Annotated in this window: 60 protein-coding genes and 1 tRNA gene (1 of these 61 running past the window's edge); 49 read left to right on the forward strand and 12 right to left on the reverse strand. The window is 40.5% G+C overall.

Annotated features, from left to right (window positions below; all coding sequences use genetic code 11):
- The 8 genes from yqeH to H7T98_RS00890 all read left to right on the forward strand — a co-directional run.
- Positions 1-434: the 3' portion of a ribosome biogenesis GTPase YqeH gene (gene yqeH, locus H7T98_RS00855; RefSeq protein WP_175057754.1), read on the forward strand. 685 nt of this gene lie to the left of the window's left edge; 434 of the gene's 1,119 nt are visible here — the last part of the coding sequence; its start codon lies off the left edge, out of view; the stop codon is at positions 432-434.
- A 29-nt stretch (positions 435-463) separates the two neighbouring features.
- Positions 464-781, forward strand: a complete 318-nt coding sequence (gene yhbY, locus H7T98_RS00860; protein WP_002884193.1) for a ribosome assembly RNA-binding protein YhbY — start codon at positions 464-466, stop codon at positions 779-781.
- Positions 782-886: 105 nt separating this feature from the next.
- Positions 887-1,519, forward strand: coding sequence for a nicotinate-nucleotide adenylyltransferase (locus tag H7T98_RS00865; protein ID WP_073689585.1), 633 nt, complete (start codon positions 887-889; stop codon positions 1,517-1,519).
- On the forward strand, positions 1,516-2,109 hold the full coding sequence (gene yqeK / locus H7T98_RS00870) for a bis(5'-nucleosyl)-tetraphosphatase (symmetrical) YqeK (protein WP_073689584.1): 594 nt from the start codon (positions 1,516-1,518) through the stop codon (positions 2,107-2,109). The genes H7T98_RS00865 and yqeK overlap by 4 nt, the downstream gene beginning before the upstream one ends.
- A 3-nt stretch (positions 2,110-2,112) precedes the next feature.
- On the forward strand, positions 2,113-2,613 hold the full coding sequence (locus H7T98_RS00875) for a cysteine hydrolase family protein (protein WP_004183286.1): 501 nt from the start codon (positions 2,113-2,115) through the stop codon (positions 2,611-2,613).
- Positions 2,614-2,627: 14 nt separating this feature from the next.
- Positions 2,628-2,978, forward strand: a complete 351-nt coding sequence (gene rsfS, locus H7T98_RS00880) for a ribosome silencing factor (protein ID WP_002891669.1) — start codon at positions 2,628-2,630, stop codon at positions 2,976-2,978.
- Between the two features lie 439 nt (positions 2,979-3,417).
- Positions 3,418-4,158: a class I SAM-dependent DNA methyltransferase gene (locus H7T98_RS00885; protein ID WP_004183284.1), complete on the forward strand. Its 741-nt coding sequence runs from the start codon at positions 3,418-3,420 to the stop codon at positions 4,156-4,158.
- Positions 4,159-4,164: 6 nt separating this feature from the next.
- Complete coding sequence (locus H7T98_RS00890; RefSeq protein ID WP_037602447.1) at positions 4,165-5,256, forward strand: nucleotidyltransferase; 1,092 nt, start codon at positions 4,165-4,167, stop codon at positions 5,254-5,256.
- A gap of 75 nt (positions 5,257-5,331) precedes the next feature.
- On the opposite strand, the gene H7T98_RS00895 is transcribed toward H7T98_RS00890, so the two are convergent.
- The gene (locus tag H7T98_RS00895) at positions 5,332-6,267 is read right to left on the reverse strand and encodes an IS30 family transposase (RefSeq protein WP_201061033.1); all 936 of its coding nucleotides are present in this window, start codon (positions 6,265-6,267) and stop codon (positions 5,332-5,334) included.
- A gap of 190 nt (positions 6,268-6,457) precedes the next feature.
- On the opposite strand from H7T98_RS00895, the gene H7T98_RS00900 reads away from it, so the two are divergent.
- From H7T98_RS00900 to H7T98_RS00920, 5 genes are all read left to right on the forward strand, one after another.
- Positions 6,458-6,712, forward strand: a complete 255-nt coding sequence (locus H7T98_RS00900) for a type II toxin-antitoxin system Phd/YefM family antitoxin (RefSeq protein WP_129852038.1) — start codon at positions 6,458-6,460, stop codon at positions 6,710-6,712.
- 3 nt (positions 6,713-6,715) lie between these two features.
- Positions 6,716-6,970: a Txe/YoeB family addiction module toxin gene (locus tag H7T98_RS00905; protein WP_021143706.1), complete on the forward strand. Its 255-nt coding sequence runs from the start codon at positions 6,716-6,718 to the stop codon at positions 6,968-6,970.
- A gap of 709 nt (positions 6,971-7,679) precedes the next feature.
- The gene (locus H7T98_RS00910) at positions 7,680-9,785 is read left to right on the forward strand and encodes an AAA family ATPase (RefSeq protein WP_004183275.1); all 2,106 of its coding nucleotides are present in this window, start codon (positions 7,680-7,682) and stop codon (positions 9,783-9,785) included.
- A gap of 135 nt (positions 9,786-9,920) precedes the next feature.
- Complete coding sequence (locus H7T98_RS00915; protein ID WP_037602686.1) at positions 9,921-10,319, forward strand: hypothetical protein; 399 nt, start codon at positions 9,921-9,923, stop codon at positions 10,317-10,319.
- A 17-nt stretch (positions 10,320-10,336) separates the two neighbouring features.
- Positions 10,337-10,504, forward strand: coding sequence for a hypothetical protein (locus H7T98_RS00920; protein ID WP_162837453.1), 168 nt, complete (start codon positions 10,337-10,339; stop codon positions 10,502-10,504).
- Positions 10,505-10,684: 180 nt separating this feature from the next.
- Here the strand turns inward: H7T98_RS00920 and H7T98_RS00925 are convergent, their stop codons facing one another.
- Together H7T98_RS00925 and H7T98_RS00930 are read right to left on the reverse strand one after the other, a co-directional pair.
- The gene (locus H7T98_RS00925) at positions 10,685-10,984 is read right to left on the reverse strand and encodes a hypothetical protein (RefSeq protein WP_037602683.1); all 300 of its coding nucleotides are present in this window, start codon (positions 10,982-10,984) and stop codon (positions 10,685-10,687) included.
- Entirely contained in the window at positions 10,981-11,400 is a 420-nt protein-coding gene (locus H7T98_RS00930) for an HIT family protein (protein WP_002891660.1), read from the reverse strand. Before H7T98_RS00930 ends, H7T98_RS00925 begins: the two co-directional genes overlap by 4 nt.
- Positions 11,401-11,464: 64 nt before the next feature.
- Here H7T98_RS00930 and H7T98_RS00935 point away from each other — a divergent pair, with 64 nt between their 5' ends.
- From H7T98_RS00935 to H7T98_RS00955, 5 genes are all read left to right on the forward strand, one after another.
- Complete coding sequence (locus tag H7T98_RS00935) at positions 11,465-12,196, forward strand: ABC transporter ATP-binding protein (protein ID WP_037602681.1); 732 nt, start codon at positions 11,465-11,467, stop codon at positions 12,194-12,196.
- The gene (locus H7T98_RS00940) at positions 12,193-13,230 is read left to right on the forward strand and encodes an ABC transporter permease (protein ID WP_037602678.1); all 1,038 of its coding nucleotides are present in this window, start codon (positions 12,193-12,195) and stop codon (positions 13,228-13,230) included. The genes H7T98_RS00935 and H7T98_RS00940 overlap by 4 nt, the downstream gene beginning before the upstream one ends.
- Before the next feature lie 57 nt (positions 13,231-13,287).
- Positions 13,288-14,079, forward strand: coding sequence for a cell cycle regulator CcrZ (ccrZ, locus tag H7T98_RS00945; RefSeq protein ID WP_002884270.1), 792 nt, complete (start codon positions 13,288-13,290; stop codon positions 14,077-14,079).
- Between the two features lie 9 nt (positions 14,080-14,088).
- A complete protein-coding gene (gene trmB / locus H7T98_RS00950) occupies positions 14,089-14,730 on the forward strand; it encodes a tRNA (guanosine(46)-N7)-methyltransferase TrmB (RefSeq protein WP_195519951.1) in 642 nt (213 codons plus the stop codon).
- Positions 14,731-14,788: 58 nt separating this feature from the next.
- A tRNA-Ser gene (locus tag H7T98_RS00955) sits at positions 14,789-14,875 on the forward strand.
- A 109-nt stretch (positions 14,876-14,984) separates the two neighbouring features.
- On the opposite strand, the gene H7T98_RS00960 is transcribed toward H7T98_RS00955, so the two are convergent.
- A complete protein-coding gene (locus tag H7T98_RS00960) occupies positions 14,985-16,166 on the reverse strand; it encodes an NAD(P)/FAD-dependent oxidoreductase (protein ID WP_110981265.1) in 1,182 nt (393 codons plus the stop codon).
- 112 nt (positions 16,167-16,278) lie between these two features.
- Between H7T98_RS00960 and ilvD the strand changes: the two genes are divergently transcribed.
- The gene (gene ilvD, locus H7T98_RS00965) at positions 16,279-17,997 is read left to right on the forward strand and encodes a dihydroxy-acid dehydratase (protein WP_142236628.1); all 1,719 of its coding nucleotides are present in this window, start codon (positions 16,279-16,281) and stop codon (positions 17,995-17,997) included.
- A gap of 157 nt (positions 17,998-18,154) precedes the next feature.
- Here the strand turns inward: ilvD and H7T98_RS00970 are convergent, their stop codons facing one another.
- A complete protein-coding gene (locus tag H7T98_RS00970) occupies positions 18,155-18,514 on the reverse strand; it encodes a metal-sulfur cluster assembly factor (RefSeq protein WP_037598415.1) in 360 nt (119 codons plus the stop codon).
- A gap of 503 nt (positions 18,515-19,017) precedes the next feature.
- Here H7T98_RS00970 and H7T98_RS00975 point away from each other — a divergent pair.
- The 3 genes from H7T98_RS00975 to H7T98_RS00985 all read left to right on the forward strand — a co-directional run bounded on the left by H7T98_RS00975 (position 19,018) and on the right by H7T98_RS00985 (position 21,097).
- Positions 19,018-19,554 carry a DUF536 domain-containing protein gene (locus tag H7T98_RS00975; protein ID WP_002884601.1) on the forward strand — a complete coding sequence of 179 codons (537 nt, stop codon included), beginning with the start codon at positions 19,018-19,020 and terminating at the stop codon, positions 19,552-19,554.
- A gap of 49 nt (positions 19,555-19,603) precedes the next feature.
- Positions 19,604-20,194, forward strand: a complete 591-nt coding sequence (locus tag H7T98_RS00980) for a 3'-5' exonuclease (protein WP_049546042.1) — start codon at positions 19,604-19,606, stop codon at positions 20,192-20,194.
- Positions 20,195-20,368: 174 nt separating this feature from the next.
- Positions 20,369-21,097, forward strand: coding sequence for a MerR family transcriptional regulator (locus H7T98_RS00985; RefSeq protein ID WP_175057749.1), 729 nt, complete (start codon positions 20,369-20,371; stop codon positions 21,095-21,097).
- 52 nt (positions 21,098-21,149) lie between these two features.
- Here the strand turns inward: H7T98_RS00985 and H7T98_RS00990 are convergent, their stop codons facing one another.
- Together H7T98_RS00990 and H7T98_RS00995 are read right to left on the reverse strand one after the other, a co-directional pair.
- Positions 21,150-23,792 carry an FtsX-like permease family protein gene (locus tag H7T98_RS00990; RefSeq protein ID WP_195519950.1) on the reverse strand — a complete coding sequence of 881 codons (2,643 nt, stop codon included), beginning with the start codon at positions 23,790-23,792 and terminating at the stop codon, positions 21,150-21,152.
- 14 nt (positions 23,793-23,806) lie between these two features.
- A complete protein-coding gene (locus H7T98_RS00995) occupies positions 23,807-24,508 on the reverse strand; it encodes an ABC transporter ATP-binding protein (RefSeq protein WP_060972587.1) in 702 nt (233 codons plus the stop codon).
- Positions 24,509-25,612: 1,104 nt separating this feature from the next.
- Between H7T98_RS00995 and H7T98_RS01000 the strand changes: the two genes are divergently transcribed.
- Positions 25,613-26,230 (forward strand): hypothetical protein, encoded by a 618-nt coding sequence (locus H7T98_RS01000; RefSeq protein WP_201061035.1) that lies wholly within the window; start codon positions 25,613-25,615, stop codon positions 26,228-26,230.
- Positions 26,231-26,348: 118 nt separating this feature from the next.
- On the opposite strand, the gene H7T98_RS01005 is transcribed toward H7T98_RS01000, so the two are convergent.
- Positions 26,349-26,648 carry a YbaB/EbfC family nucleoid-associated protein gene (locus H7T98_RS01005; RefSeq protein ID WP_021143723.1) on the reverse strand — a complete coding sequence of 100 codons (300 nt, stop codon included), beginning with the start codon at positions 26,646-26,648 and terminating at the stop codon, positions 26,349-26,351.
- Between the two features lie 311 nt (positions 26,649-26,959).
- Here H7T98_RS01005 and H7T98_RS01010 point away from each other — a divergent pair, with 311 nt between their 5' ends.
- The 16 genes from H7T98_RS01010 (at position 26,960) to copZ (ending at position 42,457) form a co-directional block, all read left to right on the forward strand.
- A complete protein-coding gene (locus tag H7T98_RS01010) occupies positions 26,960-27,469 on the forward strand; it encodes a hypothetical protein (RefSeq protein ID WP_175057746.1) in 510 nt (169 codons plus the stop codon).
- A gap of 34 nt (positions 27,470-27,503) precedes the next feature.
- The gene (locus tag H7T98_RS01015) at positions 27,504-28,010 is read left to right on the forward strand and encodes a hypothetical protein (protein ID WP_081371112.1); all 507 of its coding nucleotides are present in this window, start codon (positions 27,504-27,506) and stop codon (positions 28,008-28,010) included.
- Positions 28,011-28,033: 23 nt separating this feature from the next.
- Entirely contained in the window at positions 28,034-28,543 is a 510-nt protein-coding gene (locus H7T98_RS01020) for a hypothetical protein (protein WP_175057745.1), read from the forward strand.
- Positions 28,544-28,707: 164 nt separating this feature from the next.
- Positions 28,708-31,056, forward strand: coding sequence for a cation-translocating P-type ATPase (locus H7T98_RS01025; RefSeq protein ID WP_175061463.1), 2,349 nt, complete (start codon positions 28,708-28,710; stop codon positions 31,054-31,056).
- Positions 31,057-31,149: 93 nt separating this feature from the next.
- A complete protein-coding gene (locus tag H7T98_RS01030) occupies positions 31,150-31,500 on the forward strand; it encodes a PBECR2 nuclease fold domain-containing protein (protein WP_175057744.1) in 351 nt (116 codons plus the stop codon).
- 592 nt (positions 31,501-32,092) lie between these two features.
- Entirely contained in the window at positions 32,093-32,374 is a 282-nt protein-coding gene (locus H7T98_RS01035; RefSeq protein WP_195519949.1) for a chorismate mutase, read from the forward strand.
- 76 nt (positions 32,375-32,450) lie between these two features.
- Entirely contained in the window at positions 32,451-33,806 is a 1,356-nt protein-coding gene (gene trpE, locus H7T98_RS01040) for an anthranilate synthase component I (RefSeq protein WP_195519948.1), read from the forward strand.
- Positions 33,803-34,369, forward strand: a complete 567-nt coding sequence (locus tag H7T98_RS01045) for an aminodeoxychorismate/anthranilate synthase component II (RefSeq protein ID WP_201059345.1) — start codon at positions 33,803-33,805, stop codon at positions 34,367-34,369. The genes trpE and H7T98_RS01045 overlap by 4 nt, the downstream gene beginning before the upstream one ends.
- Positions 34,370-34,459: 90 nt before the next feature.
- Positions 34,460-35,464, forward strand: a complete 1,005-nt coding sequence (gene trpD, locus H7T98_RS01050) for an anthranilate phosphoribosyltransferase (protein WP_201059343.1) — start codon at positions 34,460-34,462, stop codon at positions 35,462-35,464.
- On the forward strand, positions 35,461-36,228 hold the full coding sequence (trpC, locus tag H7T98_RS01055; protein ID WP_201059341.1) for an indole-3-glycerol phosphate synthase TrpC: 768 nt from the start codon (positions 35,461-35,463) through the stop codon (positions 36,226-36,228). The genes trpD and trpC overlap by 4 nt, the downstream gene beginning before the upstream one ends.
- Entirely contained in the window at positions 36,215-36,796 is a 582-nt protein-coding gene (locus H7T98_RS01060) for a phosphoribosylanthranilate isomerase (RefSeq protein WP_201059339.1), read from the forward strand. The genes trpC and H7T98_RS01060 overlap by 14 nt, the downstream gene beginning before the upstream one ends.
- On the forward strand, positions 36,793-38,001 hold the full coding sequence (gene trpB, locus H7T98_RS01065; protein ID WP_084915374.1) for a tryptophan synthase subunit beta: 1,209 nt from the start codon (positions 36,793-36,795) through the stop codon (positions 37,999-38,001). Before H7T98_RS01060 ends, trpB begins: the two co-directional genes overlap by 4 nt.
- Before the next feature lie 3 nt (positions 38,002-38,004).
- Complete coding sequence (gene trpA, locus H7T98_RS01070; protein WP_139723782.1) at positions 38,005-38,787, forward strand: tryptophan synthase subunit alpha; 783 nt, start codon at positions 38,005-38,007, stop codon at positions 38,785-38,787.
- Positions 38,788-39,515: 728 nt separating this feature from the next.
- Positions 39,516-39,947 carry a CopY/TcrY family copper transport repressor gene (locus tag H7T98_RS01075; protein ID WP_037599213.1) on the forward strand — a complete coding sequence of 144 codons (432 nt, stop codon included), beginning with the start codon at positions 39,516-39,518 and terminating at the stop codon, positions 39,945-39,947.
- Positions 39,948-39,950: 3 nt separating this feature from the next.
- A complete protein-coding gene (locus H7T98_RS01080) occupies positions 39,951-42,179 on the forward strand; it encodes a heavy metal translocating P-type ATPase (RefSeq protein ID WP_201059337.1) in 2,229 nt (742 codons plus the stop codon).
- 74 nt (positions 42,180-42,253) lie between these two features.
- Positions 42,254-42,457: a copper chaperone CopZ gene (gene copZ / locus H7T98_RS01085; protein ID WP_002891592.1), complete on the forward strand. Its 204-nt coding sequence runs from the start codon at positions 42,254-42,256 to the stop codon at positions 42,455-42,457.
- A 324-nt stretch (positions 42,458-42,781) separates the two neighbouring features.
- Here the strand turns inward: copZ and H7T98_RS01090 are convergent, their stop codons facing one another.
- Positions 42,782-43,351 carry a TetR/AcrR family transcriptional regulator gene (locus tag H7T98_RS01090; protein WP_045771965.1) on the reverse strand — a complete coding sequence of 190 codons (570 nt, stop codon included), beginning with the start codon at positions 43,349-43,351 and terminating at the stop codon, positions 42,782-42,784.
- 228 nt (positions 43,352-43,579) lie between these two features.
- On the opposite strand from H7T98_RS01090, the gene H7T98_RS01095 reads away from it, so the two are divergent.
- From H7T98_RS01095 to H7T98_RS01125, 7 genes are all read left to right on the forward strand, one after another.
- Entirely contained in the window at positions 43,580-44,314 is a 735-nt protein-coding gene (locus H7T98_RS01095) for an ABC transporter ATP-binding protein (protein WP_064524234.1), read from the forward strand.
- 6 nt (positions 44,315-44,320) lie between these two features.
- The gene (locus tag H7T98_RS01100; protein ID WP_064524232.1) at positions 44,321-45,664 is read left to right on the forward strand and encodes a hypothetical protein; all 1,344 of its coding nucleotides are present in this window, start codon (positions 44,321-44,323) and stop codon (positions 45,662-45,664) included.
- A gap of 204 nt (positions 45,665-45,868) precedes the next feature.
- Positions 45,869-46,915 (forward strand): D-alanine--D-alanine ligase, encoded by a 1,047-nt coding sequence (locus H7T98_RS01105; RefSeq protein ID WP_064524230.1) that lies wholly within the window; start codon positions 45,869-45,871, stop codon positions 46,913-46,915.
- 441 nt (positions 46,916-47,356) lie between these two features.
- On the forward strand, positions 47,357-48,037 hold the full coding sequence (locus H7T98_RS01110; RefSeq protein ID WP_002884251.1) for an amino acid ABC transporter permease: 681 nt from the start codon (positions 47,357-47,359) through the stop codon (positions 48,035-48,037).
- Entirely contained in the window at positions 47,997-48,674 is a 678-nt protein-coding gene (locus H7T98_RS01115; protein ID WP_002891585.1) for an amino acid ABC transporter permease, read from the forward strand. The genes H7T98_RS01110 and H7T98_RS01115 overlap by 41 nt, the downstream gene beginning before the upstream one ends.
- Position 48,675: 1 nt before the next feature.
- Entirely contained in the window at positions 48,676-49,434 is a 759-nt protein-coding gene (locus H7T98_RS01120) for an amino acid ABC transporter ATP-binding protein (protein ID WP_002884697.1), read from the forward strand.
- A gap of 42 nt (positions 49,435-49,476) precedes the next feature.
- Positions 49,477-50,331: a cysteine ABC transporter substrate-binding protein gene (locus tag H7T98_RS01125; RefSeq protein ID WP_002884332.1), complete on the forward strand. Its 855-nt coding sequence runs from the start codon at positions 49,477-49,479 to the stop codon at positions 50,329-50,331.
- A 117-nt stretch (positions 50,332-50,448) separates the two neighbouring features.
- Here the strand turns inward: H7T98_RS01125 and H7T98_RS01130 are convergent, their stop codons facing one another.
- The 3 genes from H7T98_RS01130 to H7T98_RS01140 form a co-directional block, all read right to left on the reverse strand.
- On the reverse strand, positions 50,449-50,964 hold the full coding sequence (locus H7T98_RS01130) for a hypothetical protein (protein WP_398578496.1): 516 nt from the start codon (positions 50,962-50,964) through the stop codon (positions 50,449-50,451).
- Positions 50,965-51,100: 136 nt separating this feature from the next.
- The gene (locus H7T98_RS01135) at positions 51,101-51,829 is read right to left on the reverse strand and encodes a hypothetical protein (RefSeq protein ID WP_201061039.1); all 729 of its coding nucleotides are present in this window, start codon (positions 51,827-51,829) and stop codon (positions 51,101-51,103) included.
- Positions 51,798-52,493 (reverse strand): hypothetical protein, encoded by a 696-nt coding sequence (locus H7T98_RS01140; protein ID WP_081259162.1) that lies wholly within the window; start codon positions 52,491-52,493, stop codon positions 51,798-51,800. Before H7T98_RS01140 ends, H7T98_RS01135 begins: the two co-directional genes overlap by 32 nt.
- Positions 52,494-52,635: 142 nt before the next feature.
- Between H7T98_RS01140 and H7T98_RS01145 the strand changes: the two genes are divergently transcribed.
- The 3 genes from H7T98_RS01145 (at position 52,636) to H7T98_RS01155 (ending at position 56,668) form a co-directional block, all read left to right on the forward strand.
- Positions 52,636-54,009 (forward strand): UDP-N-acetylmuramoyl-tripeptide--D-alanyl-D-alanine ligase, encoded by a 1,374-nt coding sequence (locus H7T98_RS01145; RefSeq protein WP_201061041.1) that lies wholly within the window; start codon positions 52,636-52,638, stop codon positions 54,007-54,009.
- An 88-nt stretch (positions 54,010-54,097) separates the two neighbouring features.
- Complete coding sequence (locus H7T98_RS01150) at positions 54,098-54,763, forward strand: TIGR02206 family membrane protein (RefSeq protein WP_201061043.1); 666 nt, start codon at positions 54,098-54,100, stop codon at positions 54,761-54,763.
- Between the two features lie 360 nt (positions 54,764-55,123).
- Positions 55,124-56,668, forward strand: coding sequence for a peptide chain release factor 3 (locus H7T98_RS01155; RefSeq protein ID WP_002884210.1), 1,545 nt, complete (start codon positions 55,124-55,126; stop codon positions 56,666-56,668).
- The last annotated feature ends 171 nt before the right edge of the window (positions 56,669-56,839 follow it).

Raw genomic sequence — 56,839 nt, forward strand, 5'->3', positions numbered from 1 at the left:
TGGCACACTATCTGTCAGCGAAGGATCTCAAGTACGTTAGTCCTAAGAAGGAAATTAAGCCAAAAACTTACCAGTTAAATGCAGGACAAAGCTTACTCCTAGGCGGTCTTGGACGTTTTGACTTTATTGATGGGAATAAGCAAGGTTTTACAGCCTTCTTTGATAATAACTTGAAGCTACATCGTACCAAACTTGAAGGCGCAGATGCCTTCTATGATAAGCATGTTGGAAGTCTTCTCATGCCTCCTGGACCAAAGGAATTGGCTGATTTTCCAAAACTTGTTCGTCATGAATTTACTGTTAAAGATAAGACAGACATTGTCTTCTCAGGATTAGGATGGATCCGTGTCCAAGGAAAAGCTGACCAACCAACCATCGTTGCTGCTTGGGCACCAGAAGGTGTTGGCGTTGCCGTACGAAAAGCGATTATTTAAACTTAATTAAGTAGTTAAAAGGAATAAACATGTCATTAACATCAAAACAACGTGCCTTCCTCAAATCGGAAGCACACACACTTAAACCTATTGTACAAATCGGGAAAAACGGTCTTAACGACCATATCAAAACTAGCGTTCGCAACGCCCTTGATGCCCGTGAATTGATCAAAGTAACCCTACTCCAAAACACTATGGAAGATATTCATGAGGTTGCTGAAATCTTGGAAGAAGAAATTGGCTGTGATACAGTTCTTAAGATTGGACGTATCTTGATTCTCTATAAAGAGTCAGCTAAAAAAGAAAATCGTAAGTTGTCACCAAAGGTCAAAGCTATCCAAAAATAGTTGCTGACTTTGCTTGGTGAAGGATAAACTAAGGTATAGGAACACTTTTGAAGCATCAGCTAGCCTTAAGTCAGTTGTATAATGCTTGAAAAAGAGGAGGCGTACATGGCACTGGATCTCGTAACCCCATTTACAAAGGTTCAACTAGAAGAAGAAATCAAAGATACTGGCCGTAAGCAGGTGGGAATTTTAGGTGGAAATTTCAACCCTGTTCACAATGCTCACTTGGTTGTTGCGGACCAGGTGCGTCAGCAGTTAGGTCTCGATGAAGTTCTTCTCATGCCTGAATATGAGCCACCTCATGTCGATAAAAAAGAGACTATTGATGAAAAACACCGCCTTAATATGCTTATGTTGGCTATTAACGGCATTGAAGGATTGGACATCGAAACCATCGAGTTGGAACGTAAGGGAATCAGCTATACTTATGACACCATGAAGCTTTTGACAGAGGCCAATCCTGATACGGATTATTACTTTATTATTGGAGCGGATATGGTCGAATACCTACCAAAATGGCATCGTATTGATGAACTAATTGAGATGGTCCAATTTGTTGGTGTTCAGCGTCCTAAGTATAAGGCTGGAACCTCATATCCCGTTATCTGGGTGGATGTGCCCCTTATGGATATTAGTTCGAGTATAGTCAGAGCCTACATTAAGAAGGATCGTACACCTAACTTTATGGTGCCCCAGTCTGTACTTGCCTACATCAAGAAAGCGGGGCTCTATAAATGACCTATGAAAAATATCTAGACTATTCTCGTGAAGAACTCCTTGAAAAAGTTCGAGCGGTCATGAGTCCTAAACGCTTCAATCATGTTTTGGGTGTTGAGCGAGCTGCTGTTGCTCTTGCTGAAAAGTATGGTTACGATACTGAAAAAGCTGGTTTGGCTGGCCTCCTTCATGATTATGCCAAGGAGCTTCCGGATCAGGAATTCTTAGAGCTAATCGATAAGTATGAGCTCGACCCTGAATTGAAAAAATGGGGAAATAATGTCTGGCATGGTATGGTCGGGATTTACAAAATTCAAGAAGATTTGGGTTTAACTGATTCTGAGATTCTACGCAGTATTGAAATCCATACCGTCGGAAGCCATGACATGTCGACCCTAGACAAGATTGTCTATGTGGCTGATTATATTGAGCATAACCGTAATTTCCCTTTGGTAGAGGAAGCTAGACAAGTAGCTGAGCAATCCTTGGATAAGGCAGTTGCTTTTGAAACCGTCCATACGGTAGAACACTTGGCCCACCAGGCCTTGCCGATTTTCCCACAAACCTTGGAAACCTATAATGCTTTTGTGCATTACTTAAAAGAGGATTAGTAAGTGAAAACAGCTTTTATTATTATTGATGTACAAAATATCTTAGTGGAAACAGGTTTTGAAACACAAAAGCTGTTAGAGAAAATCTCTTATTTACAAGATCAGGCTAGAAAACAGCAGATTGAAATTATCTATATTCAGCATATTGAAACGGAAGAGGCTCTAACCTCGGAAGATTGGAAATTATCGCCACTATTAAAGAGACAGTCTGATGAAAAGGTTTTTCAGAAGCGATACAATAGCATGTTTAAAGAGACTGGATTAAAGGAATACTTGGATCAACAAGGAATTGAGAAACTAGTCTTATGCGGTATGCAGACGGAGTATTGTGTTGATACATCCGTTAAAGTTGCTTTCGAACATGGCTACAAGTTAGTCGTTCCCGAAGGTACTGTTACAACCTTTGATGGAGACGACATTCCAGCAGAAACGATTAATGAATTTTACGAGAACATTTGGGATGAACGTTTTGCAGATGTCTTAGATTACAAAACGATTTTTTAATGAAAGAGGATTAAATGAAAGAAGAATTACTTGAATTGGTTGTCAAAGCTGCTGATGAAAAGCGAGCTGAAGACATTGTTGCCCTTGATTTGTACGGCCTTACAAGTCTAACAGATTACTTTGTTATTTTGAGTGCAATGAACAGCCGTCAGTTGGAAGCTATTGCCGACAACATCCGTGAGAAAGTGAAAGAAGCTGGCCTTGATGCTAGTCACATGGAAGGTGACAACAAGGGTGGTTGGATTCTTTTGGATCTTAACGATGTTGTTGTTCACATCTTTACAGAAGATGAACGTGCACACTATAACCTCGAAAAACTCTGGCATGAAGCACCAATGGTGGATGTGTCAGCTTATTTGGCATAAGAAATTGGACTCAGTTGGCGACAACTGGGTTTTGTTGCTTAAACTAAAGATTTAATAGGAAGGATAGAGTCTTGTGTTTGGTTGGTTTGTTAACTGAACACGAGCTAAAAGCTGTGAGAAAAAGAAAAACTTCCTTTGTATCTAGCGATATGACAGAATGTTTCCTATTTTTTTGCTTTTAACGCTCTTTGTATCTTAGAAAGGATTTGAACCCGTCCTGTAATCGTCGGAAAATAGATAGTTCTATGTCAAATAATCAATATTAAAATTTATTATTTGGCGCAGTAGCTGATTGGACTCTTCATTCGCTTTTTAAGCTCGGAAGAGTACCTAATCAGCCTTGCGGGGGTGAGACAACGAACGATTTTAAAAAAAAACTCGTTCTGTCTCACTCCCCCTAATTTTCATTCCGATTACGGACGGACTTGGTATCATCATTATGGCTACTTATGAAACTTTTGCGGCGGTCTACGACGCTGTTATGGATGATAGTCTTTACGATTTGTGGACGGATTTTTCGCTTCGTCATTTGCCAAAGACTAAGGATAAAAAGAAATTGCTTGAATTGGCTTGTGGAACTGGGATTCAATCTGTACGTTTTTCTCAAGCTGGTTTTGATGTAACTGGACTCGATTTGAGTGCTGATATGTTGAAGATTGCGGAGAAGCGTGCGGCTTCCGCCAAACAGAAAATTGACTTTATTGAAGGCAACATGTTGAATTTATCGCAAGCTGGTAAGTACGACTTTGTGACTTGTTACTCAGATTCTATCTGCTATATGCAGGACGAAGTAGAGGTTGGGGATGTCTTCAAAGAGGTTTATAATGCACTGAATGAAGATGGCGTCTTTATCTTTGATGTGCACTCAACCTATCAGACGGATGAGGTTTTCCCTGGCTATTCCTACCATGAAAATGCAGAAGACTTTGCTATGCTCTGGGATACCTATGAGGATGCGGCTCCGCATTCTATTGTCCATGAATTAACTTTCTTTGTCCAAGAGGAAGATGGAAGCTTTAGCCGTCATGATGAGGTGCATGAGGAACGCACCTATGAGGTCTTGACTTATGATATCTTGCTGGAGCAGGCTGGCTTCAAATCCTTCAAGCTTTACGCCGATTTTGAGGATAAGGAACCGACAGAAACTAGTGCACGTTGGTTCTTTGTGGCCCAAAAGTAAGAGCCTATGACAGTTACAGGTATTATTGCTGAGTTCAATCCTTTTCATAACGGCCACAAGTATCTCTTGGATCAGGCTGAAGGCGTAAAAATCGTTGCCATGTCCGGGAATTTTGTCCAGCGAGGTGAGCCAGCTATTGTGGATAAGTGGATTAGGACTCAGATGGCTTTGGAAAATGGGGCAGACCTCGTGGTTGAGTTGCCTTTCTTGACGTCAGTCCAGTCTGCCGATTATTTTGCTGCTGGGGCCGTTGATATCTTGTCCCGACTGGGAGTTGATAGCCTTACTTTTGGCACGGAAGAAGTCTTAGACTACCAGGCTATAGCAAATGTCTATACTGAAAAGTCTGAGGAAATGGAAGCTTTTGTGGAAAATTTACCGAGTGACCTATCATATCCACAGAAGACACAAAAAATGTGGGAAAAGTTTGCTGGTGTAGCCTTTACTGGCAATACACCCAATCATATCCTGGGCTTAGCCTATGCCAAAGCTTGTGCTGGTAAGGGCATTAAGTTGAATCCTATTCAGAGACAAGGGGCCGGCTATCATTCCTCAGACAAGGAAGTATCTTTCGCCTCAGCGACCAGCCTACGTCTCCACAAGCAAGATAGTGATTTTGTGGATAAGTTCATGCCCAATAGCAAGCTTTTTCAGACTTCTCCACAGGTCTCTTGGGATAATTATTTCCAATTGCTGGTTTATCAGATTCTTACACACCCTGATTTGACCAGTGTTTTTCAGGTGAATGAAGAGATTGCCAGTCGTTTAAAAGCTGCTATCCGTGAGGCCTCTTCTGTGGAGGAATTGGTGGATAAGGTAGCAACCAAACGCTATACAAAAGCACGGGTACGTCGTATTTTGACCTATATCCTAGTCGGAGCTGTGGATAATCCTTTACCCCAGGCTGTTCATGTCCTTGGATTTTCTCAAAAAGGGCAGTTTCATCTCAAATCTGTGAAAAAGTCTGTAGATATAGTGGCTCGGATTGGAAGGGAACCTTGGGATATGCTTACACAACAAGCGGATAATGTTTATCAATTAGGTAACCCCGAGCTTTGCGAACAAAACTTTGGACGTGTACCGATTAGAGTAAAATAGTTTTATAGAAGGTCTACCTCTGGTATGCTTTTTAAATCTTTTTCGAATGATAAATTGCAAGAATAAGTGCAACATTTACTCGAACTCATCCTCTAGAGCTTCACAAGCAGTTCTGTAAGCTAAACATTTTCGCGGTCTGTGATTGATATCATATAAGGCTTTGTTCAAAGCCTCCTCAGAGATAGCGGCTAAATCTGTTTTCTTTGGGAAATATTCTCTTAGTAAGCCATTTGCGTTTTCATTGCTTCCTCTCTGCCAGGATGAATAGGCGCCCGCAAAGAAAAAGGAAATTCCTAAGTTCTCTACCAGAGGATAGCAGGCAAACTCTTTTCCCCTGTCTGAAGTGAAGGTTTTAAGAGCCTCTTTTGGAAATAGCTTACAAAGTTGTTTGATGGCTAAAAACATGGATTTGGCTGTTCTGTCTGGTATCTTGAAAGCTAAGTAAAAGCGCGTTTTTCGCTCCAGAAAGGTCGCTAAACAGCCCTTGCTTTTGCCTCTGGAAGACACCACAGTATCAAGCTCCCAGTGGCCAAAAGTCTCACGATTCCTGACCTCTTTAGGACGTTTGGCAATTGATGTGCCAATCCTAAATGTCCCACGTGTTTCTTTGGGTTGTCGAGTCTTTCCTTTACGACGCAGGACGCTTAAATCCAGATCAATCAAACCGGCGTAGAGCCAGTTATAGATGGTTTTAAAAGCTACCATTGGCTTTTGTTCAAGCTGATAGCGGCCACAAATCTGTTCAGGCGACCAAGAGGATTTTAAACCGTCCTCAATTTCCTTTTTCAACTCTGGTGTCAAACAAGACTTCCGACCTTTTTGTTTAGCCCTGTGGTCGTACTGTTCCTGTGCTAAGGCTGCGGAATAGCCATTTTGGCATCGTCTTAACTCTCTTGAGATGGTGGCTCTATGTACGCCAAGTTTGTTGGCAATTTGGCAAGGTTTCAAACCTAATTCCAAATAGGCTTCTATCTTTATTCGCTCGGTTATGGTAAGATGGGAGTAGCTCATAGTGTTTCCTCGGGTTCTGTTTGTGTGGTTACTTACAGTTTACACCAATGAAAAGCTATGAGTTTTTTTGTTGCACTATATTTTACAATTTTTCGAATAAATGTTATAGAAAGTATAAACTTGTCAGGAACTTGTACAAGTTTATACTCTTGGTATATAATAAAAGAAAAGAGGAAAATGAGGTATGCTAATGGAAGCAGTCGTCTATTCAACGTTTCGAAATCATTTGAAGGATTATATGAAAAAGGTTAATGATGAATTTGAACCTCTAGCTGTAGTCAATAAAAATCCCGATGAAGATATTGTAGTGGTCTCAAAGAGTGAGTGGGATAGTATTCAAGAAACATTGCGTATTGTTCAAAATAAAGAACTTTCAGACAAGGTTTTAAGGGGAATGGCTCAGGTGCGTTCCGGAGAGACTCAAGAGCATGCACTAAAGGAGTAGAAAATGTTACTCACTTTCACTGAAGATGCATGGATGGATTATTGTTATTGGCAAAATCAGGATAGGAAGACACTTAAGCGAATCAATAAGCTGATTAAAGACATTCAACGGGATCCTTTTTCAGGTATTGGGAAACCAGAACCCTTGAAGTATGACTTTCAAGGAGCTTGGTCTCGGCGAATTGATGCTGAAAATCGTTTGATTTATATGATTGATGGTAAAAGTGTCGCCTTTCTCTCTTTCAAAGATCATTATTAGGTCTACCTTTGGTAGGCTTTTTTACTTTCCGTAAATTATTTTCAAAAAGGTCAAAAAAGATCAAACAAAGCCATTGACCTTTACTGACTAATGGTGTATGATAGTCGCATAAGGATTTAGCTTCCTTATAAATATAAATCTTGCAGTGCTTGCCTAAATACTTGTCATAAAGTTATTTTGGTTTGACTGCAAAAAAGTTTATGACAAAGGTCAAAAAAAGTCAAAAAAGATATTGACTAATACTGACCAATGTTGTACAATATAAACATAAGGAAATGAAATCCTTATGAAGGCTGTCAAAACAGTCCATATATCGATATGAAAAGATTGCAGCTTGTCTGCTTAAATTTTCATTAAAAAGGTCAGTAAAAGTCAAAACTAAATTCTTGACCCAAGCAGATGAAAGGTATATGATAAAGCTATAAGGAAAAAGGTTTCCTTAATCTACAAGTTTCTTTCTGAAAGAGGCTTGGAAGTTAGCTATATTGAGAGATTCACAGAAAGAAGGTGGCTCTTATGCTAAATGACAATTTATTTAAGACTGTGAAAGTTCTCAGTCTCCTACCAAGAGCAAAACCTGAAATTATTAGGAGAGTAGTTGAAGCTACTAAAAATTTTTAGGGTTTTGGTCAGTAAAAGTCAAAAAACACATTAACATAAAAATAACACTTAAAAAATTTCACAAGAAAACACAAAACGAGGTAATTATATGAACAACAACTTTAACAATATGGACGATCTTTTCAATCAATTGATGGGTAATATGGGTGGTTACCGTTCAGAAAACCGTCGCTACATGATTAACGGCCGTGAAGTGACACCTGAAGAATTTGCGATTTACCGTCAAACAGGTCAATTGCCTGGTAATGAAGGTGAAGCAGTGAACCCAACTCAACAACAAGGTAAAGGACCTAAACAAGATGGTATTCTTGCTAAACTTGGTCGTAACTTGACTGAAGAAGCTCGCGAAGGTAAATTGGATCCTGTTATCGGACGTAACAAAGAAATCCAAGAAGCTTGCGAAATCTTGGCTCGTCGTACAAAGAATAACCCAGTCCTTGTAGGGGATGCTGGGGTTGGTAAAACAGCCGTAGTTGAAGGTTTGGCTCAAGCCATCGTCAATGGTGATGTCCCAGCTGCTATCAAGAATAAAGAAATCATTTCAATTGATATTTCTGGACTTGAAGCTGGTACTCAATACCGTGGTAGCTTTGAAGAAAACATTCAAAACTTGGTAAACGAAGTCAAAGAAGCTGGAAACATTATCCTCTTCTTCGATGAAATCCACCAAATTCTTGGTGCCGGAAGCACTGGCGATGGTCAAGGGTCTAAAGGTCTTGCTGATATCTTGAAACCAGCTCTTTCACGTGGTGAATTGACAGTGATTGGTGCAACAACTCAAGATGAATACCGTAACACTATCTTGAAGAACGCTGCCCTAGCCCGTCGTTTCAACGAAGTTAAGGTCAATGCTCCTTCTGCTGAAGATACTTTCAAGATTCTCCAAGGTATCCGTGATCTTTATGAAAAACACCACAATGTTATCTTGCCAGATGATGTTTTGAAGGCAGCGGTAGATTTCTCTGTACAATACATTCCACAACGTAGCTTGCCAGATAAGGCTATCGACCTTGTCGATGTAACAGCTGCTCACTTGGCTGCTCAACACCCAGTGACTGATGTGAATGCTGTTGAACATGAAATTGAAGAAGAAAAAGCTAAACAAGAAGCTGCAGCTGCCAAAGAAGACTACGAAGCAGCTCTAAACGCTAAGGTTCGTATTGAAGAACTTGAAAAGAAAATTGCTAACCACACAGCAGACCTTAAAGTCACTGCAACTGTTAACGATGTGGCTGAATCTGTAGAACGTATGACTGGTATCCCAGTATCGCAAATGGGAGCAACTGATATCGAACGTTTGAAAGATATGGGCCACCGTTTGCAAACTAAAGTTATCGGTCAAGATAAGGCCGTTGAAGCAGTGGCACGTGCCATCCGTCGTAACCGTGCAGGATTTGACGAAGGTAACCGTCCAATCGGTAGCTTCCTCTTTGTAGGACCTACTGGTGTTGGTAAAACTGAGTTGGCTAAACAATTGGCTCTTGATATGTTCGGAACCAAAGATGCCATTATCCGTTTGGACATGTCAGAATACAGCGACCGCACAGCCGTTTCTAAATTGATTGGTACGACAGCTGGTTATGTTGGTTATGATGACAATAGCAATACTTTGACAGAACGTGTTCGCCGTAACCCATACTCAATCGTTCTTCTCGACGAAATTGAAAAGGCTGACCCTCAAGTCATCACCCTTCTCCTCCAAGTTTTGGACGATGGTCGTTTGACAGATGGTCAAGGTAACACTGTAAACTTCAAGAATACTGTGATTATCGCAACTTCAAACGCAGGCTTTGGTTACGAAGCTAACTTGACAGAAGATGCTGATAAACCAGAACTTATGGATCGTTTGAAACCTTATTTCCGTCCAGAATTCCTTAACCGTTTCAATGCTGTCATCGAATTCTCACACTTGAGCAAAGAAGATCTTTCTAAGATTGTAGACCTTATGTTGGTTGAAGTTAACAAGACGCTTTCTAAGAAAGACATTGACTTGGCAGTTAGCGAAGCTGCTAAAGAATACATGACTGAAGAAGGCTACGATGAAGTCATGGGTGTTCGTCCACTCCGCCGTGTGGTTGAACAACAAATCCGTGACAAAGTCACAGACTTCCACTTGGATAACCTTGATGCTAAACACCTAGAAGCTGATATGGAAGATGGTGTCTTGGTTATCAAAGAAAAAGATGCTAAATAAAAAGCATAAAACCTCCTAATCCTATTATGAAGCAGAGATGTTAGTAGACATCTCTGTTTTTTTCTTTTTTATTTAAGACTTTCCTTGGGTGCTACGGACGGAAGCGACTTCCTAACGGAATTCCATTCCTAAGATTTGAGCGTAGGTCTCAAATCTTCCGAAGCAAAAACGGAAGAACTATATAGTGATAAAAATATTAAAATAACAAGAACTGGTGGAAATATTATTATTGATAACTTAACGGATAAAGAAATTAATATAAAATCAACTTTTGTAATTAACAATAGTATTGAAGCAACACCATTTAGTTCGTCACAATCTAGTATCGATCCGAAAGGAGAGCAGTCAGTATCTATATCAGAATTTGTTGCAGTTAATCCAGGACAGAAAGTTGAGGAATCAGACGAAAAAGCAAAAAAAGCAAACTACTATAAGCATAAAATGAAGAGCGGTGAAAATATTGGGTGGACTGCTAATATACAGAATGGTAACTATGATACAATGAATTCATTTAGTATAAATTTTAATTACTAATTGTGAGGAGATGCAGAATGGATTTATTGGATAAACTGTTAAGTAATAAGATTGTTAATACAAATGGTTACACACGTTCAGATACTGGTACCAAAGTCCATTCCTATTTAAGGACACATCCTAAAAATCAAGGCTTAACGAAATCAGCAACACGTTCTATTATTAATGCTTTAAAAAAGAAATAGTAATTATATGAAAATAGGTTTAGTAGTGTTCTCTTTAATCTGATTAGTGGTGCCTTTTATTATTGAATGATACTTTCTGTTGTGAAAAAAAGGAACATTGAGTGACTATTACACTATCCATAAACTTTTTATAAGTTTTCATCATTGATAAAAAAGGTAAGTAGCCGATGCTACTTACCTTTATTCTTTATCATCACCTTGATACTTTTGCAAGCGTTCTTGGATGATGTTGAGTCGGGGTTCGAGGTCTTTTTTGAAGACGCGTGTTTTATAGTTGAGGTCTTGTTTGATGTCAGCAAGAACAAGGTTTTGTTCCTTGATGATGTCAAGGTTGCGTTTGATATTGTCCAGATCGTGAGAGATATTTTCTCGTGATTGGTTGAGGTCTAGGATTTCCTCTTTGATGTCTTCACGTCGTTTATAGGCGTAGTAGGCACCGTAGGCAAGAGCTCCAAGAGCTAGAAAGCGTCCGATTTTCATTCTGTTACCTCTTTAGCGATGCTGTCAGCAAGGTCGGCCAGGGCAGCGAAGTCTGGTTCGTGTTCGTCAAATCCCATGTGGATACCATCGTCTGCACCGTAACGAGGAACGAGATGAATATGAGCGTGGAAGACGGTTTGTCCAGCAACTTCTTCGTTGTTATTAAGGATATTCATGCCGATTGCTCCAGTTGCTTTTTGCACGGCACGAGCAATTTTTGGAACACGGCTAAAGACAGTCTCAGCGGTCTCAGCAGACATTTCTAAGATGTTACGAACGTGCTCTTTAGGAATAACCAAGGTATGTCCTTTTGTAGCTTGTGAAATATCGAGGAAGGCTAGAACCTTGTCGTCCTCGTAGACTTTTGATGAAGGGATTTCTCCAGATATAATTTTACAGAAAATACAATTATCCATAATAACGACCTTTCCATGAGTTTTTGTTATAATAGATTATATCATACCAAAGAGAGAAAAGATAATGCTTAAATTAGAAAAGGTGACGGGTGGTTACGCTAATATTCCCGTCCTAAAAGATGTGACTTTTGAGGTGGCTGATGGTGAATTGGTTGGTCTCATTGGTCTTAATGGTGCTGGAAAATCAACAACAATTAACGAGATTATTGGTCTCTTAACACCTTATGGGGGACAGATTGCCATTGATGGGTTAACTATTCAACAAGATCCAGCTAGCTATCGTCAGAAGATTGGCTATATTCCTGAAACGCCAAGTCTCTATGAAGAGTTGACGCTTCGTGAACATTTGGAAACGGTGTTGATGGCCTATGGTCTTGATGTGACTGAGGGGATGGCACGTGCGGACAAGTACCTCAAACTCTTTCGCTTAGATGAAAAGTTAGATTGGTTCCCGACTCAGTTTTCAAAGGGAATGAAGCAGAAGGTTATGATTATCTGTGCCTTTATTGTTGGTCCAAGTCTTCTCATTGTTGATGAGCCCTTCCTAGGTTTGGATCCCTTGGCGATTTCGGACTTGATTGAGCTTTTAGCTGAGGAAAAAGCTAAGGGCAAGGCGATTCTCATGTCTACCCACGTTTTGGATTCAGCCGAGAAGATGTGTGATCGCTTTGTGATTTTGCACCATGGACAGGTCTTAGCACAGGGGACTCTCGAGGAGCTCCGTCAGACTTTTGGCGACGATAGTGCCAGTCTTAACGATATTTACATGCAGTTAACTAAGGGAGAATTGTCATGATAGCTAAGCTATTTAAGGAGCGTAGCAAGCGATTCAATGCCCGCTGTGCTAAGTATAGTCGCTACGTGTTTAATGATCATTTTATCTTGGTTCTTCTCTTTCTGCTAGGTTTTGTCTTGGTTCAGTATAGCCAGTTGCTTCGACATTTTCCAAAGAATCCGTGGGCAATTATTCTTGGCTTGCTTATGCTTTGTCTGTTATTACCTTTCTGGGGGAATATTGCGACTTATCTAGAACCTGCGGACAAGCACTACCTTTTGGTTAAGGAAGAAGAGGTGCTAGACCATGTTAAGAAGGCAACAGGACGTGCTTTTAGATTTTGGGTAATAGTACAAACCCTGATTTTTATTTTGGTTATTCCTCTCTTTTTAGCCTTGAGACTTCCAGTTTGGGGAGTTATCCTTGTAGCTGTGGCTATGGCTATTCTTAAGTATGTTATTTTCCAGAAAAAGGCTCAACCTTTTTATAAGCAGTCTGGACTGAATTGGACTGAAGCTATTGCAGGAGAAAATAAGCGTCAACAATCGATCTTGAAGTTCTTTTCACTCTTTACCAATGTTAAAGGGATTACGTCGAGTGTTAAACGTCGTGCCTATTTGGATGGTGTTCTCAAACGTACAAAGAAAGACAAGGAAAATACCTGGTATAATCTTTACCTAAGAGCCTTCTTGCGTTCTGGAGATTACTTTGCCCTTAGCCTACGCCTTTTTGCCCTAACGCTTTTAGTTATCTTTTTGGTTCCTGAAAAATGGCTGGCTATGGTTCTTGTGGTTGTTTTTGACTACCTTTTGCTCTTCCAGCTCACGGCGCTTAAATCGCACTTTGCTTATCAGAGAATGGCTAACCTTATGCCAGTTGGAAAAGACATGCAGGTGAGCAATCTTAAGCGCTTGATTACTCAGATTGTACTTGTGCTGACTCTGGTCCAGGCTATTTGCCTCTTCGATCTTAAATTTAGCCTGATCTTGGTTGGAATTATGCTAGTTTTGAGCCTTGTTTACCTACCAGCCAAGCTTAAGAAGATGATTGACTAACACCTATTAAATAAGTTAAAATAGAAACGAATGACTAAAGAAAAAGGAGATGCCTAGGTGACATCAACAGATAAAGATTTGAGCCTGACTCCTCTCAAAGGAAATAGTGGTAAGGCCTATATGGGAACTTACCCAAACGGAGATCGCGTCTTTGTGAAGATGAATACAACACCAATCTTGGCAGCTCTTGCCAAGGAACAGATTGCACCACAGCTCTTGTGGGCTAAGCGTCTGGGAAATGGTGACATGATGAGTGCACAGGAGTGGCTTGATGGTCGTATTTTGACCAAACATGACATGAACAGTAAACAGATTATCCAAATTCTTGGTAATTTGCACCGCTCTAAACACTTGGTTAATCAACTTTTGCAGTTGGATTATCATATTGAAAATCCTTTTGATCTTCTACACGAGTGGGAAGAAAATGCCGCTTATCAATTGCGTGAAAATGGCTTCCTTCAAGACGTTGTTAGAGATTTGAAACGTCATCTTCCAGAGTTTCGTGCGGAGATTGCAACAATTGTTCACGGAGATGCTCGTCATAGTAACTTTGTCATCACAACCTCAGGATTGATTTATTTGGTTGATTGGGATTCTGTACGTCTAACAGATCGTATGTATGATGTGGCACAAATCCTCAGCCATTACATTCCATTGGCACATTGGCCCCAGTGGTTGTCATACTATGGCTATAAGAACAATGACCTTGTGATGGACAAGATTTACTGGTATGGGCAATTTTCATACTTGACACAGATTTCAAAATTCTTTGATAGTCGTGATATGGAACATGCCAACCGAGAGATTTATGAACTTCGTAAATTCAGAGAGACCTTGCACAGATATTAGAAAGTAGACATGCGAGTTAGAAAACGTAAAGGTGCAGAGGAACACCTAGCTAACCATCCTCAGTACGTTATTCTTGAGCCGGAAGCTGCTAAAGGTAAGTGGCATGAGCTTTTTGGTAATGATAATCCTATCCATATCGAGGTAGGATCTGGTAAAGGGGCCTTCATTACTGGTATGGCCCAACAAAACCCTGACATCAACTACATTGGTATTGATATTCAGTTGTCTGTTTTGAGCTATGCCTTGGATAAGGTCTTGGCTTCTAGTGCTGAAAATGTCAAGCTCTTGCGCGTGGATGGTTCAGCTTTGACCAATTATTTTGAAGATGGCGAAGTGGATATGATGTATCTGAATTTCTCAGATCCATGGCCTAAGAGCCGTCATGAGAAACGTCGTCTAACTTACAAGACTTTCCTAGATACTTATAAGCAAATTTTGCCTAAAAACGGAGAGATTCACTTTAAGACAGACAACCGTGGACTTTTCGAATACAGTTTGGCGAGCTTTTCACAGTATGGAATGGTTATCAACAAAGTTTGGTTGGACCTTCATGCAAGTGATTATGAGGGCAACGTCATGACTGAGTACGAGCGTAAGTTCTCAGAAAAAGGTCAGGTCATCTACCGAGTAGAGGCTCAGTTTAAAGATTAATTATTGAAAACTTGATTAAAAATAACGATTAGCCTATTGATGGCTAATCGTTTGATGTGGAGAGGTCGCATAGAGGCCGAGTGCGCACGCTTGGAAAGCGTGTAGTCCTTAACGGGGCTCGGGGGTTCGAATCCCCTCCTCTCCTTTGAGAAATAGACAAAGTGTCCCTTCCGTTTTAGAAGGGACACTTTTTAGGTATAGTAATTAAAAAGAAGATGGTTTTAACAGCTTTTTATGATAGGAGGACTCAATCCTTAGTCCCAAGGGCTCTGAATCCCTGCTACCCAACCGGTACAGAGGGCGCTAGTAATGTTAAAGCCACCAGTATGGGCATTGATGTCAAGGACCTCTCCTGCAAAGTGTAGGTGAGGGACTTTTTTACTTTCTAGAGTCTTGGGATTAATTTCCTTAAGGTCAACGCCACCTTTAGTCACAAAGGATTTGGCAAGTGACATTTTACCTGTGATTGGAATTTCCATGCCCTTAAGCTGACTGATAATGTTTTCCAAGTCTTTGGGATGCAGTTGTTTAACCTTGCTATCAGCCTTGTCTTCTGCTAGGAATTCAGCGACACGCTCAGGTACAAGAGCTTTGAGGGTGTTTTTGACAGATTTCTCGCGATTTTCCTCAAAGTAAGCCTTGAGATTTTCTTGGCTTTGGTTGGGAAGAAAGTCCAGATGAGCTATCTCACCACCCTTGACAAAGCTAGATAAACGTAGGGCAGCCGGTCCAGATAGGCCAAAATGAGTGAAAAGAAGGTCATGGGTAATCTTGTGCTTGCCATAGGACAGAGTGACATCATCAAGAGAAATTCCTTGTAAGGCCTTGTGGGGAAAGTCGGTTAGGAGTGGACTTTCCGCAGCTTCAAGATCAGTGACTTGGAGCTTAAAATGGCGGGCAATATCATGTCCAAAACCAGTTGAACCAGTCGATGGATAAGATTTTCCTCCAGTTGTGACGATGAGTTTATCACTGGTAAAAGTCTGGTCTGAAGACTTAACTTGGAATTGCTCATTAACCTTTTTGACGGAGACAACCTCTGTATTGGTGAGGATGCTAGCTCCAAGTTCCCAAATCTTATTTTCCAGAGCTTGGATGATGGTCCGTGATTTATCTGTCCTAGGGAAGACACGCCCGTGATCCTCAACCTTGAGTTTGACACCATTGTCCTCGAAAAAAGCAATGATATCGTGGTTATCAAACTGTGAAAAGACGCTATAGAGGAAACGGCCATTACCTGGAATACCTGCTAGAAGATCGTCTAAAGTCCCGTTGTTAGTAACATTACAACGTCCACCACCAGTACCAGCTAGTTTCTTACCGAGACGTTTATTTTTTTCAATCAGAAGGGTTTGTTGGCCATAGAAGGCTGAGGCAATAGTCGCCATCATGCCAGCAGGACCCCCACCAATAACGATAGTATCAAAATGTTTCATGCCTTTATTTTAGCATAATTTAAAAAGGGAGAATAGTTTGTAAATGGTCAGTTTTTTTAGATAATTTATGTTAGAATAGGAGTAGAAGTTTAAATTAGAATAGTTATTAACTATGGAGGAAAATATCGTGTCTGAAAATAACATGAAACACCGTTCATCTGTCTACGATAGCATGGTTAAATCACCTAACCGTGCCATGCTTCGTGCGACTGGGATGACGGATGATAGTTTTGAAAAGCCTATTGTTGGGGTTATCTCAACTTGGGCTGAGAACACACCATGTAATATCCACTTGCACGGTTTTGGTCAAATTGCCAAAGAAGGTGTTAAAGAAGCGGGTGCTTGGCCAGTTCAATTTGGTACGATTACTGTTGCAGATGGTATTGCCATGGGGACACCAGGGATGCGTTTCTCATTGACATCTCGTGATATCATTGCCGACTCAATCGAAGCAGCTATGGGTGGTCACAATGTCGATGCCTTTGTTGCTATTGGTGGTTGTGATAAGAACATGCCTGGTTCTATGATTGCCATTGCTAACATGGATATTCCAGCGATTTTTGCCTATGGAGGTACCATTGCACCAGGTAACCTTAACGGCAAGGATATCGACTTGGTTTCTGTTTTCGAAGGTATCGGTAAATGGAACCACGGTGATATGACCGCAGAAGAGGTTAAAGATCTTGAATGTAATGCCTGCCCTGGCCCTGGTGGTTGTGGTGGTATGTATACTGCCAACACAATGGCGACAGCAATCGAAGTAATGGGGATGAGCCTTCCAGGATCATCATCTCACCCTGCAGAATCAGCTGAGAAGAAAGCAGATATCGAAGAAGCAGGTCGTGCAGTTGTTAAGATGCTTGAACTAGGTCTTAAGCCATCAGATATCTTGACACGTGAAGCCTTTGAAGATGCCATCACTGTCACAATGGCACTTGGTGGTTCAACAAATGCGACACTTCACTTGCTCGCTATTGCTCATGCAGCTAACGTTGATTTGACACTTGAAGATTTCAACGATTTCCAAGAGCGTGTGCCTCACTTGGCTGACTTGAAACCTTCTGGTCAATATGTCTTCCAAGATCTTTACAATGTTGGTGGTGTACCAGCCGTTATGAAATACCTTCTTAAGAATGGTTTCCTTCACGGTGATCGTATCACATGTACTGGTAAGACTGTTGCAGAAAACCTGGAGGCCTTTGATGATTTGACACCAGGTCAAAAAGTCATCATGCCGCTTGAAAATCCTAAACGTGCTGATGGTCCATTGATTATCTTGAAAGGTAACTTGGCTCCAGAAGGTGCGGTTGCCAAAGTATCAGGGGTTAAAGTTCGTAACATCACTGGTCCCGCTAAAGTATTTGACTCAGAAGAAGATGCCATCGAAGCAGTTCTTTCTGATGAAATCGTTGATGGCGACGTAGTTGTTGTACGTTTTGTAGGTCCTAAGGGTGGTCCTGGTATGCCAGAAATGTTGTCATTGTCTTCAATGATTGTTGGTAAAGGTCAAGGGGACAAGGTTGCCCTCTTGACAGATGGACGTTTCTCAGGTGGTACTTACGGACTCGTTGTTGGTCACATTGCTCCTGAAGCTCAGGTTGGTGGACCTATTGCCTACCTCCGTACAGGTGATATGGTTACAGTTGACCAAGATACCAAAGAAATTACGATGCACGTTTCAGACGAAGAGTTGGCGAAACGTAAAGCCGAAACTGAGTTACCACCACTTTATAGCCGTGGTGTCCTCGGTAAATATGCTCACATCGTTTCTTCAGCGTCACGTGGTGCCGTTACCGACTTCTGGAACATGGATAAATCAGGTAAAGCTTAATGATATGATATAAAACAAAATCACACCGGACATTTGTTCGATGTGATTTTTTGATATTAAATCCTGAGACAGTTGTTGGCAGTATGATGACAAGTAATGGTTTGTCTGTTGTTACTCTAGTAAAAAACCGGTTGGAAATGTCCAATCGGTTTTCCTTTTATTTTCCGCCTCGAGGTGAGATGCCAAGAGCGATACGTCCATAACGGCTGATGCGTGTCATCTTCCAGACTGGTGAATAAGTGGTTTCCACCTTGACAGAGTTAATACCGTCAATGGATTTTAGCTTTTCAGCGATTTCATAAGGCATAGTCTCTTCACAGCCACAACCAGTATCAGTAAAGGTCATAAGGAAGTAGCAGTGGCCATTTTCATCGACAGTGATTTCATAAATCAAACCAAGGTTATAAATGTCTAGCTCAATCTCAGGATCGAATACAGTGGTCATTTGTTCGACGATTGGCTCTAAGAAGGGCTGGGCCAAATCATTGACCTTAATATCATCACGGAAGTTTTTCATAGGACTCATTCTTTCTATTTTGCTTTTGTTTATTATGGCATAATTTAGGGCTTTTTTCAATCTCGGATGGTAATATGAGGCTTTAGTAAGCGAGTAAAGTAACGATAAAAAAACTCCAACAGTCAAACCGTTGAAGATAATGTGATTTATGCTTCAATATCAAGTCGTTTTGCAACCAAGGTTGCTCGAATACCATCAAAAATTGGAGCAAGAATGAAAATCCCAAACCTTGTGGAATTGTTCCCACCATTCCTAGATACAACAGATCTGATACCGACCAAACCCAATTTGGAAGTACCGATTGTTTAAGTCAAAGACTTTCCTTCTATATACATTTATACCCACACATAGTTTACCAAAAGCTTAGCTTCCTATCAAGTAAATTGTTTGAAGAGTGAAAGGAAAAAAGTCCTTCAGGTATCCAGAATAACTAGTCAAATTGACAGAAAGGAGTGATTGTGATATTCTCATAGTAAGACATTTCAAGAGAAAATGAGGCTATTATGAGTATTGAAAAGACAGTCAGCGAGATTGCTGAAATCCTTGGTGTTAGTCGTCAAGCAGTCAATAATCGTGTCAAACAACTTCCAGAAGAAGATCTAGAAAAAAATGCTAAAGGGGTTACTGTCGTTAAACGCAGTGGCTTGATTAAGTTGGAGGAAATTTACAAGAAAACCATCTTTGACGATGAGCCAATCGATGAAGAAACAAAACAACGTGAGTTGTTGGAGATTCTTGTAGACGAGAAAAACTCTGAGATTGCCCGTCTCTATGCTCAGTTGAAGGCTAAGGACGAACAGTTGTCTAACATGGATGACCAATTGCGTGTCAAAGACGTTCAAATCGCCGAAAAGGACAAGCAAATTGATCAACAGCAGCAATTGACCTTGACTGCTATGAAGGACAAGGAAGAGCTTAAACTGGAACTTGATGAGGCTAAGGTTGAGGTTGACGAAGCCAAGGCCCAAGTGGAAGAAATCCAGACCAAACAAGAAGAAGCTTCTAAAAAAGGTTTCTTTGGACGTCTATTTGGAAAATAAAAAAGAAGCTGGGACTCAGTCTCAGCTTTAACTATTGTAGGAGATTAAAATGGAAAATTTAGAAACTTATATTGCCTTTGATTTGGAGTTTAACACGGTGGATGGTATTAGCCATATTATCCAAGTATCGGCTGTTAAGCTGAATCAGCATGAGGAAGTGGGCCAGTTTGATTCTTTCGTCTATTCGGATGTTCCTTTGCAATCCTTTATCAATGGTTTGACTGGAATTACAGCGGATAAGATTGCCAAGGCACCAAAGCTAGAGTCTGTTTTAGCGGATTTTAAATCATTTGTTGGTGACACTCCACTTATTGGCTACAATGCTCTTAAATCAGATTTGCCTATTCTAGCTGAAAATGGTTTAGACTTGGAAGAGCAATATGCTTTAGATGTTTTCGATGAGGCCTTTGACCGTCGTGCTTCTGATTTGAACGGTATTGTTAACCTCAAGTTGACTAGCGTGGCAGATTTCTTTGGAATCAAGGGACACGGTCATAACAGCTTGGAGGATGCTCGTATGACCGCACAGATTTACGAGAAGTTTCTCGAATTAGATGAGAATGCCAAACTTTTGAAGCAACAGGAAGAAGTCAGTAACAATCCTTTTGCTGCCTTAGGTTTGGGTGGCCTTTTCGACTAGGGCTTTACAGAAGCTGTAAAGGCTGTAAAGAGTGATAGCTAACTTTTTCTGTAAGAAAAGAAAATCCTCTAGGGTTAGGGCTTGCATATTACCTTGCGTTATAAGGTAGAATCTAGGTATCAAGGGTGGCCAAGGTCCTCCTTTGATAGAAAATCTTAAAAGGAGGTGACTGAGATGTCGCAGTTTTCAACAGGGGAGTTGGCTAAGGCAGCAGAAGTGTCTGTTAGGACTGTCCAGTACTATGATCAACGAGGTATCTTGACGCCGTCTGAAGTCACAGAAGGTGGTCGGAGAATCTATTACGAATCAGACTTGGAACGCCTGCAAGTCATTTGTTTCTTAAGAGATTTGGATTTCTCAATTAATCAAATCAAAAAACTCTTGCAAGAGGAGAATAGGGAACAGGTTTTAGAGCTTTTGTTGACAGATCAAATCGAGAGCTTGGAAAAGTCTTCGAAGGAAATAGAGGTCAAACTAAAACGTGCCCATCACTTGCAAAAAGAAACTGCTAAGTGGCGTCAACTTTCACTAGAAGATTTGTCAGACATTTCACGTCTTATGGAAAATCAAAAATCATGGCGTCATTTGCAGTTGAGAATATTTGGGAGCATCAGTCTAGCGAGTCTTCTTTATATCATAGCCCTACTGATAGTCATTTATTATTTTAAGGATCCTAGAGGTTTGTTTGTTGTCTGTCCTGCTTATATTATAGTAGTGAATTTAGTGATGTTTCACTATAGAAAGCAGTTTGAATACCTCTGTCCTAATTGTCATAGGACCTTTGATCCAAGTTTTAAAGAATTTGCCATTGCCGGACATACACCAAGGACTCGTAAGTTGACTTGTCCTCATTGTCATGTAAAGACCTACTGTTTGGAGTTGGCTAAGACTAAAACGAAATAAATTTATCGAATATAAAAAAACGCTTGAGAATTACTTCTCAGGCGTTTTTAGCTTATTCAACTGAACTTAGAGCTTCGAGCATATTAAGCTTGGCTAGGCGGTTATTAACAACGAAGCCAAGGATAATAAGAATGAAGCCGATAAGAACAGCTGGTAAAAGGTAGGTAGCCAAACCGATAGATGGATCAAACATGATACGATCTGGCGGAATGATGCTTACCATATATTGGTGGAGTGCTTGTCCAAGACCAAACCCTACGAAGATACCGATGATAGACAGGTAAATAGTTTCACGATAGATGTAGAGGGATACTTCATTATTGTAGAAACCAAGAACCTTAACGGTTGAAAGTTCGTGGATACGTTCTGAAACGTTGATGTTAGTTAGGTTATAGAGAACAACCACAGCAAGGAGAATGGAAACCGTTATCAAAATACCAATAACCTGTGTCAATGAATTGACCATAGTGCTAATTTGCAGTTTAAGGTTGTTGTTTTGAACAACACCGTAAACATTTGGCAAGTTGATGAATTTGGCTGCCATATTTTCAACATTTTGCTTAGTTGGTTCAGCGAGAGTAACAAGGTTGGCATTATTCACTGAAGGTGTCCCAAAAGCTTTTTGGTAGTAGCTAGCATTCATAAAGAGGAAATGCCCCATGTACATTTCAGTGATACCAGCTATCTTAATCTTGACAGATTCATCCTGACTGTTTTGCACAGTAATGGTATCTCCGACCTTGAGGTTTAGAAGTTTTGCCATTTTTTCAGAGATAATTGCTCCGTCATTAGATAGCTTGAGAGTCTTATTGCGGTCTCGGTCATGTAAGCTAACGTAACTGTCAATGAGTTTTTCGTCACGGTCGTTAAAGACAAGAGTTGAGATTTCTTGGGTGTCCTTATTGGTACCGGCAATTTTTTGCAAGGTTTCAAAATGGACATTCAAGTATTCTTTGACGTCTTTGCTATCGAGGAGTTTAGTGAGTTCCTCATCCAGAGCACTTGACGCATTTGGTTGCTTGGCAACAATCATATCATAGTGAATGATGTCTTCAAACTGTTGCTGGTTAAGGTTAGATACAGAAGATCGAATTCCTAAACCTGCGAAGAGCAGTGCAATAGAACCTGCGACACCAAAGAGGGTCATAAACATCCGTTGCTTATAGCGGAAAATATTACGCATGGTAACTTTTTCCGTAAAGCTGAGACGTTTCCAAAGCGGTGTGATGCGCTCTAGGACAATCTTAGCTCCTGCTCGAGGTGGTTTTGGAAGGAGGAGTTGGGAAGGCTTTTCCCAGAGCTCTTTTTTGGCAACCACAAAGGCAGGTAGCACAGCAGATAAGAGACCTAAAAGGAAGGCCACAAGGGTAAGTCCTAAGTAGAAGTGCAATTCAAAAGCAGGAAGCTGCAAATCGCTCTTATAAGTGTTGTGAATTAGAATCGGAAGTAGTGTATGACCGGTAATAACACCTGCGGTTGTACCAGTAATACTCGTTATCAAACCATAAATGACGAATTTATGGATAATTCGCGAATTACTGTAGCCTAGGGCGTTGAAAATACCAGCCTTACCACGCTCTTCTTCAACAAAGCGTCCCATGGTTACAAAGGTAACCAAAGCTGCCATAAAGTAGAGGGCGACAGGGAAGATGTTACTCACATCGTGAATGATGTTAATATTACTTTCATAAGCAACATATCCCTCAGAACCCGGAATCTCTCGACGAGAGTAGAATTGATAGCTAGGCGCTGGTAAATTATCGACCATTGCTTGACTTTCTTCGAGTTCTTTTTGCTTGGCTTCAATCTTGTTAGTAGCTTCTTTGACATTAGCAGCTTCAGCAGCGTTGCTTGTAGCCATTTGCTGGGTCTGTGCGAGGGCTGTTTCAAGTTCTTGTTTAGCTTGAGTAATTTGAGCTTGAGACTGAGACTTGATCTCAGTTAGGCGTTTCTCAGGTTCATCTTTAAAGAGTTTCTTGAGTTCAGCCTTTCGTTCAGAAATCTTATTTGCGTATTCTTCACTAAAAGGACTAACATTTTCCAAATCCTTGTAGCGGATGCGGGCAATCATGTAATCGTTAGAGGTGAAGTCCGTCTCTGGAACAATGGCGTAGCCATCTAGTTTCCCCGTACCAGCGCTGGCATTACCAAGACGGTTCCTAGAGAGAAGTTCAGAGGAATTAACAAAACCAGTAATGGTATATGTTTGTTCCTTTAACTGTTTTTGCCCTGAGCTATCTACTGGCTCAGAAAAGTTAATCTTATCTCCAACGCTATATTCTTCTTTATAAGTTGAGGAAAGAGCGATTTCCCCGTCCTTGGTAGGAAGTTTCCCCTCAATAAGGTCGTAAGTGGAGATTTTCTTAGGTTTAGAGAAGATACGAAATGCCGTATTCGTCCCCTTGACGACAGCATCTTTGAAATAACCATACTCGATGTCTACATTCTTCTTTTTTATTGTATTGAGAAGGTCCTGATCGGTTTGGTTGATACTGTAAGTACTGATTAAGCTCAAGTCAGCTGTTTGATGCGTCTTGAAGAAGTGTTCCCCAGTTTTCTTCATATTAGGAGAAGTTACTTTAAGACCAATCAAGGCAAAGGATCCCAGTGCCATAAGTAAGGCAATAGAGAGCATACGCCCTTTAGAAGCTACAAAGGTTCGCCAAACATCTTTCCAATAAGTTGTTTTTTTCATGACGTTGCTCCTTTCTAGTATTCCAAGTCCTCGATTTTTTGTGGATTAGGATTAAGTTCCACACTCTTAATCTTGGCATCGTGCATTCGAATGACACGATCGGCAATTGGAGCTAGAGAAGCATTATGGGTAACGATAATAACAGTTGTTCCCTGTTTGCGAGCCATTTCTTGAAGGAGGGTCAGGATTTGTTTCCCTGTTTGATAATCCAGAGCCCCTGTTGGTTCATCACAAAGAAGAATCTTTGGATTTTTGGCAACGGCGCGTGCAATAGCGACACGTTGTTGCTCCCCACCAGATAGTTGTGATGGGAAGTTGTCTAAGCGGTCTCCCAAACCGACTTCGACTAGTGTTTGAGTAGCATCTTTAGCGTTTGGAACGATTTCAGATGCTAGTTCGACGTTTTCCCTGGCCGTAAGGTTAGAAACTAAGTTGTAAAATTGGAACACAAAGCCAACGTCCTCACGACGATAGGTTGTAAGTTCTTTGGCTGTGTATTCAGAGATATGCTTACCATCAATAATGACGCGGCCTTCGTCATTGGTGTCCATACCACCCAAGATGTTAAGAACGGTTGATTTCCCAGCGCCAGAGGCACCAAGAATAACGACAAGCTCCCCTTTTTCGATATCAAAGCTTACGTCGTTGTTTGCGATAATTTCCAGATCACCGGTTTTATAGCGTTTATAGCTATGCTTCATTTGAATATAAGCCATGAATTTCCCTTTCATACGAAAATAATGATGCTGATAATTCCCTATCTTTCCGTACTCTATTGTAACGGATTTTCCTTGGAATATCTAGGTTTTGAGGCAAAAAAAGGGTTAAAAGTGGAGAGGTTCTTCTTACATGTGACAGAAATGTGGACGAAGCGCTTACATATGAGAATATACTATTTCAAATGAGCTTTGAGTAAGGTGAAGATTTGGTGAAATAGTTATAAAGTTAGGTTATTTTTAGTCTTTTACGGAGTGGATATACTATTTTTTTCAATTTCTATAATTATCGGAGAGTTTAGGTCGGTAAATACTTCATCATAGGGGTGCCAAAGGGGATTTAGTTTTCCGTCAAAGTTGATGATAGATAAAGAGTTTTTTCATAGTTTCTAGCAATGACGTATCCAGAATACGGACATTTTTTTTGAATTTGGAGGATACATTTTCTATATGGGGAAAGTTATTTATGGGGAAATAGAGGGCTTTTCGTAATGATTTTTTTTGTGTTAGTTATTTTTAAAGAAGTTGTAAACACCTTAAAAATATATATCTAAATGAGAGATATGCATCTTTAAGATTAGTTATTTATTATGAGGCATTCCATAAAGTTACCCTTAAATCCTTTTGTTGTGGCATTCTTTTGACTAATAGAGGAATTCTAGTTCCTAATCTTATTTTAGGATGTTTAGAATTCGACTTCCTGTCTCAAGAATTCTTTTTTATAGTTACATTTAAAGTGTTTTGACAAAATTTTCTTATCCGATAAAATTTTTTTGGAGATAAGTCAGCAAAAGTGCTTTCTGAAGAATCTGTCTAAAAAACAACTATTATTTCCCTAAGTACTACTTAAAGAAATTACCATTTGCATAGCGTAAAAAAGCTAATCTGATAATAGATTAGCACCAATTTTAAGACATGAAGTTGTCATTTGTTTAAAATGCTTAAAAATTAAAGAAACGCTTGAAATCAAGGGGATTGCATGCTAATATTGTTATCTGGGTGAAGGGGTGGTCAAACAGCTCAACCAACCTTTTGCCTCCTACAGCAGTAAATAGGACGCCTTGTTAGCCAGTTAGAGCTAACCAAATAAATAGTGAGGGATTTATGATTAAGAACAAAGATAATGGTTTTATCGGCAAAGCAATAATCAGCTTGATTGCTACTTTGGGGACTCTGGCTTTATTCATGGGTACCAGCGGGGCTTCGGCTGACGTCAAAGAAACTCCTAAACTTGATTTAGATGCCAATAAGACTATGGTTCAAACCGTTAGTGATGAGGACTTGAAGAATCATGATGGGCAAGCTCAGGATACGAAGAAGCAAGAAACACCTGGACAAAAACAGCCAGAAACTGAGGAATCTAAGACTACAGATGAGGAAACTCCTGACTACATCGTTATCACCGAGGTAGTGGATTCGTCGGAGCATAAGCAAGACTCTAATCAAGTGGTTGATGGAGTAGCTCAAACGCTTGACCCAGACTTGTTGAATGAGATTTTAGCTCAAACTAGCGAGGTTGGAGAATACCAGATTTATGTCAAGAATGATGATGAACTATTGATCTCAGGGCCTGTACCTTCCCAAACAGCGAATGAGGATGTGAATTACCCTACTTTAGAAGGTTCATTGGATTCAGCAAGTATTTACTTAGGTCAAAAGAATCGTTATAAATTGGCAAACGAAGAAGACGCACAGTCAGGTCTTGCCTTGGTTGAAGAATAAAATTTTTATATGACTAACACAAAAAGACTTGGACTTCTTGTCCAAGTCTTTTGTATGTTATGACTGAGTTGCTAGATGAGTATATAGAAAAAGGAACCGCGAGATTCCTTTTCATTTTTTAGAATGGCAATTTACCTGCAAAGGCACCCATTGATTTTTTAGTCGCTTCGTCAATTTGTTCAAGAGCATTGTTAAGTGCTTGAACAGTCATATCTTGGAGTGTTTCCACATCATCAGGATCTACGACAGCATCAGCGAAAGTGATGTTAACTACTTTTTTGTCACCAGTTAATTCAGCAACGACCAAGTCTTGGGCTGATTTTCCAGTGAAAGTTGTAGCAGCCAATTCAGCTTGACTTTTTTCCATTTGTTTCTGAAGCTTTTGAGCTTGCTTCATCATGTTTTGCATGTTCATCATAATATTTTCTAGATTCCTTTCATATCAAGGGTTTAGCCCCTGTTTCTTAAATTTTACTGCCCACTTCTGCCCAGAAATAAGTAGTATAAAAATCTTAACTATTATACCATGTTTAGCTTGATTAACAAAGTGAGGAGAAGTATTGGAGGAATTTGTTAAGACTTGATTTTTTCTTGTTCATAAAAATGTTAGATCAGTTACAAAGCCACGAATCCTTAAATTATGAGACTTGTTAAAAATAGTGTACAATGGTTTGTTGTTAATCCGATCAAGAAATTGTTTGGTCGTAGAAAAAGAAAGAGAAGATGACAATGCAAAAAAGAAATATTTTAGCGATTTTTATAGGACTATTTTTAGGGTTGGTTACAGTCATGGGAATGAGCCTATTTACCTTTATTAATTTAAAATTTAACTCTGTTTATTATGCTCAGCATATTCCTCATAAGGAAGGGACAGATCCGGATGTCATTATGCTGATGGAGAATATGGGTTGGGCCTATACACCGGAAATAGAAGGTATTAGCTATGATGATGATGGAATGTACGCTATAACTAGAGAAAAAGGAACGAAAACGTCTATATTAGGTCTTTCAGGTGATACTCTATATTTTAGTTCGGCATCGGGTGATGGCTATCTTTTAAATCATGATTTTTCTATCCAAACTGCTCTTGACAAACGTTATCATACTATTAAATATAATCAACGAAAAGTTCAAAAAGAAATTAGAGAGAGCGTTCAACCTGTGATTGATGTTCAACCAAAACCCTTCATCAATCTTCAATGGTTGTTTAATTTAATTTATCAAAGTAGGTTTAATTAAAGTTTGGTCGTAGAAGAGGAAGGAGAAGATGACAATGAAAATAAGCAATATTTTAGGGATTTTTGTAGGATTATTTATAGGGTTGGTTACAGTCTTAGGAATGAGCCTATTTATCTTTATTAATTTAAAATCTAACTCTGTTTATTATGCTCAGCATATCCCTCATAAGAAGGGGACAGAGCCGGATCTCGTTATGTTGATAGAGAATATGGACTGGATTTATACTCCTAAAATTGACAATATTAGATATGATGATGACGGAGCAAACGCTATTATAAATACTAAAAGTAAATCTTCTCTAACAAAATCCTTAGGATACTTTTTATATGATAAGGATAATATGACTATCGGTTTTGACAGTACGTTTAGATTTGATCACGTCAGTTATTTTTCAGAAGAAGCAAAAAGAATTCAAGTTAATGAATCGAAAATTAAACAAGAGATTAGGGAAGATTTTTCCCCAATTATGAAGGTTCAAACAAAACCCTTTATCAATCTTCAATGGTTGTTTAATTTAATTTATCAAAGTAGGTTTAATTAGAGAAAAAGAAAGAGAAGATGACAATGAAAAAAAGCAATATTTTAGGGATTTTTGTAGGACTATTTATAGGGCTGGTTACAATTTTAGGAATGAGCCTATTTAGTTTTTTTAATTTAAAATACCACTCTGTTTATTATGCTCAGCATATTCCTCATAAGGAGGGGACAGAGCCGGATATTGTTATGCTGATGGAGAATAATGGCTGGATTTATACACCGGAAATAGATGGTATTAGCTATGATGAGGACGGGACGTACGCTATAACTAGAGAAAAAGGAACAGAATCGTCTGTATTAGGTTTTTCAGATGGTACTCTAGTCTTTTACCCGGACTCAGGTGAAAGTTATATTTTTAATCGTAATTTTACTCTCCAACATGCTTTTGATGAACATTATCACAATATTAAGTATAATCAACGAAAAGTCCTAAAAGAAATTAGAGAGACCGTTCAACCTGTGATTGATGCTCAACCAAAACCCTTTATCAATCTTCAATGGTTGTTTAATTTAGTTTACCAAAGTAGATTTAATTAGAGAAAAGGATAGCATAGAAGTGTTTTGTAGAGACTTCTGCCTTTGCTATTTGAAAGTAGCTTAATTTGATAGAAAAAGGTGGGGATAGTGATTCGATATAGTAGGTCTATTTCCTTGCTATTCATGACGGCTAACCTTTGAAAACACCTCATTTTTATGCTACTATGAAAGTTATGAAAAAACAGTTACAAGGCTTGACGCAGGTGGAGGTCAAGCGGCGGATAGATGCCGGTAAAACAAATCATTTTAAAGCAAAAACTGGCTCCAGCAATTGGGAGATTTTTAGGCGTAATGTCTTCAACTCCTTTAATGTGCTCAATTTTGCAATCTTTATGGCCTTGATTGCTGTTCAGGCTTGGTCTAATCTTTTTTTCTTTGGGATTATTGTGCTTAATGCCTTTACGGGGATGATGACGGAGTTGCGTGCCCGTCGCATGATTGATAAGCTCAATCTCATGAATAAGGATCAGATTCGTGTGGTGCGTGATGGACAGCTTGTTTCTATTGATCCTAAGGATATTGTCTTGGATGATGTCATGCTCTTGTCTGCGGGTGAACAGGTTCCTAGTGATGCCGTGGTTGTTGATGGGATAGCCGAGCTTAACGAGGCCATGCTGACTGGTGAGAGTGATCACATTCTAAAGAAAGATGGGAAGGAGTTGCTCTCTGGTTCTTATCTTGTGAGCGGTCAGGTCTATGCTAAGGTCATTAACGTAGCCGAGGACAATTACGCCAACAAGCTCATGCTAGAGGCCAAGACTCATAAGCCAATCGTGTCCCGTATTCTTTATAATATGGACAAGATTGCTAAGTTTACGGGAAAGATTGTCATACCGTTTGGGCTTGCGCTCTTTTTTGAGGCTTACTTGATTAAACAGCTCTCCCTTCAAGAGTCGGTAGTTACCAGTTCGACAGCCCTTCTGGGAATGTTACCTAAGGGAATTGCCCTTTTGACTATTACATCTCTTTTGACGGCTGTCATTAAACTTGGGATGAAACATATCCTGGTGCAAGAGATGTACTCTGTTGAAACCTTGGCCCGTGTAGACGTGCTTTGTTTAGATAAGACAGGGACGATTACACAAGGAAAGATGACAGTTAAAGGTCTGGAACTACTGTCAGAGCGTTTTACGAAAGAGGAGTTGGAGCGTTTGCTTGCGGCTTATATGCAACATAGCAAGGATAAAAATGCAACAGCTCAGGCTATTCGAAATGCTTATGAGGGTCTGGAACATCATTATCAGGTAGGTGATGTTATTCCATTTTCAAGCGATCGTAAATGGGGTGCTGTGAGCGTTAATGGGCTTGGAACTCTCTTTTTGGGAGCACCTGAGATGCTTCTTAAGGAAAATCCCAAAGCAGTTGATCAGGCTCAGGCACGAGGGTCTCGTGTTTTGATTTTGGCTTGGAGTCAGTCAGGTGTTGATACAGAGACCATGATTTTGCCGAATGACGTCGAGGCTTTGACTTTACTTGAAATTGCCGATCCTATTCGTGAGGATGCTGCAGAAACTCTGGAATACCTGCGTTCAGAAGATGTGACGCTTAAGATTATTTCTGGTGACAATCCAGTGACGGTTTCTCATATTGCTCATCAAGCTGGTTTTGCCGACTATCAAAGCTATATTGACTGTTCTAAGGTCAGCGATGAGGAGTTGGAGGCTTTGGCTGAGGATACTGCGATTTTTGGTCGTGTATCTCCGCACCAGAAAAAGTTGTTAATCCAAACCCTTAATGCCAATGGGCATACGACAGCTATGACTGGTGATGGTGTCAATGATATCTTGGCACTGCGTGAAGCGGATTGTTCGATTGTTATGGCAGAGGGAGATCCTGCAACACGTCAGATTGCCAACTTGGTGCTTATGGATTCTGAGTTTAAGGACATTCCTGAAATTCTATTTGAGGGACGCCGTGTGGTTAATAATATTGCCCACATTGCACCGATTTTCCTCATTAAAACTGTTTATTCCTTCCTTTTGGGGCTTATCTGTATTGCCAGTATTGTTTTTGGTAAGGCAGAGTACCTCTTGGTCTTCCCTTTTATTCAAGTTCAGATGACTTTGGCAGGTCAATTTATCGAAGGTTTTCCACCGTTTATTTTAACCTTCGAACGTAATATTCGTCCTGTTGAGAAACATTTCCTCAGACGTTCGCTCCAGTTGTCTATTCCTAATGCCTTGATGTTGGTTATCAGTGTTCTTATTTTTCATCTGTCTCAGGTCTATCTTGGCATGAGCAATACGGATATGCTGACGCTGTCTTACTATATGATGGGATCAACGGGTGTCCTTGCCGTTATTCGTGCTTGTATTCCGTTGAATAAGGGGCGTGTGGCCTTGATTATCTACTCAGTCTTTGGCTTCTTGATTAGCTCTTACTATCTTCGAGATGTGATTGAGATTTCGACACTTAATAGCTATACCTTACCAATCTATCTGGTCGCAATGGCTATCTGTACACCACTTTTCTTCTGGATTAGCTATAAACAAGGTGCTTTCCAAAAAGCATAAAGCAAAACTCGAGCTTGGTAACAGGCTTGAGTTTTTTGATAGCTGAACAGTAGGAAAAGCCTTGATATGTATGAGGTGTGGTACAATAGAAGCATGAAAATAGTAGGTCACTTGACGCCAAAAGTCATTAAAACTTTTGATTTGGACTACAAGCCTGGTGAAGAAATCACGCTGTCTGCACAACGTAAGAAGCATATGGAAAAACATCGCCAGGAATTCAGTGATTTTGATGCCACCTATGAACGTATTCCAGAGATTATTGCTCATCCGGACTATATCGGTCGCCATCCTAATGGCCAGTCCTTGGAATACATCAAACGTATTGATGGTAATGCTTTGGTAGCGGTCAGATTATGTGATAAACTTAATGTCCGTACCATGTTTGTGATTAAAGATTCTAAGCTGAAAAACTATCTAAATGCTGGTAGAGCTAAGAAAATGTGATATAATATAATTAAGAAGTAACAACGAGGGCGGAAGAGGCAGCCGCCGCACCTTCGGGTCTGAAAGAGATGCAGGACTGTCACCCTGCCGTTGTTTATCAACCCAAGAAGTCCCTTTGGGGGCTTTTTTATTTTGTGTAGCTTAGGGACAAGACTATCTCACTTTCTGGATTAGGTATAGACGAATCTTATAGGAGGGGAATTGTCAAAATTAACAGAAAATTCTTGACATCTTTTTAAAAAGGAGTACAATAGTTAGTAAATCAGAAAGTAACTGGTCTTAGATTTTCAGGGAGCCTGCGGTGATTGTGAGTAGGTAATCGAGATGAGCGAACATTGGGCTGATTGGATGATAATGAGAAGGTAACACATATTCTTCTCGGTTGGCACCCCTTACCGTGCAACTCCTTGTTAGAGGAGATAGAGATGATGGTCGTTTTTTTGAGACCATTAACTGAGGTGGTACCGTGTTAAACTAGATTTAATGCCCTCACAGAGTTTTTCTCTGTGAGGTTTTTTGTTTACTTTTATCTTTAAAGGTCTATTTACCTTAAAGGAGTATTATTTCATTATTCAATGAAAGGTTGGGTATTATGGATGCATTAAACGATATTCGAAGTGATATTGATAATATTGACAGTCAGTTAATTCGACTCCTGGCCCAACGTCAAATACTTGTGGAAAAGGCAGGGCGGCTGAAGCCCAAAGGAGATAAGTCCGCAGTCCGGGCGAATAATCGTGTTGCCCAAGTGATAGCTAACCGTCGTAAGGAGGCACTAGAGCTTGGCCTGTCACCAGATGTGGCTGAAAGTGTTTGGCGAAGCATGATTCAAGCCTTTATTGCTTTGGAAGAGAAAGTGAATAAAGAACAATAACGGTGCCGATACATCCTATAAAGGAGTCTTGTATCAGTCTTATTACTCTCGATAAACCAGTTTGAAAGGAAATACTATGAGAAAAATTTTACCAGCCGATACCTTAACACCAATCTTGGCTTATATGCGTGTTCAGGGGGAACACAAGGTTATCCTTGAATCCATTCCTCGTGAGAAAGAAAATGCACGTTTTTCTATTGTTGCCTACAATCCGGTCTTTGAAGTAACCTTCAAGGATGGTGTGCTTTATGAAAATGGTAAGGCGATTGATCAGGATCCTTTCGAATACTTGGACCAAGTAACAGTCAAGGGCATAAAGTCTGACCTACCTTTCGCAGGTGGTGCTATCGGGTTTGCAGGCTATGATATGATTGGTCTCTATGAAAATATCGGGGACATTCCTGAAGATACGATTGGAACGCCTGATATGCATTTCTTCATCTATGAGTCTTATTTGATTTTTGACCACAAGAAGGAAAAGGTTTATGTGGTTGAGGATAATATCTACTCAGGTCGTGATAACGATGCGGTGCGTCAAGCTCTGGGGAAGGTGGTAACTAGCCTACAGACTCAGGCGCCAAATGAGTTTACACCTCAGGCCTTGCAAGCCTTGCAATTTTCAAATCATATCGAAAAAGAGGTCTTCATGGACATGGTGGCTAAGGCTAAGAAACTCATTCGTGAGGGAGATATGTTCCAATGTGTGCTTAGTCAACGCTTTTCAGCGGACTTTGAGGGAGATCCTTTGGATTACTACCGTAACTTGCGCGTGACCAACCCATCAAACTACCTTTATTTCTATGATTTTGGAGATTATCAGGTGATTGGTGCCAGCCCAGAAAGTTTGGTTTCAGTGAAAAATGGAGAGGTGGTAACCAATCCGATTGCTGGAACACGCCCTCGTGGTGCCAATGAGGCTGAAGACGCTGCTTTGGCAGATGAACTTTCACATGATATCAAAGAAACTGCGGAACACCGTATGTTGGTTGACTTGGGACGTAATGATATTGGTAAGATTGCTAAAAATGGTGCGGTCAAGGTGACTAAGTATATGGAGGTTGAGTATTTCCGCTATGTGATGCATCTTACCAGTGTGGTCAAAGGGCAACTCTTGCCTGAATTGACAGCCCTTGATGCTCTTAAATCAACCCTACCAGCTGGAACCGTGTCAGGAGCGCCTAAGATTCGTGCTATGCGTCGTATCTATGAGCTTGAACAGGAAAAACGTGGTATTTATGCGGGAGCTATTGGTTATCTGTCTGCGACAGGAGATATGGACTTTGCCATTGCTATCCGTACTATGATTCTCAAAAATCAAAAAGCCTATGTTCAGGCAGGTGCAGGTGTTGTCTATGACAGTGTTCCTGAAAATGAATTTTACGAAACGATTAACAAGGCGAAAGCTATGACAAGAATAGGAGATGTCCAATGATTTTATTAGTTGATAACTATGATTCTTTTACCTATAATTTGGCACAATACCTAGGGACATTTACAGAGGTAAAGGTCTTGCGTAACGATGATGAGACCCTCTATGAAGAGGCAGAAAAAGCTGACGGGCTAGTCTTTTCACCGGGTCCAGGTTGGCCAGCTGATGCGGGTAAAATGGAAGCCTTGATTAAGGATTTCGCTGGTAAAAAACCGATGATGGGAATTTGCTTGGGGCACCAGGCTATTGCGGAAACTTTTGGTGGTAAACTTGGCTTGGCTAAGAATGTCATGCATGGCAAACAAAGCAATATTACTTTTGAAACGCCATCGCCAATTTTCAAGGATATTGACAATGATGTCCCAATCATGCGTTACCATTCCATCGTTGTTAACCAAATGCCAGAGGGCTTTGATGTGACAGCTATCACAACTGATGATCAAGAAATCATGGCCATTCAACATAAGGAGCTACCAATTTACGGTTTGCAATATCACCCAGAGAGCATCGGAAGTCCAGATGGGCTCAAGATGGTTGAAAATTTTGTGAAAATCGTTGCAGGCTAGTTGGTCAGTCTTTTGACTAAATTGGTCTACGCTCAGAACATCTCCTCGTGCATCAGAAAACTTTGAACCATTTTTAAAAGGAAAACAGATATGAAAGAAATATTCCTACAAATCTCAAACCGACAAGACTTGTCTCAAGACCAAGTCCAAGCAGTCTTTGACCGCATTCTCAAAAATGAAGTCTCAGAAAGCCAAATCGCTGCCTTCCTTATGGGGCTCAAAACTAAGGGAGAGACAGCAGATGAAATCACAGGTATTGTGCGTGCCCTCAAATCACATGCGACGGTCTTGCCTGAGACCTTCACAGATGCTATGTGTAACTGTGGAACTGGTGGGGACCAGTCTTATAGCTTTAACATTTCAACAACGGTTTGCTTTGTCTTAGCAGCAGGTGGTATTCGTATGGCCAAGGCTGGTAACCGTTCGATTTCCTCTAAATCTGGTTCGGCAGATGTCCTTGAAGCCCTTGGAATCAATGTTTCGGCGTCACCAGAAACCCTATCTAAAGCACTTGATGAGGTTGGTTTGGCCTTTATCTTTGCCCAAACCATGCACCCAGCCATGCGTTTTATCGGTCCAGCTCGCCAAGCTCTTGGGATTCCAACGATTATGAACTTAGTCGGACCACTGGCTAATCCGCTTGACCTTGAGACACAACTTATGGGCCTCTACCGTGTGGAATTGCAAGAGATTGTTGCTAATGCTATCCAACAGTTGGGACGTAAACGTGCAGTTATTATCACAGGTCCTGACAATATGGACGAAGCTGCTCTCTATGGCACTAACACCTACACCCTTTTGGAAGATGGTCACATCAGTCAGCACACCTTCACTTATGAAGATTTGGGTATGGAAAAGGTTGAGTTGTCTGATATCACAGGTGGAGATGCCAAGGAAAATGCAGAGATTCTTCTTAGTGTCTTGAAAAATGAAGCCAGTCCTTATCTTGAAACAACAGTGCTTAATGCAGGTCTTGGCTTCTTTGCCAATGGTAAGGTTGCGACCATTAAAGAAGGTGTTGAGCTTGCTCGCCAATTGATTGCGGATGGCTCAGCCCTAGCTAAACTTCGTCAACTCCAAGAGGTACAAGTATGAGTAAAGCCTTTCTCCCAACAATCTTAGAACAAAAAGAAAAAGAAGTGGCCCAGTTGGTCATGGAAGATTTGCAGCCCTTGCGCCAGACCTATCGTCTTTATGAGTTTCTCAAGTCAAATCAAAACAAGCTGCAAATTATTTCTGAAGTGAAAAAAGCTAGTCCAAGTATGGGTGATATTAACCTGGATGTGGATATTGTGGATCAGGCCAAGACCTATGAGGAAAATGGGGCAGCCATGATTTCTGTTTTGACGGACGAGGTTTTCTTCAAGGGTGATATTTCCTATTTGAAAGAAATTTCGTCACAGGTGGCTATTCCAACCTTGGCTAAGGACTTCATTATTGATGAGAAACAGATTGTGCGTAGCCGTAATGCGGGAGCGACAGTCATTCTCTTGATTGTAGCGGCCTTGCCAGAAGCTCGTCTCAAGGAGCTCTATGATTTTGCGACTAGCCTTGGCTTGGAAGTCTTGGTTGAAACGCATAATCTGCCAGAATTGGAAGTGGCTCATCGTATTGGTGCCGAAATCATCGGCGTTAACAACCGTAATTTGGTCACTTTTGAGACAGATATCAATACCAGTCTTGAGTTATCAACGCATTTCAAGGACAAGCCTGTTTATATTTCTGAGTCAGCTATTTTCACAGGTCAGGATGCTACCCTTGTTGCCCCATATTTTAATGGGATTCTGGTAGGAACTGCCCTTATGACGGCTGACAATGTGGCTGAAAAGGTCAAGGAGTTGCAAATTGACAAAGGTTAAAATTTGTGGACTGTCGACACCAGAAGCAGTAGCAACTGCAGTTGAAGCAGGTGCTGACTACATTGGCTTTGTGTTCGCCAAGAGCAAGCGTCAAGTGAGTCTTGAACAAGCTCACGGGCTGGCTAAAGGGGTGACAGGGCAGACAAAAATCGTCGGTGTCTTTGTTTCACCTAGTCTTGAGGAGCTGGAAGAAGCGATTAATCAGGTTCCCTTAGATATCGTTCAGATTCATGGAACTTTTGATGAAGCTCTGATTCCAAAGATATCAGTACCAGTTATTAGAGCTATTCAGATTTCAGATAGTGAGTCTCAAGTTAAGAGCCAGGCGGATTATCTTCTCTTTGATGCTCCTATTGCTGGTAGTGGTCAGACCTTTGACTGGCAGCTCTTGGCTGACAAGCAGATTGAGCAGGACTATTTCATCGCTGGTGGCTTGACTGTGGACAATGTGGCAGAGGCCAAGGAAACTTTCCAGCCCTATGCCTTGGATGTGTCCTCAGGTGTCGAGACAGATGGTCACAAAGATTTAGATAAGATTAAAGCATTTATAGAAAGAGTGAAAGCATGACATATCAACAACCTGATGCAAAAGGATTTTACGGAAAATTCGGTGGTCAGTTCGTTCCAGAAACGCTGATGACAGCCGTTATTGAATTGGACAAGGCCTATCGTGAGGCCAAGGAAGATCCAAGTTTCCAAGCGGAATTGGATGATCTCCTCAAAAACTATGTGGGCCGTGAGACGCCTCTTTACCACGCTAAACGTTTGACTGATCATATTGGTGGGGCACAAATTTATCTTAAACGTGAGGACCTTAACCACACAGGTGCCCACAAGATTAACAATGCCCTTGGTCAAGTTTTGCTTGCCAAACGTATGGGCAAGAAGAAAATCATCGCCGAAACTGGTGCAGGTCAACACGGTGTTGCAACAGCGACAGCCGCAGCCCTTTTCGACATGGACTGTACAATCTATATGGGTGAGGAAGATGTTAAACGTCAGGCGCTTAACGTTTTCCGTATGGAGTTGCTTGGTGCCAAAGTTTTCAGTGTTACAGATGGTTCGCGCGTGCTTAAGGACGCTGTAAATGCTGCCCTTCGTGCTTGGGTAGCAGGTATTGATGACACTCACTACATCATGGGGTCTGCCCTTGGTCCTGCACCATTCCCAGAAATTGTCCGTGACTTCCAATCTGTCATCGGTCGTGAAGCCAAACGTCAATACGCAGAGATTTCTGGCGGTAAACTGCCTGATGCTGTGATGGCATGTATCGGTGGTGGCTCAAATGCTATCGGTATGTTCTACCCATTTGTTAATGATAAATCAGTAGCCATGTATGGTGCTGAGGCTTCTGGTTTGGGTCTTGATACTGAAAAACATGCCGCAACCTTTGCCAAAGGTCGTCCAGGTATTCTTCATGGAGCGCTTATGGATGTCCTCCAAGATGCTCATGGTCAAATCATGGAAGCCTTCTCTATCTCGGCTGGTCTGGACTACCCAGGGGTTGGTCCTGAGCACTGTTATTTCAACGAAATTGGACGTGCGACTTACGACTCTATTACAGATGAAGAAGCTCTCGAAGGTTTCAAACTTCTGTCACGTTTGGAAGGAATTATCCCAGCCCTTGAGTCTAGCCATGCCATTGCGCTTGCGCAAAAAGTGGCAGCTAAGATGTCGCCAGACCAAAGCCTTATCGTCTGCCTCTCAGGTCGTGGGGACAAGGACGTTATGCAGGTTAAAGAACGTTTCGAAGCTGAAGCAGAAGGGAAATAAACCATGACAAAAACACTAACAAAACACCTACAAGCTATCAAAGACAGTAAACGCGGTATTTTCGTGCCTTATATCATGGCGGGTGACCACGCTAAAGGCCTAGACGGACTCTTTGAGACCATTGCTCTCTTGGAAAATAGTGGTGTCTCAGCTATCGAAGTCGGTATTCCATGGTCTGACCCAGTGGCTGACGGCCCTGTTATTGAACTAGCAGGACAACGTAGTTTGGCTAAAGATGTGACTTTGACAGCTATCATCAAGAAGCTTCAAGAACAAAAAACACAGGTGCCTTTGGTTATCATGACCTACATCAACCCAGTTTATCAATATGGTATTGAAGCCTTTGTTAAGGACCTGGCAGATACATCTGTCAAGGGGCTCATTATTCCTGATTTGCCAGATGAACACGCTGACTTTATCACCCCTTATTTGAAAGACAGTGATATTGCTCTCGTGCCTCTGGTGAGCTTGACTACAGGTATTGACCGTCAAAAACAGTTGATTGATGGTGCTGAAGGCTTTATCTACGCCGTTGCCATCAATGGTGTCACTGGTAAGACTGGTAATTACCGTGATGACCTTGACAAACACTTGGCTAACTTGACTGCCCATGCAGACATTCCAGTTCTCACAGGTTTTGGTGTGTCAACTGAAGACGATATCAAACGCTTTAACGCTGTATCAGACGGTGTTATCGTAGGATCAAAAATCGTCCGTGACTTCCACGACGGTAAGGAAAAAGAAGTCGCTGAATTTGTTACATTCGGTTCACATTTTGAAAAATAGAAGACGATGCTCTCCAGAAATGGGGAGTGTTTTTTCATCAAAATCATTCTTTGGGATATTTTGATTTTCTTAGTTTCCAGTATTATACTATGAGTGTGGAGTGGCAATTCCATTTATCTCTTGTTCTTATTTTCATCTTACTTATAGAAAGAAGGTAGACAAATGAAAGTATCATTAAGGGTAATGCTAGGAGTCTGTTTCTTAATAGGAGCATTACTATTTTTCTATCGTGGAGAGAATCACTATGCACTGATTTTCCTTGTGGTTGGTGCCTTGTATCTTTATAAGGGGTTAAGCTGAGGGTTAAATCTCGTATTGAATGAATAAGCCTGTTTAGTGACATTTATGTCACTATTTTTTTCTTTTTGGAAGCTATAGAATGATTTTATAACTAAAAAGAAAGGAAGAGAAGGCATCACAGAACATGATTAATCATATTTTTTCATTCTTTCTATCACACAAGAAAGCTCTAGCAATACTCTTTATGATTATTTATTTGGCTGTTATTTACCTAGGCATGTTTAAATTTTTGTATGTTGAAGGCAGGGATTTTGGACGTAGCCTCGTCAACTCAATCTTATCTTAGTAAAGTGTAGCACCTCTTAGGTGGTGTTTGTTTTTTAAAGATAAATCTACAAACGTAAACAAAACCCTTGACATATCTCCACAGCAGTGTTAAAATAAATCTACAAAAGTAAACGAATGATAACATTCAGAAAGGAACTATCATGCTGACAATTTCATCTGCGGAATGGGAAGTCATGCGAGTGCTCTGGGCTAAGGGGCAGGCGACTTCTTCAGAGATTATAGCAATTCTATCTAAGAAGCTAGACTGGTCGCCTTCGACAGTTAAGACCTTGCTTGGACGTTTGGCGGACAAGGGGTACCTAACTAGTCAGCGTCAAGGACGAGGGTTTATCTATCAAGCTAGCTTGGGGGAAGATGAGGCGAATTTTCAGGCTTTAGAAGCTGTTTTTGACAAGATTTGTTTGACCAAACATAGCGATTTGTTGGGTCAACTCATGGCAAAGACGCCGATGACCCAGGCCGATGTGGATAAGTTACAGGCCGTGCTTGCAGCAAAAGAACCTGTGGATCAGGTGGTTTGTGACTGTGTGCCTGGTCAATGTGCTTGTGGGCATCATATGGAGGTGATATAGGAAATGGCAAAAGAAACCTTTGTGGTTAATGGGATGACCTGTGCATCCTGTGTAGCCAATGTTGAAAATGCTGTTAATAAGTTGGATGGTGTGGACAAGGCTGTGGTTAACCTAACCACCGAAAAAATGTCTGTGGATTACGCTGGGGATAAGGTTAGTCCAGAAGCTATTGAAAAAGCTGTGGCTGACGCTGGTTATGAAGCTGAAGTTTACAATCCAGACACAGCCAAAAGCCAGGAAGAGCGTGAAGAAGACAAAATTCACAAGGTACGTGAGCGCCTCATTTGGTCATCTGTCTTCACCATTCCTCTCTTTTATCTTGCTATGGGCCCAATGGTTGGTCTACCTGTGCCAAACTTCTTGTCTCCTCACCATGCAGCCTTGACTTATGCCTTGGTGCTACTAGTTTTGACAGTACCAGTCATGTGGTTGGGCCGTTCCTTCTATAGTAATGGTTTTCGTACCTTGGCCAAGGGTCATCCTAACATGGATGCCTTGGTAGCCTTGGCAACATCGGCAGCCTTTCTTTATAGTCTCTATGGTACTTACCATATTTCATTGGGGCATGCCCATCACGCCCACCAACTTTATTTTGAGTCAGTGGCTGTTATTTTGACCTTGATTACTCTAGGAAAATACTTTGAAACCCTGTCTAAAGGTCGAACTTCAGAAGCTATCAAGAAACTCATGCACTTGTCAGCCAAGGAGGCAACCGTCCTTCGGGATGGTAAGGAAGTCAAGCTTCCTGTGGATGAGGTTGTTCTTGGTGACCATATTGTGGTCAAACCTGGGGAAAAGATAGCCGTGGATGGTCAGGTAATTTCTGGTAGCTCTGCGATTGATGAGAGTATGCTTACAGGGGAGTCACTCCCTATTGAAAAATCCTCTGGTAAGCCAGTGTTTGCAGGTTCTATTAATGGTCAAGGTAGCTTAATTTATGAGGCTGAAAAGATTGGTAAGGACACCTTACTTTCCCAAATCATTAAATTGGTTGAGGATGCCCAACAAACCAAGGCACCGATTGCCAAGATTGCCGATCAAGTGTCAGCGATCTTTGTTCCTGTTGTCATGGCTATCGCACTTGTTTCAGGTCTCTTTTGGTACTTTGTCATGGGACAAACCTTTACCTTCGCTATGACAGTAGCAGTTAGTGTCTTGGTTATTGCTTGTCCATGTGCTTTGGGTCTTGCGACACCGACAGCTATCATGGTTGGTACAGGCCTTGGTGCCGAACACGGTATTCTCTACAAGCGTGGGGATGTGCTCGAGCTAGCTCACAAGGCTGATGTCCTCGTTTTTGACAAGACAGGAACTATTACTCAGGGTAAACCTCAGTTGGTTTCTAGCTATACCTATGACAATAGTGGAGCAACCTTACAGCTTTTGGCATCCTTGGAAGCCAAGTCCGAACACCCTTTAGGTCAAGCCATCCTTGTAGCAGCAGAAAATGCTAACTTGGACTTGTTAGAGATGGATAACTTTTCAAGTTTGACTGGACGAGGTCTTACTGCCAGCTATGCAGGTAAAACTTATCTAGCTGGAAATCAAACCCTTATGGCTGAGGAAAAAGTCGACTTGACTTCAGCACAAGCTGATTTCCAAAGCTTGACGGCCGATGGTCAAACTCCTATTTTCCTAGCTGAAGATGGTAAGTTAATTGGACTCTTTGGTGTAGCCGATCAGGTTAAAGCAGATAGTGAAGATATGGTGGCAGCCCTTCATCAAATGGGCAAGGAAGTCATCATGTTGACTGGGGATAATGACCAAACAGCTCAAGCTATCGCTCAAAAGGTTGGCATCAAACGCGTTATCAGTCAAGTGCTTCCGCAAGAGAAATCTAGGGTGATTAGCGACCTTCAGGCAGAAGGAAAATCAGTCATCATGGTTGGTGATGGTATCAATGATGCCCCAGCCCTTGCGACTGCCGATATCGGTATTGCCATGGGATCAGGGACAGATATTGCTATGGAAAGTGCCGATATGGTCCTTATGAAACCCAACCTCATGGATGTCGTTAAGGCTCTGAAAATTAGTCAGGCGACTATCACAACGATTAAAGAGAACCTCTTTTGGGCCTTTATCTACAATATCTTGTCTATCCCAGTAGCTATGGGTGTCCTCCACCTCTTTGGAGGTCCCCTTCTTGACCCAATGATAGCAGGACTTGCCATGAGCTTTAGCTCTGTCTCAGTCGTCCTCAATGCTCTGCGCCTCAAACGTCGCAAAGTCTAAGTGTCGATTGCTTACAACTCTCGCCATTAAAGGAGTGTACTAAAAAAATAATTAAAGAAAAGGAAGAAAGAAAAATGACAAAAACATATAACATCACAGGAATGAAATGCCAAGGCTGTGTCAACACTGTTACTGAAAAACTTTCTGCTGTCAAAGGCGTAGACAAGGTTCAAGTTGACCTCGAAAACAAACAAGTCACTATCGAAGGGAAACCATGGAAGTGGTCTCTCAAACGTGCCCTCAAAGGCACTAAGTTCGAACTTGGTGATGAAATTTAAGACAGGAAAAAAACAGCTCTTAGGCTGTTTTTTTCTATGATTTTATAAAATTAACAGAATTTATTTTCGTATAAAGTTTTATTATTAAGTTAGCACTTGTAAAGATAGATTTCATGTCTAGATAGATCTCTTAAAAATAGGTGTAAATATTAGTCATGAGAGTGTTAACAGTGAATAGGGGTAACATGGTAAAGCAAGATAACTCTGGAAAGCAAAAGAATATGAAAAAATAAACATCAAAATCGATATTTGTTTTTTCATATTCTGTTTTCATAGAGAGTTTTACATTAACTATTAATTAATAAGAAGAAAAATAATATATAATTATGAGTCATATTTCATTGGACTTATATGATTATTTAGAGGAGTATTTATTAATTCAATAAATTGTTTTGAAAAGACTTCTGGGGGAGTGGGAAAAGGTTCAGTAATCCAGGTTTCTATAATACTTAATACACAATTCACAATATAATTTGATAAAGCGTCGTTATGTAGGAACGAGTGGCTTAAGTTAATAGGTGCATTTAGTAGCCAGTTGGAATATTTTTCGCGTAAATAATTTCGCCAATTAGGAATAGCAGATGTAGAGTAGATACAGCGGAGCCAATCTCTATATTTATATAATTCTGGAATAATAACTTTTGAAAAGAAAACTTCGATTGAAAGATTGTGCTCTTCGAACAGTAAAAATTGTTCGTTTATAGTAGTATCTATGGATTGCATGATGAAATCTATTATTTCTTCATAGCTTTTGAAATGCTTTTGATATATTGCTTGTCTCGAAATCTTTGCCTCGTTAGCGATCTCAGTTATACTGAAACTTGAGCGTTCTGGATATCGTTCTGCTAGTTTGAAGAACGAGTTAATAATCTTCTCTTGAGTTCCCTTTACCATATTAAATCCTAAAAATTTACAAACTGTCAAAAAATTTATGTTTAAGTTATATTCTAAATAGAAAAAATATAATTTACAAGTCTAAAATGTTGATAACGTGTAAATTTTTTTGATATTAAGATCAAGATTAATGATGAGTATTATCATGTATAATGGAAGGGAGTGTAAATTAACTAAAATTCTTTCCCATTTTTTAGAAATAGTAAGTAGTGATATAGAAAGGAAAATATGAATACAGTTGCAGTAGAAGTAAAACACTTATCTAAGAAATTTCAAATTGATAAAAATAAAGACATTTCGGTTCTTAGAGACATTTCTTTCGAAGCGAACTATGGTGAGTTTGTTTCTATACTAGGAGTAAGTGGGTCTGGTAAGTCAACCTTGTTAAATTGTATATCGAGTTTATCAGCACCAACAGAGGGGGTTGTAAAGGTTAATAATTGCAATCCTTATCAATTAAAGAATAGTAGATTATCAAAATTTAGAAGAGAAGATATTAGTTTTATTTTTCAGTCTTATAACCTACTTCCAGCTCTTCCAGTTCTGGAGAATGTAGCTTTGCCTCTTAGATTGTCCCATAAAAAAGTATGTAGAGACGATATTCAGACATTGTTAGATAAGATGAATTTTAGAGCTGATTTGATGTCTCCGGTTTCTTCGTTATCTGGTGGAGAAAAACAGAAAGTAGCTATTGCAAGAGCTATTCTTTCAAAAACTCGTATTATATTTGCAGATGAACCGACAGGTGCATTGGATAGTACGTCAAGGAAGATTATTTTTGAGATGTTAGCTGATTTAGCCCAAGAGGGAAGATGTGTCATTATGGTGACCCATGATATTGAGTTAGCAAGTCAAACAGATAGGGCTCTAATCTTGAAAGATGGCAAAATCTATCAGGAATTGTTCCACCCCACAGCTGAAGCTCTTTATAAGGCATTAGAGATAGAAAATAGTGGGGGTTAACTTAAAATGTTCAAATTAATTTATTATCAATTTAAGTATTCAAAAAAACAGTGGCTTGGAATGTTCCCCCTATTTTTCGCTTCGAGTTTATTAGTTGGGATGTGTCTGTCTGTAGCATTTAGTACCATAAAGTATCAGCAAGTATTTCGAGATGTTGGGAGTCCGACCTTATTATTTGTAGGGCCAGTTCTTTTTGGAGGATTTACTTTATTATTTTTGGTTTCTGGTCTGATCCGACTATTTTTGAATTTAGCAAAAGAGGATTATCGCCAATGGTCAATAAATGGAGGAAGTCGAGTTCAGTTGTCGTTATTGATTAGCGGACAACTTACTATTTTTGCATTTTTAGTAAGTATAGTAGGAAGTTTTTTCTCAATTTTTTGTGCAAGATTTTATTACAGTTATGCGCAATATCTGGGTGGAGAAAAATTATTACCAACTATACCGATTGATTTCAGTATGTCAGCGTTCCTCTTGACCATACTTATAATTTGCCTACTTGCTTTCATAGGTAGCTTTCTTTACTTATATAAAATTCTAGGGAATGCAGTTTTGCTTGGTGATAGATTTGACTCTAAAAACCACTTTGTTGTTAAGATAATAAAGGTATTAGGCTTTGCTATTAGTTTAGGATTCTGGTTAAAATTGCTTATTCCATTCTTCACAGTATCTGTAAACAAGCCTAATGAAAACTTATTATTCAGATTGGATGACTCAATCTTACTTATCTTAGTTATGCATTTGTTTTTGTTGGCCTTCATTTCACCACATATTCAAATTTTTCTAACTAAAATTTTATTAGCTTGGCGTTCGTCTTATGGTTTTGTAATGGCAAAATGGATTATTCTGAAGGATAAAGAGTATTTAAAGTCATTAACAGTATCTATTTCGATAATAGCAATCTTAATATCAGAATTAATGATTTATTCTGACATTGCCTACTCAAATCTAGCAAAGAAAACAGCATCAGTTGAAATAAATGCTGTTCTACTATTTTTTGTAGTGGGACCATTAGTAGTTGTGATAGCCAATCTTATTTCTATTACCGTTCTTTCTTCAGTCAAAGAAAAAGAAGAGAATCTGCAATGGGAGAGAATTGGAATATCACATAAGCAGACTGTAACTATTAGATCTGTACAAGCAATAACATATGCAGTTATCATGCTTATTAGCACAGTCTTCTTCAATATTATTTTCTTCGTATTAATGCATAAAGAAGCTCTATTATTAGGGATCAAACAGATGAATTATGGAACTATTATTTATTATCCAATTATTATTTCTATAGTTATGTATTTGTTTGTTTTTATTACCAAAAGTTGGTTTGATGTTAAAAATAAAGCAAATTGATATATTATAGGGCTTTTTTAGTTCTTCTTTTTATGTATTTTATTTACTAGTATAAACAGGGTAAAATGGATGGGTAAAAGTACATTTACTCTGTTTTTTTCTGCCCATAATCTTTTTGAAAATCCCTCTCTTTTGTGATATGATTAAGGTAATTATGTTCTCAAAATTGAGACTAGAAAATCAAGAAAAGAAAACGGTATACCTATGTCTAAACAAACCCTTATCCTTCTCTACGGTGGACGTTCAGCAGAACGTGAAGTGTCTGTGCTCTCAGCTGAGAGTGTTATGCGTGCGGTGGATTACAGCGCATTTGAGGTTAAAACCTACTTTATCACTCAGTCTGGTGATTTTATCAAAACACAAGAATTTACAGAAACACCAGGTGATGACGAGAAGCTCATGACTAATGACACAGTAGTGGCTAGTCAGGCAATCAAACCAAGCGATATTTATGAGGAAGGCGCTGTGGTATTCCCTGTACTTCATGGTCCTATGGGTGAGGATGGTTCTATCCAAGGTTTCCTCGAAACCCTCAAGTTGCCATACGTTGGTACTAATGTATTGTCATCAAGTGTGGCTATGGACAAGATTATGACCAAGCATATTCTTGAAGTTGCAGGTGTCCCTCAGGTTGCCTACACAGTTTTCATCGAGGGTGAAGATTTGGAAGCGGCAGTAGCTGAGACGCTTGAAAAATTGACCTTCCCAGTGTTTGTCAAACCTGCTAACATGGGGTCATCTGTTGGGATTTCTAAAGCTGAAAATGAAACAGAGCTTCGTGCAGCGATTGATTTGGCTCTCAAATATGATAGCCGTATCTTGATTGAGCAAGGTGTGGTTGCCCGTGAAATCGAGGTTGGTATCCTTGGCAATACAAATGTCAAAACGACTGATCCAGGTGAAGTAGTCAAAGATGTGGCTTTCTATGACTATCAAGCCAAGTACATTGACAATAAGATTACCATGGACATCCCAGCTCACGTGCCTGCAGAAGTCATGACGCAAATGCGTGCCTATGCGGCTAAGGCCTTCCGTGCCCTAGGTGGTTGCGGTCTTGCCCGCTGTGATTTCTTCCTGACCGAGGATGGAGCCATCTACCTTAATGAGCTCAACACTATGCCAGGTTTCACCCAATGGTCAATGTACCCACTTCTTTGGGAAAATATGGGACTTTCTTATTCAGACCTTATCAAGGAATTGGTAGCCTTGGGACAAGAAATGTTCGATAAACGTGAAAGCCATTTGATTTAAGAAATATGATCTAGAACACAGACATCTTAGTCTTGGAGAAATCTCTGAGACTGAGGTGTTTTTTTCTTTACAGAAATCTAGATTTTATTTATATCTTTTCTTTATCACCTCGATAAAAAATACATATTATCCAAATAATCTAACAGGTGGTAGAATAAATCTAACGTTTCAAATGAAATAGAGCAATTCGTTCGTGTTTGATGAAGATTTGCGTATCACAATGATTATCAGAGGCGAGTGAAGGTCAAAGGGCTAGAAGTAGATGGCAGTCAGCAAGTGTTGACGAAATTTTACACGCCCTTTGTATCTTGTAGAATTGAACATAGGCTAAATTCCTAGAACAAAAGATAGACTTCCTAGTGTGCCAGCACACCTCGTCAGTTTCCTATTTGTTTTACGGAATTTTACACGCCTTTTGTATCTTAAATGAGGAGGTAAGTTTTGGACTGGTCCATTGTTCAACAGTATTTGCCCTTTTATCAGAAGGCATTCTTTTTAACTTTACATATTGCCGTTCTGGGGATTCTTGGTTCCTTCCTTTTGGGCTTGGTGGTGAGTGTTATTCGTCATTACCGAGTGCCGATTTTGAGTCAGCTTTCGACGGCTTATATTGAGTTATCTCGTAATACGCCGCTCTTGATTCAGCTTTTCTTTCTCTACTTTGGCTTGCCTCGTATAGGTTTGGTTCTATCCTCAGAGGCTTGTGCTGTGGTAGGTTTGATTTTCTTGGGTGGTTCCTATATGGCGGAGTCCTTCCGAAGTGGTCTAGAGGCTGTTAGTCAGACCCAACATGAAGTGGGCTTGTCTATTGGTTTGACGCCGTTCCAAGTCTTTCGCTATGTGGTCCTTCCTCAGGCAGTAGCTGTGGCGTTGCCGTCATTTAGTGCTAACGTTATTTTCCTTATCAAGGAAACGTCAGTATTCTCAGCGGTAGCCTTGGCGGATTTGATGTATGTGGCTAAGGATTTGATTGGTCTTTACTACGAAACCGATGTGGCTCTAGGCATGTTGGTGGTGGCTTATCTCTTGATGTTGCTGCCGATTTCTCTAGTCTTTAGTTGGATTGAAAGGAGGTTACGCTATGCAGGATTCGGGCTTTCAGGTTCTTCTTCAGGGGAATAATTTCCTACGTATCTTACAAGGTTTAGGCGTAACTATTGGGATTTCCATCGTTTCGGTGCTTCTGTCCCTTTTATTAGGAACCCTTTTTGGAATTGTCATGACTTCTAAATCTAAGATTGTACGTTTTTTGTCACGTATTTATCTGGAATTTATTCGTATCATGCCCCAGTTAGTCTTGCTCTTCATTGTTTATTTTGGTCTGGCTAGGAATTTTAACATCAATATCTCAGGCGAGCTATCGGCTATTATCGTCTTTACCCTATGGGGAACGGCTGAGATGGGTGATTTGGTGCGTGGGTCAATCACGTCACTACCTAGACACCAGTTTGAGAGCGGAAGGGCCCTTGGCTTGACCAATGGCCAACTCTATACCTATGTGATTATCCCACAAGTCTTGCGTCGCTTGTTGCCTCAGGCTATTAACCTGGTGACACGGATGATTAAGACGACGTCCTTGGTGGTTTTGATTGGCGTGGTTGAGGTGACCAAGGTTGGTCAGCAGATTATCGACAGTAACCGTCTGACTATTCCAACAGCTTCTTTCTGGATTTATGGCACGATTTTGATTCTTTATTTTGCCATTTGTTACCCAGTATCTAAGCTGTCTACTTATCTTGAAAATCGTTGGAGGAATTAAGATGACAGAAAGCATTTTACAAATCAAGGATTTGAAAAAGTCCTTTGGGGACAATGAGATTCTCAAAGGCATCTCCTTGGATATTAAACAAGGTGAAGTCGTTGTTATCCTGGGTTCCTCAGGTTGTGGGAAATCGACCTTGCTACGTTGCATCAATGGCTTGGAGACCATTCAAGGAGGCGATATTCTCCTGGATGGCAAGTCTATCACTGGCAGTAAGAAGGATTTTCATCTGATTCGTCAGAAAATCGGAATGGTCTTTCAAAGTTATGACCTCTTTCCACATTTGGACATCCTGCAAAATCTGATTTTGGGGCCGGTCAAAGCTCAGGGGCGTAATAAGGAAGAAGTCATTGCGGAGGCTGAGAAACTTTTGGACCGTGTGGGACTTCTGGACAAGAAGCATAGCTTCGCACGACAACTGTCAGGTGGTCAAAAGCAGCGTGTGGCCATTGTCCGTTCCCTGCTCATGCATCCTGAAGTTATCCTCTTTGACGAGGTGACGGCGTCGCTTGACCCTGAGATGGTTCGTGAGGTTCTGGAATTGATCAATGACCTCGCTCAAGAAGGACGGACCATGTTGATTGTGACCCATGAGCTTCAGTTTGCGCGTGCCATCGCTGACCGTATTATCTTTATGGATAAGGGAGTCATTGCTGAGGAAGGTACTGCTGAAGAATTCTTCAATCATCCAAAGACACAGCGGGCTCAAGAGTTCCTCAATGTCTTTGATTTCAGTCAGTTTGGTGCCTATTTGTAACCCATTGTTTTTAGTAAAAATATAATATTTTAGGAGATATTTATGAAATTAACAAAGAAAATTTTTGCCCTATTAGCCCTCGTCTTTGCCTTGGTGGCAGTGACTGCTTGCTCAAGTAACAGTAGCTCTGGTAAATCAACAGCCAAAGCACGTACCATCGAAGAAATTAAGAAGAGTGGTGAACTCCGTATCGCCGTCTTTGCGGACAAGAAACCTTTCGGTTATGTAGATAACAAGGGTGCTTACCAAGGTTACGATATTGAACTTGGGAACCGTTTGGCCAAAGATTTGGGTGTTAAACCTAAATACGTCTCAGTAGATGCGGCCAACCGTGCAGAATTCTTGATTTCAAACAAGGTAGATATTACCCTTGCCAACTTTACAGTAACTGATGAACGTAAGAAACAAGTGGACTTTGCCCTTCCTTACATGAAAGTCTCAATCGGTGTGGTGTCACCTAAAGACAAGGTCATTAAGGACGTTAAAGAGCTTGAAGGTAAGACTTTGATTGTTACTAAGGGAACAACTGCTGAAACTTACTTTGAAAAGAACTACCCAAATATCAAATTGCAAAAGTATGACCAATATAGCGATGCTTACCAAGCCCTCCTTGATGGTCGTGGCGATGCCTTCTCAACTGATAATACAGAAGTTCTTGCTTGGGCTCTAGAAAATAAAGGTTATGAAGTAGGAATCACATCACTTGGTAACCCAGATACCATTGCCCCAGCCGTTCAAAAAGGTAACAAAGAACTCCTTGACTTTATCAATAAAGACATTAAGAAACTTGGTAAAGAGAATTTCTTCCACAAAGATTATGAAAAAACACTTCGTCCAACTTACGGTGATGCGGCTAAAGCTGATGACCTCGTGGTTGAAGGTGGCGAAGTGAAATAAGACTGACAGCCTTCGTAAGAGGCGAGTCTTGCTTAATAAGAATAAAAACCCACCCCGTGGCTATTTAGCTTAGCTAGAAGCAGGGATGGTTTTTCTTGTTTTAGGGTGATTTTTTTCTCACTTTTTGCTTTTTATGTTTCTCCAACAAATGACAATACATGACAAGAAAAGGGCTCCCATCATTCCCCAAAAAAGAAATGGTTCAATATAATCAAAAAAAGTTTTGCGTTCACCATAGACCGAGGTAGAGCCATCTTTCCAAGTAATGGTTTTGTCACTATCATCAATCCTTTTGTAGGACTCACCATTATAAGTCAAATAATGATCCTTCCGTACATACATATTCAAATAGTTATAGCCGTGCTTTGTGGGAAGGTCTGAAAACAGACTTTCCTTGGCGTAAACTTCAATGTAGATGGTTCCATCTTTAAGACCTTTAATTTTCTGAATTCGAGCATTTTTGATAAGGAGTTTTCCATCTTGTACAATCTCCCAATCGTACTTACGACTTCTTCCTCCTTCGTTATAGGAAATAGCAAGCTTGTGGTTTTCAGACTGCCATAGCCCGTAGATACTATTTTCACTGATACCATCATAAAAGAATCTAATATAGATGTTGACTATAGGTACCATGATTAGAAAACAAATCCTCAAAATGTTGACTAAACGGTCTTTGAATTTACCCCAACGTGCTCGCCATCCAGTTTTGTACTTTTGTGTTCTTCGATATTCATTTTGTGAATGGTCACTTATATTAATTTTCTGTCGGTCAGCGTATTTTCTCTTTAGTTGATGCCTCATTTAGCCTATTTTTCCTTTTTAGATTTCTTTTTATTCTCCAATCGACAAAAATGGCATACAAAATCATAGAACCAATAAATCCAAATACGATATAAGGTTTCAGACGATCAAACAAGGTTATTCGTTGACCATAAAGGGATTTTGAACCATCTTTCCAGGTAATGCTCTTGTTTTCATCATCAATCCGTTTGTAGGATTCGCCATCATAGGTCAAGTAATTGTCTTTACGGACATACATATTTAAATAGTTGTAGCCGTTCTTTGTGGGAAGGTCTGAAAACAGGCGTTCCTCAGCGTAAACTTCAATGTAGAGGGTCCCATCCTCTAAGCGTTTAATATCATCAATGCGTGCATCTTTAATGAGGACATTTCCATCTTGAACAATATCCCAATAACGCTTACTTCCCTTTGAACCATCTTCATATGATATGGCAAGCTGATGATTTTCAGATTGCCACAGACCGTAGATACCATCTTTAGAAACCCCATCGTCAAAGAAAATCATATAGACGATGAAAATCGGTATCATGAGTAGGAAACATATCATAAACACATTGATTAGACGGTCTGTAAATTTATCCCAGCGTGCTCGCCATCCCGTTTTACGTTTTTGTTCTTTTCGATATGCTTTTTGTGACTGATACTTTCGATTGAGTTTCTTTCGGTCAGCGTATTTTCTGTTTGTTTGGTGTCTCACTTAGCTTTTCTCTCCTCTTTTGCCGAGCCTCTAAAATAACAAGGAAGAAGCCCAGTCCCAGAATTCCACGATAGATAGTTTGAACAATTGTAGATAGGTTGGTTTTCCGTTCACCATAAGGGCTGGTAGAACCATCTTTCCAAGTAATAGTCTTGTTTCCAGAATTGATACGCTTGTAGGACTCGCCATCATAAGTTAGGAGATTCCCTTTTCGTACATACATTTCCAAGTAATTGTAACCGTCTTTTTGAGGAAGTTTTGAGAGGATATTTTCTGGAGCATAGACCTCAATATGGAGTGTTCCGTCATTCATTTTTTTGATAGTACGAGTATCTGCAACATTGATTATCGTTTTGCCATCCTGGACGACTTGCCAATTCGTATCACCATGTCTACGGATGTGTTCATAGGAAATGGCTAGCGTGTGGTTTTCGGATTGCCAAAGTCCGTAGATATTGCTTTCATTGACCGTATAGTGCTTGTAATAATAAAAACCACCATAAAGCAGTGCTAGCAGCACTAAGATAATCAATTCAGCTGTTGGCTCTAGTGGGATTATCTTTCTCCAATCACAGCGCCATCCTTTGGGTTCTTCAATACTTTGGCAGTCGCTATTTATATTTTCCTCTCCTTTAGAGAGAGTGATTAATTTCTTCTTTGTCATGCCTAATCCTCTCATTAACCATTGTAACAAATTCATCTCCCAAGCAAAAGCTAGCCTGATTTGTGATATAATTGGGAGTGATTGCGGGCAAGAAAATCTTATTTCTTGCCAGACTTGTAAAAATAAAACAGAGGATTTTAAGATGAAACTGACACTCCATGAAATTGCCAAGGTTGTTGGCGCTAAAAATGATGTCACAGCCTATGAAGATGTTGCCATTAACCAAATTGAGTTTGATAGCCGCAAGATTACAGCGGGCGACCTCTTTTTGCCTCTCAAAGGTGCACGTGATGGACATGATTTTATCCAAACAGCCTTTGACAATGGTGCTCTAGCGACATTCACAGAAAAAGAATTATCGGCTGATCAAGCTCACATCCTAGTCGATGATGCTCTTGAAGCCTTCCAAAAACTAGCTGCCTACTATCTTGAAAAGACCGGTGTTGACGTTATTGCGGTGACTGGTTCTAACGGTAAGACAACGACCAAGGACATGATTCATGATATCTTGGCCACAACCTATCGTACTTACAAGACCCAAGGTAATTACAACAATGAGATTGGTCTTCCTTATACTGCCCTACACATGCCTGATGATACGGAGAAAATCGTCCTTGAGATGGGGCAAGACCACATGGGAGACATTCACCTCTTGTCAACCTTGGCGAAGCCAAAAACAGCTGTTGTTACCTTAATCGGAGAGGCTCATTTGGAATTCTTTGGTAGCCGTGACAAGATTGCTCAAGGTAAAATGCAAATGCAAGACGGTATGCCTGATGGTAGCCTCTTGCTTGTACCTAGTGATCCTATCGTCGATCCATTCTTGCTAATCAATCTTGAAGTGGTACGCTTTGGGGATAGTGCGGAGCTTACGGTCTCTGAGTTGACAGAGTTCAAAGACCACCTCACCTTCTCAACAAACTTCCTAGACGGACAAGTTACCTTGCCAGTCACTGGAAAATACAATGCCACAAATGCCATGGTTGCTGCCTATGTCGCTAAACACTTGGGTGTAACTGAGGAAAATATCCTCTCAGCTCTTGCTAACTTGCAACTCACAAAAAATCGTACCGAATGGAAAAAAGCAGCTAATGGTGCGGATATCCTTTCAGATGTCTACAATGCCAATCCAACAGCCATGAAGCTTATCTTGGAGACCTTCTCAGCCATTCCTAAGAATGAAGGAGGCAAGAAAATTGCTGTCCTAGCTGACATGAAAGAGCTCGGTGAACAGTCTGTGCAACTTCACACACAGATGATTCTAAGCCTGACACCAGATGCTATTGATACGGTGATTTTCTACGGTGAAGACATTGCCGAATTGTCACAACTTGCTAGTCAAATGTTTCCTCTTGGTCATGTCTATTATTTCAAGAAAACAGCTAACGAAGACCAATTTGACGCTATGGTCAAGCAAATCAAAGAAAGCCTGGGCGAGCACGATCAAATCTTGCTCAAGGGCTCTAACTCTATGAATCTAGCCAAGGTCGTGGAAGAACTCCAAGCCAAGGATTAAGTTTTCTAACCTGCTCTCCAAGCAGGTTTTTGCTTTACCCTGAAATTTGATATAATAGCAGGCATAATAGTTTCAGCAGGAGAAGAGAATGAAGGATTTTTTGACAACCACCCAAACTCATCCACCCCAGATACCTTTGCCCTATTATTTGCTTATGCTTTTGGCGATGGTAGTCTTGAGTTACTTGAGTTGGCGTTGGCATAAGAATAAGATATGGCGTTGGACCTTTCTCACTATCCAAGCCATTCAACTCTTTGCCCTCTATACCTGGTACCTCTGGCAGGGCTTTCCTCTTTATATTAGTTTGCCCCTTTACCATTGCCGTATGGCCATGTTTGCTGTTCTCCTCCTAAAAAATAGTAGGATAAAGAGCTATTTTGCTATTATGGGAGTTGTCGGGACTTACTGCGCATTGATTTATCCAGTATTTGATCCCTATGAGTTTCCTCATATCACAGGCTTTTCTTTCCTAATTGGCCACTATGCCCTATTGGTCAATAGCCTGAATGTAATCTTTAACAGTTATAAAACTCATCCCATCAGCCAGCGGCTGATTGTCGTGGCCACCTTATTACTGAATTTAGCTTTGGTAATAGTTAATCAGACTATCGGTGGAAACTATGGCATGCTTAAACACACGCCATTTATTATGGGAACTCCCTTACTTGTCAAATACCTTGCTGTTTCAGGAGCTCTGGTTATTCTCATGATAATCATGAAAAAAGGTCTGGAGCGTTTTGAAGAGAAATATTAAATAAATGAAGAAACACGCTATCAGAAAGTTGGTAGCGTGCTTTGTCAATTTATTTGTTTTATTCTAGTTTTATTCTAACACAAAACGCTTTCAGAATTGCTTTCAAACTGTAATTTGGATATAATAAAAGAGCTGTGCCTGCGAGAATTATCGCAAGCCTCGACAACAAATGTAGCTTTCAAAAGACAGAAATTTTCTGAAAGAAGTGCTACAACTATCTTACTTTTCAATCTGGTAAAAACCTTTGCCTGTCAGTTTCTATTGAGCATGGAAGTTTTGCAATTCCTAAGGCAGCTACTGACGTTCCATACCACTAAGGAAAAGTATCAAAAAGATTATTTTTAAAGAAGAAAGAAAACTATGAGTATCCAAGACGAAATCAAAAAACGCCGTACTTTTGCCATCATCTCTCACCCCGATGCTGGTAAAACAACAATCACTGAACAATTGCTTTACTTTGGGGGTGAAATCCGTGAAGCTGGTACCGTAAAAGGTAAGAAAACCGGAAACTTTGCTAAATCAGACTGGATGGATATCGAGAAACAACGTGGTATCTCAGTAACCTCATCTGTGATGCAGTTTGACTACGCCGGCAAACGTGTCAATATCCTTGATACCCCAGGGCACGAGGACTTCTCAGAAGATACCTACCGTACCCTTATGGCGGTCGACGCTGCCGTCATGGTCGTTGACTCAGCCAAAGGTATCGAGGCCCAAACCAAAAAACTTTTCGAAGTTGTTAAACACCGTGGTATTCCTGTCTTCACCTTCATGAACAAATTGGACCGTGATGGACGTGAGCCACTCGACCTCTTGGAAGAGTTGGAAGAAGTGCTTGGTATTGCCAGCTACCCAATGAACTGGCCTATCGGTATGGGTAAAGCCTTCGAAGGACTTTACGACCTCTATAACGAACGCTTGGAGCTTTACAAGGGTGACGAGCGCTTTGCCAAGATTGAAGATGGTGATACCCTTTTTGCCAACAACCCATTCTATGAGCAAGCTAAAGAAGATATCGAACTCTTGACAGAAGCGGGTAATGAATTTTCTGAAGAAGCTATTTTAGCTGGTGAATTGACGCCGGTCTTCTTCGGTTCTGCCCTCACTAACTTTGGGGTTCAAACCTTCCTTGATACCTTCCTCAAATTTGCGCCAGAACCACATGGCCACAAGACAGTTGATGGCGACGAGATTGATCCTCTTAACAAGGATTTCTCTGGTTTTGTTTTCAAAATCCAAGCCAACATGGACCCACGTCACCGTGACCGTATTGCCTTTGTTCGTATCGTGTCTGGTGAATTCGAGCGTGGTATGAGTGTTAACCTAACCCGTACAGGTAAGGGAGCGAAGCTCTCTAACGTTACTCAGTTTATGGCCGAGTCTCGTGAAAATGTTGAAAATGCCGTGGCAGGAGACATTATCGGGGTTTACGACACAGGAACTTATCAGGTTGGTGATACCCTTACTGTAGGTAAAAACAAATTTGAATTTGAGCCACTACCAACCTTTACGCCAGAGTTGTTCATGAAAGTTTCTGCTAAAAACGTTATGAAACAGAAGTCCTTCCACAAAGGAATTGAACAATTGGTGCAAGAAGGAGCCATCCAGCTTTACACCAACTACCAAACAGGTGAATACATGCTTGGTGCCGTTGGTCAACTTCAGTTTGAAGTTTTCAAACACCGTATGGAAAATGAATACAATGCTGAAGTCGTTATGACACCAATGGGTAAAAAGACTGTGCGTTGGATCCAACCTGAGGACCTTGATGAACGCATGTCATCAAGTCGAAATATCTTGGCTAAAGACCGCTTTGACCAACCAGTCTTCCTCTTTGAAAATGACTTTGCCCTCCGTTGGTTTGCGGATAAATATCCAGATGTAACATTGGAAGAGAAGATGTAATACGGCACAAAAGATGACGATTTTAAATCGTTCATCTTTTGACGCTAGCCACTATCTTGTGGCTAGCTAGCCGTCTCACTAACTACGTCAGCCGAATAATATCGATTCGTCTGATTTCGTGTCGTAATATCTTGATGATGTTATTTATGAAGTGTTCTATGGGACCGTGGC

The organism is Streptococcus sp. 23.2 (assembly GCF_016648665.1).
Classification (GTDB): Bacteria; Bacillota; Bacilli; order Lactobacillales; family Streptococcaceae; genus Streptococcus; species Streptococcus salivarius_E.

What these genes read in the sequence shown, in the direction of transcription:
- yhbY (WP_002884193.1), top strand. Translation starts at nt 464, where the DNA reads ATGTCATTAACATCAAAACAACGTGCCTTCCTCAAATCGGAAGCACAC.
- H7T98_RS00865 (WP_073689585.1), top strand. Translation starts at nt 887, where the DNA reads ATGGCACTGGATCTCGTAACCCCATTTACAAAGGTTCAACTAGAAGAA.
- yqeK (WP_073689584.1), top strand. Translation starts at nt 1,516, where the DNA reads ATGACCTATGAAAAATATCTAGACTATTCTCGTGAAGAACTCCTTGAA.
- rsfS (WP_002891669.1), top strand. Translation starts at nt 2,628, where the DNA reads ATGAAAGAAGAATTACTTGAATTGGTTGTCAAAGCTGCTGATGAAAAG.
- H7T98_RS00885 (WP_004183284.1), top strand. Translation starts at nt 3,418, where the DNA reads ATGGCTACTTATGAAACTTTTGCGGCGGTCTACGACGCTGTTATGGAT.
- H7T98_RS00890 (WP_037602447.1), top strand. Translation starts at nt 4,165, where the DNA reads ATGACAGTTACAGGTATTATTGCTGAGTTCAATCCTTTTCATAACGGC.
- H7T98_RS00895 (WP_201061033.1), bottom strand. Translation starts at nt 6,267, where the DNA reads ATGAGCTACTCCCATCTTACCATAACCGAGCGAATAAAGATAGAAGCC.
- H7T98_RS00900 (WP_129852038.1), top strand. Translation starts at nt 6,458, where the DNA reads ATGGAAGCAGTCGTCTATTCAACGTTTCGAAATCATTTGAAGGATTAT.
- H7T98_RS00905 (WP_021143706.1), top strand. Translation starts at nt 6,716, where the DNA reads ATGTTACTCACTTTCACTGAAGATGCATGGATGGATTATTGTTATTGG.
- H7T98_RS00910 (WP_004183275.1), top strand. Translation starts at nt 7,680, where the DNA reads ATGAACAACAACTTTAACAATATGGACGATCTTTTCAATCAATTGATG.
- H7T98_RS00920 (WP_162837453.1), top strand. Translation starts at nt 10,337, where the DNA reads ATGGATTTATTGGATAAACTGTTAAGTAATAAGATTGTTAATACAAAT.
- H7T98_RS00925 (WP_037602683.1), bottom strand. Translation starts at nt 10,984, where the DNA reads ATGAAAATCGGACGCTTTCTAGCTCTTGGAGCTCTTGCCTACGGTGCC.
- H7T98_RS00930 (WP_002891660.1), bottom strand. Translation starts at nt 11,400, where the DNA reads ATGGATAATTGTATTTTCTGTAAAATTATATCTGGAGAAATCCCTTCA.
- H7T98_RS00935 (WP_037602681.1), top strand. Translation starts at nt 11,465, where the DNA reads ATGCTTAAATTAGAAAAGGTGACGGGTGGTTACGCTAATATTCCCGTC.
- H7T98_RS00940 (WP_037602678.1), top strand. Translation starts at nt 12,193, where the DNA reads ATGATAGCTAAGCTATTTAAGGAGCGTAGCAAGCGATTCAATGCCCGC.
- trmB (WP_195519951.1), top strand. Translation starts at nt 14,089, where the DNA reads ATGCGAGTTAGAAAACGTAAAGGTGCAGAGGAACACCTAGCTAACCAT.
- H7T98_RS00960 (WP_110981265.1), bottom strand. Translation starts at nt 16,166, where the DNA reads ATGAAACATTTTGATACTATCGTTATTGGTGGGGGTCCTGCTGGCATG.
- ilvD (WP_142236628.1), top strand. Translation starts at nt 16,279, where the DNA reads ATGGAGGAAAATATCGTGTCTGAAAATAACATGAAACACCGTTCATCT.
- H7T98_RS00970 (WP_037598415.1), bottom strand. Translation starts at nt 18,514, where the DNA reads ATGAAAAACTTCCGTGATGATATTAAGGTCAATGATTTGGCCCAGCCC.
- H7T98_RS00975 (WP_002884601.1), top strand. Translation starts at nt 19,018, where the DNA reads ATGAGTATTGAAAAGACAGTCAGCGAGATTGCTGAAATCCTTGGTGTT.
- H7T98_RS00980 (WP_049546042.1), top strand. Translation starts at nt 19,604, where the DNA reads ATGGAAAATTTAGAAACTTATATTGCCTTTGATTTGGAGTTTAACACG.
- H7T98_RS00985 (WP_175057749.1), top strand. Translation starts at nt 20,369, where the DNA reads ATGTCGCAGTTTTCAACAGGGGAGTTGGCTAAGGCAGCAGAAGTGTCT.
- H7T98_RS00990 (WP_195519950.1), bottom strand. Translation starts at nt 23,792, where the DNA reads ATGAAAAAAACAACTTATTGGAAAGATGTTTGGCGAACCTTTGTAGCT.
- H7T98_RS00995 (WP_060972587.1), bottom strand. Translation starts at nt 24,508, where the DNA reads ATGGCTTATATTCAAATGAAGCATAGCTATAAACGCTATAAAACCGGT.
- H7T98_RS01000 (WP_201061035.1), top strand. Translation starts at nt 25,613, where the DNA reads ATGATTAAGAACAAAGATAATGGTTTTATCGGCAAAGCAATAATCAGC.
- H7T98_RS01005 (WP_021143723.1), bottom strand. Translation starts at nt 26,648, where the DNA reads ATGATGAACATGCAAAACATGATGAAGCAAGCTCAAAAGCTTCAGAAA.
- H7T98_RS01010 (WP_175057746.1), top strand. Translation starts at nt 26,960, where the DNA reads ATGCAAAAAAGAAATATTTTAGCGATTTTTATAGGACTATTTTTAGGG.
- H7T98_RS01015 (WP_081371112.1), top strand. Translation starts at nt 27,504, where the DNA reads ATGAAAATAAGCAATATTTTAGGGATTTTTGTAGGATTATTTATAGGG.
- H7T98_RS01020 (WP_175057745.1), top strand. Translation starts at nt 28,034, where the DNA reads ATGAAAAAAAGCAATATTTTAGGGATTTTTGTAGGACTATTTATAGGG.
- H7T98_RS01025 (WP_175061463.1), top strand. Translation starts at nt 28,708, where the DNA reads ATGAAAGTTATGAAAAAACAGTTACAAGGCTTGACGCAGGTGGAGGTC.
- H7T98_RS01030 (WP_175057744.1), top strand. Translation starts at nt 31,150, where the DNA reads ATGAAAATAGTAGGTCACTTGACGCCAAAAGTCATTAAAACTTTTGAT.
- H7T98_RS01035 (WP_195519949.1), top strand. Translation starts at nt 32,093, where the DNA reads ATGGATGCATTAAACGATATTCGAAGTGATATTGATAATATTGACAGT.
- trpE (WP_195519948.1), top strand. Translation starts at nt 32,451, where the DNA reads ATGAGAAAAATTTTACCAGCCGATACCTTAACACCAATCTTGGCTTAT.
- H7T98_RS01045 (WP_201059345.1), top strand. Translation starts at nt 33,803, where the DNA reads ATGATTTTATTAGTTGATAACTATGATTCTTTTACCTATAATTTGGCA.
- trpD (WP_201059343.1), top strand. Translation starts at nt 34,460, where the DNA reads ATGAAAGAAATATTCCTACAAATCTCAAACCGACAAGACTTGTCTCAA.
- trpC (WP_201059341.1), top strand. Translation starts at nt 35,461, where the DNA reads ATGAGTAAAGCCTTTCTCCCAACAATCTTAGAACAAAAAGAAAAAGAA.
- trpB (WP_084915374.1), top strand. Translation starts at nt 36,793, where the DNA reads ATGACATATCAACAACCTGATGCAAAAGGATTTTACGGAAAATTCGGT.
- trpA (WP_139723782.1), top strand. Translation starts at nt 38,005, where the DNA reads ATGACAAAAACACTAACAAAACACCTACAAGCTATCAAAGACAGTAAA.
- H7T98_RS01075 (WP_037599213.1), top strand. Translation starts at nt 39,516, where the DNA reads ATGCTGACAATTTCATCTGCGGAATGGGAAGTCATGCGAGTGCTCTGG.
- H7T98_RS01080 (WP_201059337.1), top strand. Translation starts at nt 39,951, where the DNA reads ATGGCAAAAGAAACCTTTGTGGTTAATGGGATGACCTGTGCATCCTGT.
- copZ (WP_002891592.1), top strand. Translation starts at nt 42,254, where the DNA reads ATGACAAAAACATATAACATCACAGGAATGAAATGCCAAGGCTGTGTC.
- H7T98_RS01090 (WP_045771965.1), bottom strand. Translation starts at nt 43,351, where the DNA reads ATGGTAAAGGGAACTCAAGAGAAGATTATTAACTCGTTCTTCAAACTA.
- H7T98_RS01095 (WP_064524234.1), top strand. Translation starts at nt 43,580, where the DNA reads ATGAATACAGTTGCAGTAGAAGTAAAACACTTATCTAAGAAATTTCAA.
- H7T98_RS01100 (WP_064524232.1), top strand. Translation starts at nt 44,321, where the DNA reads ATGTTCAAATTAATTTATTATCAATTTAAGTATTCAAAAAAACAGTGG.
- H7T98_RS01105 (WP_064524230.1), top strand. Translation starts at nt 45,869, where the DNA reads ATGTCTAAACAAACCCTTATCCTTCTCTACGGTGGACGTTCAGCAGAA.
- H7T98_RS01115 (WP_002891585.1), top strand. Translation starts at nt 47,997, where the DNA reads ATGCAGGATTCGGGCTTTCAGGTTCTTCTTCAGGGGAATAATTTCCTA.
- H7T98_RS01120 (WP_002884697.1), top strand. Translation starts at nt 48,676, where the DNA reads ATGACAGAAAGCATTTTACAAATCAAGGATTTGAAAAAGTCCTTTGGG.
- H7T98_RS01125 (WP_002884332.1), top strand. Translation starts at nt 49,477, where the DNA reads ATGAAATTAACAAAGAAAATTTTTGCCCTATTAGCCCTCGTCTTTGCC.
- H7T98_RS01130 (WP_398578496.1), bottom strand. Translation starts at nt 50,964, where the DNA reads ATGGTACCTATAGTCAACATCTATATTAGATTCTTTTATGATGGTATC.
- H7T98_RS01140 (WP_081259162.1), bottom strand. Translation starts at nt 52,493, where the DNA reads ATGACAAAGAAGAAATTAATCACTCTCTCTAAAGGAGAGGAAAATATA.
- H7T98_RS01145 (WP_201061041.1), top strand. Translation starts at nt 52,636, where the DNA reads ATGAAACTGACACTCCATGAAATTGCCAAGGTTGTTGGCGCTAAAAAT.
- H7T98_RS01150 (WP_201061043.1), top strand. Translation starts at nt 54,098, where the DNA reads ATGAAGGATTTTTTGACAACCACCCAAACTCATCCACCCCAGATACCT.
- H7T98_RS01155 (WP_002884210.1), top strand. Translation starts at nt 55,124, where the DNA reads ATGAGTATCCAAGACGAAATCAAAAAACGCCGTACTTTTGCCATCATC.